53 protein-coding genes and 1 pseudogene (1 of these 54 cut by a window edge) are annotated in these 57348 nt (G+C 57.1%); 41 read left to right on the top strand and 13 right to left on the bottom strand.

What is annotated here, in order from left to right; translation table 11 throughout:
- Window positions 1-275: 275 nt before the first annotated feature.
- Complete coding sequence (locus CPZ01_RS14310) at window positions 276-1070, bottom strand: helix-turn-helix transcriptional regulator (RefSeq protein ID WP_096396407.1); 795 nt, start codon at window positions 1068-1070, stop codon at window positions 276-278.
- A gap of 191 nt (window positions 1071-1261) precedes the next feature.
- Between CPZ01_RS14310 and CPZ01_RS15255 the strand changes: the two genes are divergently transcribed.
- From CPZ01_RS15255 to CPZ01_RS14300, 3 genes are all read left to right on the top strand, one after another.
- Window positions 1262-2227 carry a hypothetical protein gene (locus CPZ01_RS15255; protein ID WP_143076933.1) on the top strand — a complete coding sequence of 322 codons (966 nt, stop codon included), beginning with the start codon at window positions 1262-1264 and terminating at the stop codon, window positions 2225-2227.
- 38 nt (window positions 2228-2265) lie between these two features.
- Complete coding sequence (locus tag CPZ01_RS15250; RefSeq protein WP_137711804.1) at window positions 2266-2568, top strand: hypothetical protein; 303 nt, start codon at window positions 2266-2268, stop codon at window positions 2566-2568.
- A gap of 125 nt (window positions 2569-2693) precedes the next feature.
- On the top strand, window positions 2694-4316 hold the full coding sequence (locus tag CPZ01_RS14300) for a transposase (RefSeq protein ID WP_096396406.1): 1623 nt from the start codon (window positions 2694-2696) through the stop codon (window positions 4314-4316).
- Window positions 4317-4601: 285 nt separating this feature from the next.
- On the opposite strand, the gene CPZ01_RS14295 is transcribed toward CPZ01_RS14300, so the two are convergent.
- Complete coding sequence (locus tag CPZ01_RS14295; protein WP_096396405.1) at window positions 4602-5384, bottom strand: helix-turn-helix transcriptional regulator; 783 nt, start codon at window positions 5382-5384, stop codon at window positions 4602-4604.
- 237 nt (window positions 5385-5621) lie between these two features.
- Here CPZ01_RS14295 and CPZ01_RS15245 point away from each other — a divergent pair, with 237 nt between their 5' ends.
- Window positions 5622-6635: a hypothetical protein gene (locus tag CPZ01_RS15245; protein ID WP_157746044.1), complete on the top strand. Its 1014-nt coding sequence runs from the start codon at window positions 5622-5624 to the stop codon at window positions 6633-6635.
- A 42-nt stretch (window positions 6636-6677) separates the two neighbouring features.
- Window positions 6678-7070, top strand: coding sequence for a hypothetical protein (locus CPZ01_RS15240; RefSeq protein WP_157746042.1), 393 nt, complete (start codon window positions 6678-6680; stop codon window positions 7068-7070).
- An 18-nt stretch (window positions 7071-7088) separates the two neighbouring features.
- Here the strand turns inward: CPZ01_RS15240 and CPZ01_RS15235 are convergent, their stop codons facing one another.
- Window positions 7089-7493, bottom strand: coding sequence for a hypothetical protein (locus tag CPZ01_RS15235; protein WP_157746040.1), 405 nt, complete (start codon window positions 7491-7493; stop codon window positions 7089-7091).
- A 414-nt stretch (window positions 7494-7907) separates the two neighbouring features.
- Between CPZ01_RS15235 and CPZ01_RS14290 the strand changes: the two genes are divergently transcribed.
- From CPZ01_RS14290 to CPZ01_RS14275, 4 genes are all read left to right on the top strand, one after another.
- Window positions 7908-9491: a transposase gene (locus CPZ01_RS14290; RefSeq protein WP_096396404.1), complete on the top strand. Its 1584-nt coding sequence runs from the start codon at window positions 7908-7910 to the stop codon at window positions 9489-9491.
- Window positions 9492-9993: 502 nt separating this feature from the next.
- Complete coding sequence (locus CPZ01_RS14285) at window positions 9994-10575, top strand: DUF7342 family protein (RefSeq protein WP_096396403.1); 582 nt, start codon at window positions 9994-9996, stop codon at window positions 10573-10575.
- A gap of 3 nt (window positions 10576-10578) precedes the next feature.
- Window positions 10579-11037 (top strand): hypothetical protein, encoded by a 459-nt coding sequence (locus CPZ01_RS14280; RefSeq protein WP_058984796.1) that lies wholly within the window; start codon window positions 10579-10581, stop codon window positions 11035-11037.
- Window positions 11034-12260, top strand: coding sequence for a phage integrase SAM-like domain-containing protein (locus CPZ01_RS14275; protein WP_096396402.1), 1227 nt, complete (start codon window positions 11034-11036; stop codon window positions 12258-12260). The genes CPZ01_RS14280 and CPZ01_RS14275 overlap by 4 nt, the downstream gene beginning before the upstream one ends.
- Window positions 12261-12417: 157 nt before the next feature.
- On the opposite strand, the gene CPZ01_RS14270 is transcribed toward CPZ01_RS14275, so the two are convergent.
- Window positions 12418-13293: a hypothetical protein gene (locus CPZ01_RS14270; RefSeq protein WP_079235334.1), complete on the bottom strand. Its 876-nt coding sequence runs from the start codon at window positions 13291-13293 to the stop codon at window positions 12418-12420.
- A 474-nt stretch (window positions 13294-13767) separates the two neighbouring features.
- Between CPZ01_RS14270 and CPZ01_RS14265 the strand changes: the two genes are divergently transcribed.
- The 17 genes from CPZ01_RS14265 to CPZ01_RS14185 all read left to right on the top strand — a co-directional run bounded on the left by CPZ01_RS14265 (window position 13768) and on the right by CPZ01_RS14185 (window position 31953).
- The gene (locus CPZ01_RS14265) at window positions 13768-14046 is read left to right on the top strand and encodes a hypothetical protein (protein ID WP_008364407.1); all 279 of its coding nucleotides are present in this window, start codon (window positions 13768-13770) and stop codon (window positions 14044-14046) included.
- A 6-nt stretch (window positions 14047-14052) separates the two neighbouring features.
- A complete protein-coding gene (locus CPZ01_RS14260; RefSeq protein ID WP_074878673.1) occupies window positions 14053-14472 on the top strand; it encodes a hypothetical protein in 420 nt (139 codons plus the stop codon).
- A 27-nt stretch (window positions 14473-14499) separates the two neighbouring features.
- Window positions 14500-16233 carry a hypothetical protein gene (locus tag CPZ01_RS14255; protein WP_172863989.1) on the top strand — a complete coding sequence of 578 codons (1734 nt, stop codon included), beginning with the start codon at window positions 14500-14502 and terminating at the stop codon, window positions 16231-16233.
- A complete protein-coding gene (locus tag CPZ01_RS14250) occupies window positions 16230-17090 on the top strand; it encodes a hypothetical protein (protein WP_172863988.1) in 861 nt (286 codons plus the stop codon). Before CPZ01_RS14255 ends, CPZ01_RS14250 begins: the two co-directional genes overlap by 4 nt.
- A 2-nt stretch (window positions 17091-17092) precedes the next feature.
- Window positions 17093-18208 (top strand): hypothetical protein, encoded by a 1116-nt coding sequence (locus CPZ01_RS14245; RefSeq protein WP_074878667.1) that lies wholly within the window; start codon window positions 17093-17095, stop codon window positions 18206-18208.
- 2 nt (window positions 18209-18210) lie between these two features.
- The gene (locus CPZ01_RS14240; RefSeq protein WP_074878665.1) at window positions 18211-19332 is read left to right on the top strand and encodes a hypothetical protein; all 1122 of its coding nucleotides are present in this window, start codon (window positions 18211-18213) and stop codon (window positions 19330-19332) included.
- Complete coding sequence (locus CPZ01_RS14235) at window positions 19325-21550, top strand: VirB4 family type IV secretion system protein (protein ID WP_096396401.1); 2226 nt, start codon at window positions 19325-19327, stop codon at window positions 21548-21550. The genes CPZ01_RS14240 and CPZ01_RS14235 overlap by 8 nt, the downstream gene beginning before the upstream one ends.
- On the top strand, window positions 21543-25367 hold the full coding sequence (locus CPZ01_RS14230) for an ATP-binding protein (RefSeq protein ID WP_096396400.1): 3825 nt from the start codon (window positions 21543-21545) through the stop codon (window positions 25365-25367). Before CPZ01_RS14235 ends, CPZ01_RS14230 begins: the two co-directional genes overlap by 8 nt.
- Window positions 25364-26248: a bifunctional DNA primase/polymerase gene (locus CPZ01_RS14225; RefSeq protein ID WP_096396399.1), complete on the top strand. Its 885-nt coding sequence runs from the start codon at window positions 25364-25366 to the stop codon at window positions 26246-26248. Before CPZ01_RS14230 ends, CPZ01_RS14225 begins: the two co-directional genes overlap by 4 nt.
- The gene (locus CPZ01_RS14220; RefSeq protein ID WP_096396398.1) at window positions 26245-27768 is read left to right on the top strand and encodes a primase-associated protein; all 1524 of its coding nucleotides are present in this window, start codon (window positions 26245-26247) and stop codon (window positions 27766-27768) included. The genes CPZ01_RS14225 and CPZ01_RS14220 overlap by 4 nt, the downstream gene beginning before the upstream one ends.
- A 542-nt stretch (window positions 27769-28310) precedes the next feature.
- On the top strand, window positions 28311-28751 hold the full coding sequence (locus CPZ01_RS14215) for a hypothetical protein (protein WP_096396397.1): 441 nt from the start codon (window positions 28311-28313) through the stop codon (window positions 28749-28751).
- A gap of 858 nt (window positions 28752-29609) precedes the next feature.
- Window positions 29610-30155, top strand: a complete 546-nt coding sequence (locus CPZ01_RS14210; RefSeq protein WP_096396396.1) for a hypothetical protein — start codon at window positions 29610-29612, stop codon at window positions 30153-30155.
- A gap of 73 nt (window positions 30156-30228) precedes the next feature.
- Window positions 30229-30519, top strand: coding sequence for a hypothetical protein (locus CPZ01_RS14205; protein WP_089767338.1), 291 nt, complete (start codon window positions 30229-30231; stop codon window positions 30517-30519).
- On the top strand, window positions 30519-30845 hold the full coding sequence (locus CPZ01_RS14200; protein WP_096396395.1) for a DUF7558 family protein: 327 nt from the start codon (window positions 30519-30521) through the stop codon (window positions 30843-30845). The genes CPZ01_RS14205 and CPZ01_RS14200 overlap by 1 nt, the downstream gene beginning before the upstream one ends.
- An 84-nt stretch (window positions 30846-30929) precedes the next feature.
- The gene (locus CPZ01_RS14195) at window positions 30930-31295 is read left to right on the top strand and encodes a MarR family transcriptional regulator (RefSeq protein ID WP_096396394.1); all 366 of its coding nucleotides are present in this window, start codon (window positions 30930-30932) and stop codon (window positions 31293-31295) included.
- The gene (locus tag CPZ01_RS14190; RefSeq protein ID WP_096396393.1) at window positions 31292-31633 is read left to right on the top strand and encodes a type II toxin-antitoxin system PemK/MazF family toxin; all 342 of its coding nucleotides are present in this window, start codon (window positions 31292-31294) and stop codon (window positions 31631-31633) included. Before CPZ01_RS14195 ends, CPZ01_RS14190 begins: the two co-directional genes overlap by 4 nt.
- Window positions 31630-31953: a hypothetical protein gene (locus CPZ01_RS14185; RefSeq protein WP_096396428.1), complete on the top strand. Its 324-nt coding sequence runs from the start codon at window positions 31630-31632 to the stop codon at window positions 31951-31953. Before CPZ01_RS14190 ends, CPZ01_RS14185 begins: the two co-directional genes overlap by 4 nt.
- 338 nt (window positions 31954-32291) lie before the next feature.
- On the opposite strand, the gene CPZ01_RS15230 is transcribed toward CPZ01_RS14185, so the two are convergent.
- Window positions 32292-34139 (bottom strand): DUF2254 domain-containing protein, encoded by a 1848-nt coding sequence (locus tag CPZ01_RS15230; protein ID WP_157746038.1) that lies wholly within the window; start codon window positions 34137-34139, stop codon window positions 32292-32294.
- A gap of 188 nt (window positions 34140-34327) precedes the next feature.
- Here CPZ01_RS15230 and CPZ01_RS15515 point away from each other — a divergent pair, with 188 nt between their 5' ends.
- Both CPZ01_RS15515 and CPZ01_RS14175 read left to right on the top strand, forming a co-directional pair.
- Window positions 34328-34504, top strand: coding sequence for a hypothetical protein (locus tag CPZ01_RS15515; RefSeq protein WP_172863986.1), 177 nt, complete (start codon window positions 34328-34330; stop codon window positions 34502-34504).
- Window positions 34501-35742: an RNA-guided endonuclease InsQ/TnpB family protein gene (locus tag CPZ01_RS14175; RefSeq protein WP_096396392.1), complete on the top strand. Its 1242-nt coding sequence runs from the start codon at window positions 34501-34503 to the stop codon at window positions 35740-35742. The genes CPZ01_RS15515 and CPZ01_RS14175 overlap by 4 nt, the downstream gene beginning before the upstream one ends.
- Window positions 35743-35939: 197 nt before the next feature.
- Here CPZ01_RS14175 and CPZ01_RS14170 read toward each other — a convergent pair whose 3' ends face one another.
- The gene (locus tag CPZ01_RS14170; RefSeq protein ID WP_096396391.1) at window positions 35940-36731 is read right to left on the bottom strand and encodes a helix-turn-helix transcriptional regulator; all 792 of its coding nucleotides are present in this window, start codon (window positions 36729-36731) and stop codon (window positions 35940-35942) included.
- A 191-nt stretch (window positions 36732-36922) separates the two neighbouring features.
- Between CPZ01_RS14170 and CPZ01_RS14165 the strand changes: the two genes are divergently transcribed.
- From CPZ01_RS14165 to CPZ01_RS14150, 3 genes are all read left to right on the top strand, one after another.
- On the top strand, window positions 36923-38047 hold the full coding sequence (locus CPZ01_RS14165; RefSeq protein ID WP_197427780.1) for a halocin C8-like domain-containing protein: 1125 nt from the start codon (window positions 36923-36925) through the stop codon (window positions 38045-38047).
- Window positions 38048-39117: 1070 nt separating this feature from the next.
- Window positions 39118-40017, top strand: a complete 900-nt coding sequence (locus CPZ01_RS14155; protein WP_096396390.1) for a DNA-binding protein — start codon at window positions 39118-39120, stop codon at window positions 40015-40017.
- Window positions 40018-40145: 128 nt separating this feature from the next.
- Entirely contained in the window at window positions 40146-41186 is a 1041-nt protein-coding gene (locus tag CPZ01_RS14150; RefSeq protein ID WP_321167230.1) for a homing endonuclease associated repeat-containing protein, read from the top strand.
- A gap of 349 nt (window positions 41187-41535) precedes the next feature.
- Here the strand turns inward: CPZ01_RS14150 and CPZ01_RS15225 are convergent, their stop codons facing one another.
- The 3 genes from CPZ01_RS15225 to CPZ01_RS15215 form a co-directional block, all read right to left on the bottom strand.
- A complete protein-coding gene (locus tag CPZ01_RS15225) occupies window positions 41536-41715 on the bottom strand; it encodes a hypothetical protein (RefSeq protein WP_157746036.1) in 180 nt (59 codons plus the stop codon).
- Between the two features lie 45 nt (window positions 41716-41760).
- A complete protein-coding gene (locus CPZ01_RS15220; protein WP_157746034.1) occupies window positions 41761-43026 on the bottom strand; it encodes a HEPN domain-containing protein in 1266 nt (421 codons plus the stop codon).
- Between the two features lie 264 nt (window positions 43027-43290).
- Window positions 43291-45288, bottom strand: a complete 1998-nt coding sequence (locus CPZ01_RS15215) for a hypothetical protein (RefSeq protein ID WP_157746032.1) — start codon at window positions 45286-45288, stop codon at window positions 43291-43293.
- A 475-nt stretch (window positions 45289-45763) separates the two neighbouring features.
- On the opposite strand from CPZ01_RS15215, the gene CPZ01_RS14140 reads away from it, so the two are divergent.
- From CPZ01_RS14140 to CPZ01_RS14130, 3 genes are all read left to right on the top strand, one after another.
- Window positions 45764-46690: a transcription initiation factor IIB gene (locus tag CPZ01_RS14140; protein WP_096396426.1), complete on the top strand. Its 927-nt coding sequence runs from the start codon at window positions 45764-45766 to the stop codon at window positions 46688-46690.
- A 77-nt stretch (window positions 46691-46767) separates the two neighbouring features.
- Window positions 46768-47280, top strand: coding sequence for a DUF7342 family protein (locus tag CPZ01_RS14135; RefSeq protein ID WP_096396388.1), 513 nt, complete (start codon window positions 46768-46770; stop codon window positions 47278-47280).
- On the top strand, window positions 47277-47729 hold the full coding sequence (locus tag CPZ01_RS14130; protein WP_096396387.1) for a hypothetical protein: 453 nt from the start codon (window positions 47277-47279) through the stop codon (window positions 47727-47729). The genes CPZ01_RS14135 and CPZ01_RS14130 overlap by 4 nt, the downstream gene beginning before the upstream one ends.
- Before the next feature lie 6 nt (window positions 47730-47735).
- Here the strand turns inward: CPZ01_RS14130 and CPZ01_RS14125 are convergent, their stop codons facing one another.
- Window positions 47736-48287 (bottom strand): DUF7342 family protein, encoded by a 552-nt coding sequence (locus CPZ01_RS14125; RefSeq protein WP_096396425.1) that lies wholly within the window; start codon window positions 48285-48287, stop codon window positions 47736-47738.
- Between the two features lie 237 nt (window positions 48288-48524).
- Here CPZ01_RS14125 and CPZ01_RS14120 point away from each other — a divergent pair, with 237 nt between their 5' ends.
- The 7 genes and pseudogenes from CPZ01_RS14120 to CPZ01_RS14090 all read left to right on the top strand — a co-directional run bounded on the left by CPZ01_RS14120 (window position 48525) and on the right by CPZ01_RS14090 (window position 54054).
- Window positions 48525-48926: a TRAM domain-containing protein gene (locus CPZ01_RS14120; RefSeq protein ID WP_096396386.1), complete on the top strand. Its 402-nt coding sequence runs from the start codon at window positions 48525-48527 to the stop codon at window positions 48924-48926.
- Between the two features lie 123 nt (window positions 48927-49049).
- Window positions 49050-49505, top strand: a complete 456-nt coding sequence (locus tag CPZ01_RS14115) for a hypothetical protein (protein ID WP_096396385.1) — start codon at window positions 49050-49052, stop codon at window positions 49503-49505.
- A gap of 1645 nt (window positions 49506-51150) precedes the next feature.
- Window positions 51151-52032 carry a biosurfactant protein 1 gene (locus CPZ01_RS14110; protein WP_096396384.1) on the top strand — a complete coding sequence of 294 codons (882 nt, stop codon included), beginning with the start codon at window positions 51151-51153 and terminating at the stop codon, window positions 52030-52032.
- 138 nt (window positions 52033-52170) lie between these two features.
- The gene (locus CPZ01_RS14105; protein WP_049908471.1) at window positions 52171-52359 is read left to right on the top strand and encodes a hypothetical protein; all 189 of its coding nucleotides are present in this window, start codon (window positions 52171-52173) and stop codon (window positions 52357-52359) included.
- A 91-nt stretch (window positions 52360-52450) separates the two neighbouring features.
- Window positions 52451-52831 carry a hypothetical protein gene (locus CPZ01_RS14100; protein ID WP_096396383.1) on the top strand — a complete coding sequence of 127 codons (381 nt, stop codon included), beginning with the start codon at window positions 52451-52453 and terminating at the stop codon, window positions 52829-52831.
- A gap of 66 nt (window positions 52832-52897) precedes the next feature.
- Window positions 52898-53560, top strand: a pseudogene (locus CPZ01_RS14095) (DUF6735 family protein).
- 74 nt (window positions 53561-53634) lie between these two features.
- On the top strand, window positions 53635-54054 hold the full coding sequence (locus CPZ01_RS14090; RefSeq protein WP_074879663.1) for a hypothetical protein: 420 nt from the start codon (window positions 53635-53637) through the stop codon (window positions 54052-54054).
- Here CPZ01_RS14090 and CPZ01_RS14085 read toward each other — a convergent pair.
- The 3 genes in view from CPZ01_RS14085 to CPZ01_RS15210 are tightly spaced (at most 6 nt apart) and all read right to left on the bottom strand, a layout consistent with a single transcriptional unit that may run on beyond the window.
- Complete coding sequence (locus CPZ01_RS14085) at window positions 54051-56120, bottom strand: SMC family protein (protein WP_074879666.1); 2070 nt, start codon at window positions 56118-56120, stop codon at window positions 54051-54053. The genes CPZ01_RS14090 and CPZ01_RS14085 overlap by 4 nt on opposite strands.
- The gene (locus CPZ01_RS14080) at window positions 56113-57021 is read right to left on the bottom strand and encodes a hypothetical protein (protein WP_074879669.1); all 909 of its coding nucleotides are present in this window, start codon (window positions 57019-57021) and stop codon (window positions 56113-56115) included. The genes CPZ01_RS14085 and CPZ01_RS14080 overlap by 8 nt, the downstream gene beginning before the upstream one ends.
- Window positions 57022-57027: 6 nt before the next feature.
- Window positions 57028-57348, bottom strand: partial view of a hypothetical protein gene (locus CPZ01_RS15210; RefSeq protein ID WP_074879672.1) — the 3' portion only. The gene runs 234 nt beyond the window's last position; the window shows 321 of its 555 coding nt (coding positions 235-555); its start codon lies off the right edge, out of view; the stop codon is at window positions 57028-57030.

The raw sequence follows: 57348 nt of genomic DNA, 5'->3' as shown, positions 1-57348 counted from the left end.
TTGGAAGTCACGAAAATTCGTCCATACAATTGAAAGTATGACAGGAATGACCGCTTAGGGAGTGATATGAGGTGATTTGCCTTGACTGAATCGGCCAAATTCACGCATCACAGCCTCGCTAAATCCGGTGTAGTCTCAACTTCCCACAATCTCGGAGGATGGAATTGATGCGTGCCTTCTATACAGAGATATAGAAAACGAATAGAAATTGGAAATTGATTTTTTTCTTAGTAATCCGTTTCAGCGAACACTAAGTGTGACTACGGGATTTCCCGTTACCGTATCCCTTTGGGACCTCCACGAAGGAAAATTTCCTCTGCATCTCGCTCAACCGAATCATACTGTTCTGTCGCCCACTCAACCGCAGTCTTAGTATCATTCAGCATACAGCCCTGAATTCCTTGTTCCGTGTAAACGACGACACCGACCTCCGTTTCATCCGCTATCCATAGCCCAAACGTCCACGGAATCGTCCCGCGAAACAACGTAACGCTCGGTTTGTCTAACGCATCTTTCGTCTCCTGTGGATTCAGTTCGTATAATCGGTCGAATACGTCTCCATCGAGCACCAACTCCAGTGTAGCAGAATCATCTGTGACTGCTGCCTCGTAGAACTCAGTCGCTGAGCCTGCGGGCGCCTTCGGGACTAGCCCTCGGACGACAGATGCTCCGCGGACTGAGCAAAGCATTACATCGAGGACTGCATCGGGAACACTGCTCTCGGCAATATGCGCAGTTGATCCCGGAAGAAACGCTTCACCGATGGGGGTCTCGGTGGGGAGCGCAGCGAGGATCGGTGCTGCGTCGGCGAGGTCGGTGAGGAACGAGGCGTACTCGTCGTGTTTGCGATATGCACACACCCCGGCGGCGGTTGCGTGCCATTCACCGTCCTGGTACTCAACGAGGTATGCGTCAGCGAGCGAGCGTAACACTCGATCAATCGTCGAGCGCGAACAGTCGAACAATTCGGTAAGGTCGCGTTTTGAGCGTGGCGCCGCGGTGAGGACACGGAGAAAACCCGACCGGTCTGCGATGAGCGCTTCAAAATCGGCGGGATCGGGTTGTTTCATTAGCGGGTTCTAGTAGCGTGAGCGTATTCAGTTCTGGGGAGGTTAATTGGCTGTACACGAACTATGTCAATGGTATGTGTACAGCTTGAGGGGGACCCTCAGCAAGTGAGGGGGGTGGGAGTAGTCTGGGAGGGGTACTCATCAATTAACATGAATACAAACCGCGAAAGAATGGCAAGTGGTGTGTTACCATGGAAAAACCAGACTCCGACCCAGACCAGTACCAAGCCGAACTGAACGACGCTGTCGATGATGGTGGTGGTTGTACCGAGACGTGGGAAAAATTGTCGGATATACGGAGTAGTCCCGATCCGCGCCCAGGTGTTGACCGCCGGACAGTTCTAAAGATTGGATCTCTGGGAATCGCTACAACGCTCGTGCCGGGAGTTGCCACTGCAGACAATAAAAAGGATCTTGGTGATGGAAGCGATAGCACTAACGGCGAACGAGAGGTTGTCATTCAACGACTGGCCGGGAAACGTCGTAGAGAAGCAGTTGACGACGCGCTGGGTAACAGCGATGTTCAGCAGCTCCTGAATGATGCCGCCTCTGAACATAGTTATAACAAACAACCTGAGGACGCCGTTGCCTTTCGAATACGGGGCGTCGGGGATGTAGATATCGATTATCGGACCGTCGATCTTCCTTTCGATACGGGCGTATCTCTTCAAACCGACGAGGATGTGGAACGAATCCCCGACGCTTTCCTCGGGTGGGACGATCGAGACGACTCCCCACCGACCTATACTACGGTCACCTATATTGACACTGGAGAAGATACTGCACGTGCAGATGTTGTTTCAACTTCAGCAGAAAGTGGTGAATTGAACACTCAAGAGACCTCACTGACGACTGAAGAATACCGTGACTTACTTGATGAAATAGAGGACGAAACTGATGATTCTGGGGCTGTATCCACCTTCTCGGTTAATGACGGCGTCCAAACCGCCGCTCTCCTACCATGCGGCCCATGTGTGCCAGACTTGAATTGTTGGTACCGGTTGGCACGCGCATATGGAGGTATTTTTGCGGCCTGCTCCCTGTGTGGCGTTTTCAAAGAATTCAAGACCTGTACGACTTGTTTGGGAGCGATTATTTCAGCCCCAAAGCTGGGCTTTCTCTGCGACCCATGCCTTGGTCCGAAGCCGCTCTGTTGACCTAACTGATTTATGATCTCCTCGCAAATTCAGATATAATGGCCCCGCTCGAACTTACCCTCCGGACGGTACTCGGAACGATTTTATTACTCGGTGCCGGTGTTGCTTGGGCATACCGTTGGTCCCGGATGAGTCAACCTACACGGATTGGTAGTGTCCTGTTGCTGGTTGGGTTATTATTTCAAACGTACGCTCCACAATTATTTGTCTTGTTAGGAAATCCGAGTGGGACAGCGAGAACGGTTATTGAAATCGGTATGCTCGTATTCCTTGCTGCCGGTTTTTATTTATTACTGGTAGGACACCCGGACACCGGGTCCGATATTGATTTGGATGAATAGCTGTATCCGTGTATGATATGGTAATATACTCAACCTGAGACAACTGGGCCGACTATTTGAGCCAGACTAGACTACATAAATAACATATTCGCATATTTTTGTAACATCTATACAACTGAAAAACGATGTCAGAGATCTTGGACCCGCTGTCGGACCGTGCCCGCCGGCTGACCCACGCCTATAAAACCGGAATCGAGCTCAGCGAAACACTGCGAGATCGAGCGTGTCTCCGAGCTGCGGTGAGCGGCGTCACGCTCTACACAAAACATCTCCAAGACGGCTACCCGGACTGGCACCCGGCATCCGATTCGTTCCAGGGGATGCTCCGGCTGTTTATGTATCGGGAGATTACCGGCGACAGCTATCGGACTCTCGAAACGCATCAGGAGCTCGCCGAACCGTTCGGGCTAGACCACGTTCCTGACGAGTCGGTTCTCTCGCGCACTTGGCGCAAGCGCTTCGACGATGGGGTCCGCGAATACGTGACCGTCGCCGCTCACTTCGTCGTCAAAGAGGTCCACGACTACGGACCTCCTGTCCCCGTGGTGCGTCCGAAAGAGGAGGTCACTGACTCGAACCCAGAGTCGGCCGACGACGATGAGCAAACCCACTCTACAGGCACTGAGTTTTCGGACGAGCAGGTTCACCGGACGACACGCCTCGCACGGGACCACGGATTTGACGGATTCGATTCTGATCGAGCGCAGAACGCCTCCTACGAGGATACGCAGTTCTTCGAGCTACAGACGTTCATGGGGATGGTTGGTTGTGGCACTGCGCAGGGAGCTGCTCGCTTCCAGTACAGGCGTGGCGAAGAATATGGTCCACACGGGGACACGCACTTGCGGGCGGTCAAGCAATTTGAGCCGGAAGCGCTGATCGAGGGGTTCGACCGGGCCAGCGACCGACTACTCTCGGTAATCGGGGAGGAAGCCTCGTTCCGACGACCCGTGACGGCCGCGATCGACGTCACGACAGTTCCTTACTACGGCGAGGTCGAGGCGATGCCGATGGTCAGCGGTACAAAAGGTGAAGAAGAACGGGTTTTCAAGTTCGCGACGCTCTCGATTGTCGGCGAGAACATCCCGCTCGTGCTCGCTGTGGAGCCGATTCGGGAGAGCTCAGCGTGGGATAGGAATCCGCCGAATCAGGTTCACCGTGTAGTTCGGCGGCTCGTTCAACGAGCGAAAGAACACGTCCCCGTAGAGACGGTGCTTTGTGACCGGGAGTTCGATTCTAAGCGAGTCTACCAGACACTCTCGAATCTCGGCGTGAACTACCTCGTTCCCACACGGATCAATAGCACTGAGCGGGAGGTCATCGAAACAATGGATGCCGATGGACAAAACGTAGCGGTCGAATCAGCGTCCGTTCACGTCGAATCGGGAAGTCACTCGATGCAGTTTCTGTACGTGCCGTCGACGAGTGGTGAGGGGACGACTGTCTTCGCCACGAATCTCCGAGTCGGCCCCGATGAGGCCGAGTCGTTCTGTCGCCGCTACAGCCGCCGCTGGCAGATCGAAAACGAGTACAAGTCTATCAAGGGCGATTTCCTCGCGAAGACCTCCTCAAAAGACTACCGCGTCCGGCTGTTCTACTTCGTGTTCGCCGTACTCCTCTACAATATCTGGCGACTCACGGATTTCCTGCTGAAAGCGGGCGTCGATGGCGAAATGGACTATGCGCCGGTCCTGACTGCGGGTGAGTGTGTCGAGATCGTCGTTTCGGCATTGATTCCGCCCGACTGAGTGACCGATTCTCCACCGGGGTCACCGCTTGGGAGTGGCGACGCTCTGTAGGAGCACAAAAATCCGCGCAATTTCCCATGCTCGTCCGATTATCTCGTTCTGAATGAACAGGAATCGAGCGATTCGTTGGGAAATAGACCACGAACCGGCGGAGATTCGACTTGGAACTGGCCTATCCTCCGAAACTGCACTCTGCGCACAACCTCGGAGGATGGATTTCATGCGTGCCTTTTATTCAGAAGATCGTGGTCTGAATCGAGGATTGGCAGCTGATCTCTCGCCTATTTAGACGTGGCCTCGGAGGAAGACCGGGTCAGCGTCCTGTTTCACGCGTTCATACTGCTCTGTCGCCCAGTCGAGCGCTTCTGTGGTGTCGTTCACGAGGATGCCACGCACGCCTTGGTCGGTGAAGATGATAATGCCTGCCTCGGCTGAATCGACGATCCAGAGCCCGAAACTGAATGGGATCGATGCAGTGTGCAGGCTCACGTTCTCGTCATCCAGCAGTTCGTCCGTGAGTGTTGGAAACGCGGCACGGGTGCGCTCGAACACGTCTGGTGGGATGAGCAGTTCGAGCGAGTAGTTCTTACCACGACTCACGCGCTCGTAGAAGTCTTCAGCGAAGCCGGTGACGACGACAGGCGTCACAACGGAAACGACTTGTCCACCTTCGACACTGTCGAGCAGTGTTTGCATGATTGCATCTGGCATCGATGGATCGGTCTCGTGGACATCTGCTCCGATAACGAATGCGCAGTCGACTGGACTCCCGGAAGAGAGTTCGTTGAATAGTGGTGCCACCTCAGCAAGATTCTCCAAGCGTTCGAGATACGCGTTTCGTGTCCGGTAACTGCATCGTCCGAGGGGCGTGGGCTTCCACACTCCGTCTTCGTACGTGGCGAGTTCGGCGTCGGCGAGGTCACGAAGCGCGCGGTCGAGTGTGGAGCGCGACCCGTCTATTTCGTCTTCGAGGTCACACTTCGAGCGAGGTTGTTCGATGAGTGCGCGGAGGAATGGGTGACGCTCGGTGAGGACGGCGTCAAGGCAATCATCGGGTGGGCGGGGCATGTCAAGCTGTTACACACAGGATGGCCTTAATTTCTCGTATCTATTTAACAGGATAACTGTTGGTTCCCCCACGACGGAAAAACTCACGCCGTGGGGGTGGGGGTCAACTCGTGGGGGGAGGGGGTATAAACTGGGGTGGGGTCGCAACCAATGGGGGTACCCCCCGTCGCATGATGGATTCATCAGTCGGTGAGATGAATACAATAGCTGAGTGTGTGCCCAGTGTGGTGTATCCACATGCCAGATGATAACCAACGAGACCTCGAAGTCGATCAGTACCAAGACGAGTTGAGCGAAGAGTCAGACGATGGTGGCGGCTGTGCTGAAACGTGGGAAGCGCTCAACAAGTACCGACAGTCAAACGGTCCCTCAACCACACGGCGTGGTGTGCTCAAGAGTGTCGGTGCTTCTGCGGGGATTAGTGCATTCGGCGTCTCAGCAATCCGTTCTGTCGAAGCTAGGACTCCAGACAACTCGGCTCGCGAAAAGTTATCGGAGGAAAAAACGGCGAAGAAAGTGGAAGCAGCATTAGAAACGGAGGTAATGGAAACCGTCCTTTCGAAGATCCCTGGTGGACGTAATCGATTGGACAAGGATGCCGCGAATGCATTCAGGGTTGTCGCGGAATCAGGGGACAAGCAGAACACGTTCACACAAATCCTGATTCCGGTTCGGGGTGGGGAGACTGCTCTCGGGTTTGCAACGGACACCGACTCCGCAAAGGCATCCGCAGGAGTCATTCTCGAATCGGGTGAGGTAGTCCGTGCTCGCGCTGGTAAGCAGGGTAATGTAGAGTCGGTAAATCGAGAACCTGATGAGAAACATGAGCAGTCTGCTCTCAAGTCGGTTCGGAACAACGAGGATTACCAGCAGTACGTGCAGAACAACTCTGGCAGGTTCGATTTCCGTGAAGACAAAGCCGCGGTGAGCGCTTTCGAAGGGCAGGCGAAGATGTACCTGCATATCCCTGTCGTTGATCGAGAGAGTAACGATTCCGGTCCGGACAGACTAGTCACAGCTGAACTCGACAAGAGCAGCGGCGACGTCATCACCATACAAGCGAGCGCTTGGGATTGCTGGGTGAACTGTGTCGCCCTCCGAAGCACCTCGTTCTGGGGATTCTGCTGGACGGTTGGCTGTAGTCTCTGCCTCCCAGACCCGAGCAAGCTCACGTGCGTTGCGTGCTTGGCCTGTGTCGGTGTAGTAGGTGGTTCCTGTGCGCTCTCGTGCGGTATTGAGCAGATAACGTAATTCCGTCAGTTCGATTTTTAGCATTCATACAACCATTCAAATATGGAATACAATACTAGACGTATTATCAACGAAGAACTGTGGCGGAGCGTCGTCTGGATTGCAGTTGGGTTGTTCGGCTGGTCAATGATTCTTTCATCAACTGATCAGCTAGAGGCAACTGCATACACTGCTCTTGGGCTACCGCTTCTGACATGGGCGACACTTACGATTTTTATGATTACTCTTCGAGTTACTACAGGAATGGAATTAAAAGTTGAAACAGCAAGTGGAAAGTATTTGGTCTGGTTTGTAGGCTTAGTTGTGGGGGGATTCCTCGTCTTTTGGATGATTTTGGTAGAAAACCAATCATGGGGTATAAGTGTGGCATATATAGTTGGGGCTGTACTCGGTACCCTGATCTGGCGGGGTTATATTGTTCGAGCGGGACAATAACCTTGTGTTGAAAAAATCTCAGTTGGTGTTTGATGCGGATTTATTGCGCAGACCTAATCGCCAAATTCCGACACCAACTGCGACAGCACCCCCGAACCAGAGGAATATTACTGGATCTCGCCCATTAACTAGTACGTCATAGAGGATAAAGAACCCCCCAAGGACACTTCCAGTAATGAGCCAAAGCAGCTGGCTGTTTTCAGTCTTCGCCTTCAATTCTAACCCAGTAGTGACTCGGATACCAACCATCACCGCCGTCAATACCGCCCACGTCAGTATTGGAAGTCCGAGTGCGGTTAGCGCACTTGCCTGAATGAGATCAGTAGATGCAATAATCATCGACCAGCCAAACAGGCCAATCGCTATCCAGACGGCGCTCCGCCACAGTTCCTCGGTGACAATTTGCCGGGTTGCTGTTTTCATGTATAACAAGATACGATTTCCAGGCTAATAACGATATCTTCGTCTAACGGAGCTACCATATCAGAGGCACTGTCTAGTTATTTGACTTCGCACGTTAGGCGAACAGCTCTTCAATTTCCTGTATCAGCTGGCCTACGTTCTGGTGTTCACTGTTGAGTGCCCACGAGAGAAGGTTCTGAACGCTTGACCTCGTTCCGAAGCGAACTTACTCGTGAAATCACCGCTCTCATAGCGCTATCTGCGATCCCGAGCTTAGGGAGGGTGTAGTCCAGCATCAGCAGGTGCCTGTACCGACTGGCACCTGCAGAACGTCGGGGCTGGTCTCGATAAGTCCTTCAAAATTTGCTTTACATCCTGTTTTGAAGCGCTCACATGGAGAGTTCTGACGGGACAAACAGAAGAGAGAGTCCTCGAATGCGCTATCTGTGCGAAGCGTATCAACTCGGGATAGCTATCCGAAACGATCTCCATGATACCGACCTTGCCACCGCGTTTGAGAATATCGACCACTCGATTGATGCCATCGAAGACGGGTATCCAGCGTGGCATCCTGCCCCGCTCTCCTTTCGCGCGATGGTTCTCGCGTTCATTTTCATGGAGATTACAGGGGTGTCGTACGCCGCATTCACGCGACGACTAACGCGACAACCGGAAGTCGCCACTCTCCTCGGATTCAGTCGTGTCCCCGATGAATCGGCATTCTCGCGGGCGTGGCGGAACCGATTCGACGACGCTGTCCACGAATACGTGCAGACCGCCGCCCACTTCGTCGTCAAAGAGGTCCACGATTTCGACATCTCTGCACCCGAAGTGCGCCCCAAGGCAGAGATCGTCGACGATACTCAAGAAGACGCGGACTCCGCGGAGGATGAATCGTTCTCGCAGGACGAGATCGTCCAGACGACGCGGCTTGCCCGTGATCACGCTTTTGACCACTTCGAGTCAGACCGGGCCGCGAACGCCTCCTACGAGGACACGCGGTTCTTTGAGTTGCAGACCTACATGGGAATGGTCAGCTGTGGCACCGCCCAGGGGGCCGCTCGCTTCCAGTATCGACGAGGCGCGGAGTACGGACCCCATGGAGATACCCACCTCCGCGCTGTCAAGCAATTCGAACCTCAAGAACTTGTGGATGGATTTAATGAGTTGACGGATCGTTTGCTCTCAGTTATCGCCTCTGAAGCGTCGTTCCGTCGGCCTGTTACTGCCGCCATCGATATCACGACTGTTCCCTACTATGGGGATGTTGAGGAGATGCCGATGGTGAGCGGGACGAAAGATGGGGAGGGTCGAGCGTTCAAATTTGCGACCCTCTCGATCATTGGGCGGAATATCCCCCTTGTTCTGGCAGTCGAGCCAGTGTGTGAGAGTTCAGCGTGGGATGAGAACCCGCCGAACCAGATTCATCGCGTCGTACGCAGACTCGTTCAGCGCGCGAAAGAGCACGTCCCCATCGAGACGGTGCTTTGCGACCGCGAGTTCGATTCTATGCGCGTGTTGCAGACGCTCTCGAACCTAAATGTGAACTACCTCATCCCGAAACGGATCACCAGCTCCGAACGCGATGTGATAGAGCAGATGGACGAGGATGACCAAGAGGTAGCTGTGGAGTCGGCCTCCGTTCACGTCGAGGCTGGCTCACATCCGATGCGGTTTCTGTACGTGCCGTCGACGAGCGGCGAGGGGACAACCGTGTTCGCGACGAATCTCCGAGTCGGCCCCGATGAAGCCGAGACGTTCTGTCGGCGCTACAGCCGTCGCTGGCAGATCGAGAACGAGTACAAGAGCATCAAGAACGACTTCTTGGCGAAGACCTCCTCGAAGGACTACCGCGTTCGCTTGTTCTACTTCGTGTTCGCCGTACTTCTCTACAACATCTGGCGACTCACGGACTCCCTGCTGAAAGCGGGTGTCAACGGCGAGATGAACTACGCACCCGTGCTGACCGCGGGTGAGTGTGTCGAGATAATCGCCTCGGCGTTGATACCACCCGACTGAGCGACCGATTCCCCACCGGGCTCGCCGCTCGGGAGTGGTGACACCGTTCAGCAGCGCCAGAATCCGCGTAAGTTCCCAGCTCGCTTGATGGACATGCCCGCTAAGGTCCAAAGTCGACGCTTGATAAGTGGGAAGTATCACAAACCGACGGCGATTCAACCCAGAACTGACCTATCCTCCGAAACTGTGATCTGCGCGAGGCGTAAAATTTTGTATAGCGATATACGATATACATTCTACTGTATTACGGATTTACGGCGTTAAGAGACTCTAGACCTCCGAATTCTCCCGATGAGCCAAATACTACAAGTGGTCCTGATTACGCCGGTAATCACGACCACTTTGAAGTACCACGCCGCCGTCGGTGAAGCACGAATGCTGCAACCGCCTCACGACGGCGCTTCCCCGGGGTAGAGCCGACAAGACCGGGCTCCGAGTTTGCTATGACTCTCCTCAGCCGGGGTCGAGGCGATGGCGAAGAAACGCACTCAATATAGAACTAATGACCTCAACCTATATTAAGACAAAGCGCGAACGGTGTTGTATGTCCGAAGACGAACCGAACTCCGAGGGCCTAATGGAACGCCAGACCACGGGCGAAGACCGCGTGAGGATGACCGCCCGGCAGCTTTCGGAGCCTCAGACGGCCAACTGGATCGCCTCGGAAGCGGGCTGGTCACACGAGCCGACCAAACGCGTCCTCGATCGGCTCGTCGACGATGGCATCCTCCACCGTGACGAAAGCGGGACTCACACCACGTATTACCCAGATTATCGCCGCCAAGCGATGCAGGAGGCGATGCGGCTTCGAGACAGTGGGCACACTGTCGAGGAGCTTACGGACCGTCTCGCCGATATGAAGACGCAGATTCGCGACTGGGAGGGCGAATTCGGCGTCGAGTCACCGAATCAGCTTCGCGGAACGCTCGCTGACGAGTCCCTTGACGGTGACGAGGAAGACCGTCGCCGTGAGATTGCCCGCGAGTGGGAGCACCTTCAGCGTCGTATCCAGATCGTTGGCTTCGCCATTCGCGAGTGGGACTTCCTGGCTCCGACGACAGAGCCTGCCGAGGCCAGCAGCTAACGGATGTCGGTCCCGCATCCAGGTGGTGACCCGAACGCGAACCTCTACGCCCAATTGAAGCGGGACGTCCTCGACCGTGTCCCCCAGATCACGGCCGTCGAGTACGTTCCTGACGATATCGAGGCCAAGCAGCTGCGGGCGGTTTTTGATCCAGCCCGCCTTAATCCCCCAACGGGCCCTGATTCGCCGGAACTGACCGTCAAGTGGTATCGACAGGACCCTCACGACTGGTTCCGTATCAACTACACCGATCCGAACACGGGCTTTCACGCCGGCTGGCACCAGGACGAGGACCATCCCGATCTCGGACGGGCGCATTTCCAGTACTCTGCCGCCAATACGGAGGACCGCTGGGGGATCACATTTGAATACGAGACTCCTTCCCTGATCCTCTGGGAAATCGTCGAAACGCTCTTCGAGGACGTCCGTCCGACTTACCAGTACGCGAACGAGGAACGATGACACCTCGAGAACGCACTAATCAGTCACTCGCGAGTTCCTTCGAGCGCTACCTCCAGGACAAGGGGAAAGGCCGCGGCGGCGACGGTGGGAACTATCGACGTAACGCTGCACGCGAGCTTGAACGGTTCGCCGAGTGGACCGCCGGCGACCGCGGCGCCGACGACTGGACCGGGATCGTCTCCGACGACGTCGACCGCAAACCGACCTTCGACGATCTCGACGAACGCGTGTTCCGGGAGTACGCCCGACATCTCGGTGGAGATCGGGGACTCAAGCAGAACACGGTACAAACCTATTACCGCTATATCTCTGCCTGGTGTGGGTGGTGTGTCAACGAAGGGTATCTCGAGGCGCATTACGCGCAGCGGGCGAGTGCGATGGCGCCGTTACCGGAGGACGACGGCCGCAAGCCCGGCGACCAGCAGGCCTGGACGTCTGAACAGCGCCACGCTCTCACCCGCCACGTCGACGAACGGGCCCGCGACGCTGTCGAGGCGTACACGACACTCCCAGAGGATACTGACCCCCTCGACAAGCAGCGAGCGCGCTACGTAGCGCTGAAGGCGACTCGTGACCGGGCTCTGGTGTTCGTCCTCGCGTACACCGCTGTCCGCGTTGGCGAACTCCTCCGAGATCCAAACGACCCGCGCCGGCGCGGCGTCCGCTGGGAGGATCTCTCCCTCGACGACGGGAGTATGGACGTCTACCGGAAGAAACAGCAGTGGGACGCCGCGAGTCTCCCCGATCCAGTGATTTCTCCGCTGCGAAGCTATCGCCAGCTGATGGACCCGCCGACGGAGCAGTGGCCGGTGTTTCCGACGTTCGACCAACGGACGCTCGCAGAGCTCGTCCAGGATGACCTCGCCGATCGAGGGGAACGCCCAGAAGCAATCACTGAACGCCGTGCGGAGTACGCTCGCGACCTGCTGCTGGCGCTCGATGAGGACATTCGGCCTCCATCGATCACGACGGACGGCGCACGGTCGATTCTCCAACGGCTCTCAGAGGCTGCAGAGATCGACATCGACCATCCGAAACACGACTATCTCGCGCCCCACGGTGGTCGACGTGGAATGGGCGAGGTGCTAGTCCGCGCGTTCGGGTACACTGTTGCGGCTCGCTATCTCGATAACTCGGAGGAGATGGTTCGTGAACGGTATTCGCATATTGAAGCCGGTGAATTGGGTGATGTCGCAACTGAAGCACTCGAACAGATCGATTGACGCAAGCGTTTATACGGGAGGAGAACCTAGATTAGGTTAACCAATGAGCCTTGACCAAGCGGTTGACGAAGCGCTCGCGACGTACAATATGTCGCGCAGCGAAGAGGCCGAGGAAACGGGCCGAACAGTCGCCACGCTTCAAGACTAGTAGAACCGCTTAGTTGAGGTCTCGGATTTTTTCGGCGAATTCTGCTTTCGAGAGGCCAGACGTCTCTTTTAGCTCCGGATAGCCGGCACGTTCGACAGCCTCCTCAACAAACGTTACCCAGAGATCTTCGTGCTTCTCCGCGTAGGCGATTTTCGCCTCACTTGGGTACATATCCAACTCGTATTCAGTCAGATCGATCTCGACTGCGTGTTTTCGCTCAAGCGTCCGCGCACCGAAGCTATACAGGTGCTTGAAGAGGACGTTCTTCCGTCGAACGGTCAACAGTCGCTTCGATTCGTTGATGTACTCGTTCACCCACTCTCGCCAGTCGTAGGATTCTGGATCGGTCTCTACAGAGGTTTCCGGCATAGCGAAATCCGGATTCAGTCGCCGGAGGTAGAACTGAATCAGCGCAACAGCGGTTCGATGGTTGGCATTTGGAAGCGCGTGCTTGAGGATCAGGTTCGAGGCGAGTCGGCCCGCTACGTCTGTTGCTGATCCTTCCCACGACGTCCGGTCGAGAACGTCCGGCAGTGCATCGACGTCGATATTCTTGTACGCCTCAACGGGAGTTCCCTCTTCTTCTTCGTTCTGAGCGATAAGTGCGCGGTAAATCTCGAGAAGACGAACGATGATGGTACTGTTGTCGGCACTCATCTCTGAGAGCGACTCGTTCAGGTTAAAATCAATCTCTTGAACAGGCCCACCGCCGACGCGGGATGTGTAGATGACGTAGAACGGTTCGTCGATATCGTATTTCTGGACCTTCACAGCGACGTCGTCGCCGTAGTCGACGATCTTCGAGACGATTTTGGCAGGAGCTGGATGGACGAAGTCAAGGGAGAACTGCTTGTCGCCGGGGTGGTGGTAGTAGACGTGGCCCATCTGCGTGCGTATTACTACTCATCTGTGCTTCTTAATCAAGTTCACGAGCGAGATTCTCTTCGAAAAGTCGGTGGACTGCTTTTTTATACTGCTAAGCATGCCGAATACCTATTTCTCCAGTTATGGCCGTCCGTGGTCTGAATTCAGGTGTCTCATTCGTGCGTCTCTCGACGTTGTTCATGTTCATCGTGAGTCAGTTCTCCGCGGGCGTAGGCGAGAAGGGGCTCCTCGACGACGGAAACGGCGAGGTTGTAGAGCTCGAGTAAGCGAGCTGATTCTCATTCTTAACCAACAGATGCCCAACTTTCTCAGTGGATGTTGGTTAAGACTTTTTCTACTAGGTCAACAAGTGATTTGGTTATAATTTATCGGATAAATTTGCACCACTTGGCAGCCAGAAAGCATTTATTCCTCATCCAGCTACCGTGCCAATATGTACCGGGACTCAGCCGGTGCATACCCATACCCGCATGTATGATTACGAGGTCAGTCACCATCGAGGACATCGATGACCTGTACCTGATGTGGAACGACCACATCAACGCCTCCGCCCTCTATCGCCGCGCCCTCCGCGAGGAAATGGAAGTCCGCGGTGTTGACCCCGATGAGCTCCGCGACCTCCTCGAACGGGCCCGCGAGCAGGGCTACACCCTCGAAGAGATCGCAGAGGACACCAACCGATTCGACGACCTCCAGTCGCTCGTCGAAGAGCAGCAGAACCAGCCAACGGCTGGAGACGCCACCGATGATTGACCCGCTATGTCACAGGACCAGACTCCCTCCGACCCTGAGCGTAGCACTGACACCGAGTCACCGCTGACTGGGAAAATCCCTCGGCAGGCAGCGCTCACCATCGTCCTCCTGAGCCTGTTTGCCGTTCAACCGGTTGCAGCCCAGAGTAACGCGGTCTGTAGCGCAGACAACCTCCCGAGTATGATTGAGGGGTTCTTCCAGCTGACCACCGCGCTGGGGATCGTCGGCCTCGCAATCGTTTGGCAGGCTGACTCCCTTATCGAGATGTTCACCCTCAATCCCGAGCAGAAGAAGGGGCTCAAGCGCCACAAGCGTTCGGCGATGAAGTCCGCGGTCGTCCTCGTCGTCCTCGGCCCGCTCTACACCGTCGCCGGGTCAATGATGGGCCTCCCGCTGGCGCAGTGCGTCGACCTCGTCCCCTGGTAAGCACTCCACAGCACCGTTGCGAGCCCTATGAACCACCGAGAGCTCTCCGTGCTCATGGCCGGCTTGCTCGCGACGAGCCTAGTCACGGGTATCGTCGCCGCTGACCCGCCACGACCAGGTACGGAGGGGAATGGGCTCACGGAAAACGAGTCGGCAACGCTGTGGTCACGTGATGCGGACAACTACATCAGCCAAGAAGAGTACCGCCAGCGCTACGGCGAGAACCGCTCCGCCGTCCATCAGGTCGCCAACGGGACGGACGTTACGTTCAAACGACCGCCGGCGACTGCGGCGACGTGGACGCGGAACGACTTTGAGGACCTCGACGCCGGCGGCCCAGATACGTCCGTACATCCGCCGCACGCGGACCTTGAGGACGGCGTCTTCATCGAAGATGCTCACGCAACGATCTTCGCGGTCCAGCCCTCCACTCGTGGACACCTCGAGTCCGGTGAAACCCCACTCTATATCGCACCGAATGGGACGATGCGCGGGTTCGTTGATTACCGCGTTCGCGTCCCCAACGGGAGTTCCTCCGGCAACACAACTATCTCATGGTCGCTCACGGAGCACGAGATCGAAGAAGTCCGGTTGAAGAAGGACGGCGAGACCATCGCCGAGCGTGACGGAGCCCATACGCCTGTCCTCGACTACCAGATCGAGGACGACTGGAGTGCGAATCTCACGCTGGAAGCGGAGATTAGCGTCCGGCTGAAGAAAACCGTCAGGACCGACCTGGGTGACCGGACGGACGTCGACGTCACCTATCGGACGGAATCACACAACGTCTCCGATTCGATCGCCGTCGAGATCTACGACCTCTCGGCGTACCCCTACTACGCCGAGTATCCGAACGGCGAAGCCGGCGTGGCCATCTTCCAGTCGCGGCCGTGGCAGGGGTACACGCTCACGGAGGACGGTGAGGCACGGGTCCGTGGCATCTGGCGGTTCTACACCGCTCGGAACACCAACTGGGACACGCTCGTCCGGTCGAATCGCACGGATAGCGCCACCGTCGAGTCGGACGCGATTCCGGTGTACGTCCACGCCTATCCCTCGCGGATCGGGCCGCGTGCCGAGCCGGTTCGAGACGGGCCGGAACTCATCGAGACCTGGGGGACTGACCGCCCGTCTCCGGTCGGCACCATCGGTGAGAACATCAATATCGACATCGTCAACCAATCGTACACGACGACGTACGGCGTCGCCGTTCGAGCTGAGAACGTCGATCGAGAGGCGCTCCATGTTGCGGGAATCGTCCGGGGCGTGAATGCGTCAATCGTCGAGTCGGATGCCGGCTCCGAGCGACAACTCCACCGCAGCAATCTTACTGTTAAGGTTATCCAGCAGAATCAGTCGCAAGCGACGCTCAGGGTCGAACTGCGGGACAATCAAACTGGTGCGCCGATTGCGCTTGACGATAGCCGTCAGTATCCAATCGGCGGCACCACCCGGAACGGGTACATCACGGTCGCAGATCAGCGCGTCGAGACCAACGCCTCGGGGGTGGCGATCGTGACCATCGACGAACCGGGCATCTACACGGCTCGGTACCACTCTGGCTCGTGGCTCGGTCACGACCCGGCGTACGTGAGTGATACCGCGACGGCCCGCTGGCACCCTCTAGGAACGATCGACGGCTGGTTTGCGCTGGTGTTCGAGGTCGGCTGGCAGCTCCTGCCGTTCTTCGTGATGTTCTACGCTGGCAAGCGCCTCCTGCGGATGCTCGGTCCAGCAGACATCTTCCAACGCAATTCATGACACGAGATACCCCACCCATCAGTAGGCGAACCGCCCTCCGAACAGTCGCCGGCGCCGCACTCACAACCCTTGCTGGGTGTATGAATACAAATGAGAGCTCCGGAACACCCAGTAATGGGTCTCCATCTCAAAATGACCAAGGTCCACTTCAGCGCGTTGCTGTTGATGGGACAACGGTCGTGGTGGAACTCTCGGAAGACACCGATGTCAGCCAAGTCAATCTCATCCAGCCGAATGGAGAATTGTTCGGTCAACGTGACGTAGCGACAGGAGCACAGCAGGTTTCGTTTGAGATTGGAACGTCATACGCTCCAGGCGAGTATCGCGTTCTCGCACTAGAGGGCGAAGAAACTGTGCAAGAGTCCGCTCTGTCCGTTCAGCCGAATCTTAGCATCGTGGAGATGGGGATCGGGAAGAATCAGCCTGAAAAGATGTGGAATAGCTCGAGTGATAAAATCTCAAAAGAGGCCTTCGTATCTGTTGAAAACCAAGGGAATGGCCCGGATGCGATCACGCAGCTCCTCTTTATTGGAGATGTTCCATATCCCTCGGATGAGGAAGGGACGAACTATGATGAAAACGATGATGTCAGTGGCATATACGATCCAGAAGAAGATACAGAGGTTGACGAGGTAGTCATAGAACCGGGAGAGCAGCTCACACTGTACAGTTACCGTTCACCGTTTGCGTTCGTTCGAGGTGAGGGGACTTCGTGTGAGAGCGAAGAACAAACCGGGAGCTTCGAAGTCATTATAGAAACACGAGTGGGGACAAACCGAGTTTCCAATACTTACAGTATCCACTACTCCGCGTCAGAGGAATTCGATAATTGCGAGATTACGATTAGTGAGGACTAACTATGGTGGACCTGATTGATGTCGTCCTAGAGGGGTTCAAAGACGTCGTCGATTGGGTGATCTCCCTCTTCATGGAGGGATTGAACACTGGTTATGAAACCCTCACTGAGGAGATGTTCGGGACTCCAACGCCCGAAACCGACGGTGCATTTGTCTTTGGTGCGCCAACAAACGGACCCTGGCCTGCAATTCGGGATGCGTTGGTCGGAGGTGAGATTATGCTCATCTCATTACTCCTTCTGGTGATGTGTATTCAAGGGCGACACACAGTTCGGATATTCAATATCGGAAGTGTATACGAAGCGAGACGGACAAAGAAGACTGCGTGGGTTGGCGCGTTTCTTATCATCAGCTGGTACTGGGTCAGTGTTCTTGGTCTCTACATCGTCGACGGGTTCACCATCGCATTGATGCCGAGTCTCGAAACCCTGGGTGATGCGATGCTGAATTTTCTCAAAGAATCTCTGACCAATCCCGGGCTTGCATTCGTGTTCGCAATTGTTGGTGGCCTCTCGATGTGGGCACTTGAGGCCCTCTACTATATTCGAGAGGTATTGCTTTACGTGTATGTCTACGGGATGCCGATAGCGTTTGCTCTCGCCTATGGTAATGTCCCAGTCCTTTCGGACATCGCGATGGGATTCTCCAAGCGGTTTGTTCCTTTGGCGGTTCTACCCCTCCCAGCAGCAGTCGTGTTCAAAGGATACGATTTGCTGTATTCGGAAGGGGCCCTCACGCCAAATAGTGCGTTTCTGAAGTACCTGGTTGCCGCGTCACTGCCGCTTATCGCGCTCTATATCACTTGGAAGACGTTCAAATACGCAACCCCGCTGACGGCGAAAGTTATCGGCGGCGCCACCAAGGGCGCAGCCCTCATCGGCGGCGTAGCTGCCGGTGCGTATGTTGGGGGTGCCGGCGTCGCGACAACCGCTGCTCGGTGGGGGCCGAAAGCCGCAGCCGGCCATGCCGTTGCACAGAAAGCTGCGGCCCAAGGCGGTCATGGTGAGGGTGGAGATAGTACGCCCTCATACCGACGGACCGAGAACGACCCTGGTGGTACTACGTCGGATACAGCGGGTGAGGAACGCGGAATGGACTTTGATAGAGGTATCCACTAACAATGTCGATAGATCAAGACGCAGCCGCACGGCGCATCATGGACCAGTTCGGCGAGGAGAGTCGCATCCCCTACCTCAACATTGAGGAGGGTGACGTCGGCGTCCTGATCGCCTTTCCGATCGTCGGCCTATTCATCGCCGGCCTCACGGGGATCGAATCGCTCGCACTTCCGTTCGTCGCCGGCGGCTTCGGCTTTGGCGTTGCCATCGTCTACGTCTCTCCCGATCACCTGAACGCGTGGACGTGGACCAAGGACGTCTATCGGTACGTCAAACGGCCGCAGATTACCTTCAGTGCTCCCGAAGACGCTGATGGGAGTACCAACGAGACAGAGCGGAATGAGGGCGGTCTGGCGAACTACACGCCCTTCAAGCCGGACGAACGTACGCAGGACCTCACGAACATCGAGCGAGCGTGGCCGGGCGCAAGAGCCATTCAGCGGGCCGACGGGACGATGGAGGCGTTCATCGAGATCGACCCGGACAACATGGACTTCGCGATGTCCGACGACTGGGCACAGCTCCAAGACGCCGGCGAGGACTTCGCCAACAAAGAGCTGGATTCGAAGCTCAAACTCCACGCCACAACCCGCTCATTCCCGGTGGAGCAGATCACGGAGAACATCGAGGACCGCCTCAACGACGAGGACGTCACGGAGAATCCGATCTTCAAGGAACTCCTCGAGGAGTACCGGGAGACCCGGCCGAAGGAGATGCGGGAGCGCGGCATCCAGCAGGTGCGATACTACATCGGCGTCCAGGTCAGCCCGTTGGAGGTCTACGACCGCTTCCGCGACGAGGGCACGCCCGCCGAGAAGCTGACGCAGTTTCCCGTCATCGGCTTCCTGTTCAACCCGTTCGTCACCCGTCGCGAGGACCTCACCGACGTCGAACGTCGCGCACAGATGTTCGAGAAGCTCGACAGTCGGGTGAACGACGTGCGATCCGAGTTCATCCAGCAGGCGTCCGGATGGTCCGCACGGCGGCTCAGCACGGTCGAACTGTTCGTCCTGAATATGGACTTCTGGAACGGTCGCGAACACGACTACGACGAGGCAGAGCGTGTCGTTCGCGAACAGCCGATCATCGGCCAGTCGCGCCGGGAGGATGCGTTCGATGCGTAGCGCGATCCTTCAAGCGGGAGGCGGCGTGGGCAGTCAGCTCGTCAGGTGGCTCTCCAGTCCGACCTCTACGGAGGGCGCAGCGCTCTATCTCCTCATCGTTGGCCTGCTCGGTATCGGTGGGAAACTCCTCTGGGACTGGTACACCGAAGACGACACGGAAGAAGTCGAGTTCTCCGACGTACTCGACGAGGAGACACTCGAACAGGGCGAGGCCGAACGCCAGCTCCTCGACGACATCGCCGAATCACACAAGACGGTGACCGCGCCGGCTGCCGCCGAGTGGGAAACGCGAGCCGCACGGGTCGGCGAGCAGTGGACGACGACGCTGTACATCGCTGACTACCCGGACTACCCCAACGACGGCTACCTCTCCGAGCTCTTCGAGATGACGGACGTGCAGTTCGATTTGACGGCCCACATCACGCCGAAGAACCAGGAGCGGGCGCGGAACGAACTGCAGGATATCGCTGACGACCTTCAGGTGGACGCTGACCTTGAACAGAGCGTGCGGAGTGCCTACCTACAGGAACGCGCCAACGAGGCCGCAGCGACGTACAAGGCCGTCGAGAACGGCGCGAATGTCTTCGACCAGGGGATGTTCATCACGGTCCGGGCCGACGAGAAGGAGGACCTCCGCGACGCCGTCCAGAAGGTCAAGAGCGCGCTCCGCGACGACCCGGCGAACCTCACGCCGAAGACGGCAATCTGTCGGCAGGACCTCGCCCTTCAGTCCGCCGCGCCCATCGGCGACAACGAGTTCGGGCGGACGTCGATTGCGCTCGGCGGCGCCGTCGGCGCGCTGCTGTCCTCGCCGCACAACGCGACGATCCTCGAGGAGGGCGGCGTCGAGTTCGGGATTCACAAAGACAACCAGAGCCCGGTCGTCATCGACCCGTTCGCGCGGGACAACGGGTACGCGATGTTCACCGTCGGCGACACCGGCTCCGGGAAGTCGTTCAGTTCGAAACAGAACTTCATCCGGTCGATCGAGCAGAGCAAGGACCGTATCGGCATCATCCTCGAGCCGTTGAACAACTGGGCGGGGGTCGCCGAAGCGCTCGATGCCAAACGCATCACGGTCGGCGGGACGCTCGGCCTGAACCCCTTGGAGATTCGGGAGACGCCCGAGCACGTCCAGCGGGCGATGGGCGAGGACGCGAGCCCGTTCAACGAGAAGCTCGACGACGCGATGAGCTTCCTCACCAACTTCTTCGCGCTGCGGGGCATCTCGCTGGGTGACCGCCGGACGACGCTCGAACTCGGACTCAAGCGAGCGTACAAGCGCAACGGCATCACCGACGACATCTCGACGCACGACAACCCGAGTCCGACGATTCAGGATATGATGGACGTCTTCGAGGAGATGGTCAACGACCCCGAGGAGTTCGTCGTCCGGTCCGACGAGGAGGCGGGGAAGATCAAAGAGGACGCGACGTGGCTCCTCGACCAGCTCCGCCCCTTCGAGGACGACGGTCGGCACGGCAACCTCGGCCAGGAGTCCGACTTCGATATCCGCGACGAGAAGGTCATCTACCTCGACCTCGCCCAGCAGGAGGGCAGCGTCGACAGCAGCACGGCGCTGACGATGCAGCTACTCATCTCGCTGGTGTACGAGCGGGCGAAAGTCTCGGAGAAGGAGGTCGTGTTCTACATCGACGAGGCGCGCTACATCATGCAGGACGCCGCGAGCCTGGCGTTCCTCGAGACGGTGTTCCGCCACCACCGACATCACGACCTCTCGATTCGACTGGTCACGCAGACCGTCGACGAGTTCTTCGAGCACGCCGAGTCCGAGGCGATTCTGGACCAATGTGCGGTTAAGCAGTTCCACCGCCTCGACGGGATGGACGAAGAATGGGCCGACGAGTTCGGCTTGAACTACGCGCAGATGCGGTTCGTTCAGGACGCTGTCCCCGGCAACGAGGACGCCGGCTTCTCCGAGGCGTTGGTAGGCGTCGACGGCGAGTGGCACGGCATCCAGGTCAAAGCGATGCCCAAGGAGAAGCAGGTCATCGACTTTGACCCGACCTCCCAAGTTCGATCCTCGCTGCCCGGCGCCGGCGATGAGGCCGTCGATACCGAGATGGAGGAGTTCCAAGAAGAGCTCGAGCATCGAGCAACGAACGGAACGAACGAAACGAGCGAACTGAACGAGGAATCAGACGCCGTCGAAGCTGAGCCAGACGGCGGGTCAACGGAGGAGACCAACGATGGCTGAGTACTTGCGCGTCACGCCGACATCCGAGCGACTTGACCCGGAGAGTATCTCCCGCGTCCTCGACAGTCTCCACAAGCTGACCACGCCCGGCTCGTCGGGCCTCGGGGCGAAGCTGAACCCGCTCCACAGTGAGACACCACCCCGATTCGAGTTCCTCGCGATCAGTGATGGCCCGGACGACCCGGTAGAGTTCTTCTACGGGGCCGATGCGCACCTCGATACGCTCGAGAAGCGCCTCCGTTCCATCTATCCAGCCACGTTCGACATCGAGCGCGTCGACGTCGACGTCGCTGCCCGGCTCATTCAGCCAGTCGAGTTCACACCGCAGGAATTCGTCGACCACTACGAGGCCGGGCGGCTGCAGTACGAGTTTGGCCCGGCAGAACAGTACGGCATCGTCGACGAGGAATCAGCGGACTCCGAGTCAGCCGAAGCAGACCCCGTTGTCGACGGCGGTACGGCATCCACGAGCGTCCCCGATCATCACGTGACTGTCGGGGACTCAGCCCTGGAACTAGCGCCGCCCGATGCACTTCCAGACGACGAGGAAGAGCGACGGGCCATCGAGAAGCCGACGATGACACCGGCGGGAACGATTCTGGCTCGCCCGGCACAAGACGCTGTCTCGCCGCTCGGGGTTCGGTGGTGTGGCGCCGCGTCGCGGAAGCAGGACTGGATGACCTCGCTGACGCCGTTCACAGCAGAGGAAACTGACGGCGACCTCTCGTCCGTCGACGAACCCGGCGCGGCGCTGGCGTCGCTGATCGACCACCTGATGGAGGCGACAGCGCCGACCGCGTTCCAGGTCGTCTTTCAACGGCGTGCCAGCTGGCAGTCCGACGCGGAGGTGCGGAAAGAGGACCTCGTCGACGGCCGCGACACGTTCTTCCAGGAAGTCGTCGGGTCGTTGCTCGAGGTCGAGGACCAGCGGAGCGACCAGGACGACCGGCAGCTCAGCGAGGCCGTCGAGAAGCGGATCGAGTACATCGACGCGAAGAACGCCAAACGGTCGTTCACGGTCAACATCCGGGCCATCGGCGTCCCCACCGACGACACCCGCGACGACCTCGATGGCCGGATGGACTCGCTCCTCCCCGTGTTCGACCCGCTTGATGGTCCGTTCTACGAGGTCGAGGGGCAACGCCTCCGGGACAGCGGCTTCCGTGAGAAGACGAAGGAGAAGAAGGCACGGGCCGCTCTCCAGCACCTCCTCAATCGCGAGTTGACGACGGGACGAGGGAAGACCCGTCCCGAGCTGGTCCTCAGCGGGACGGAGCTCGCGAACTTCGTCCTCGTCCCCTCCTCCGAACAGTTGACCGTCGAAGGGACGAGGGGAACGAGGGCCGAACAGCAGAGTCGGAATCCGCTCCCGTGGCCTAATCCGGATCTGATCCAGCAGTTCCAAGACGGGATGGCCATCGGCTACGCACTCGACGAGAACGGTGAGCCACGGCCGGACCCCATTCGGATCCCGCCGGACCTGTTGCCGACGCATTACGGGCGATTCGCGTCGACTGGTGGCGGGAAGTCGAAGGCCATCATCAACGACGCGCTCTCGCTCCGCGAGACGACGGGTGGCCCCGTCGTCCTCGTCGACCCGAAGGGCGACGGGATGTGTGAGAACTACCTGCGCTGCCACTACGAACGATTCGGTGGTTTGGACGACGTCTACCATTTCCGCGTCCCGGAGACGATTCCCGCGTTCTCGTTCTTCGACATCCGGCCCGCGCTCGAGGCTGGTCGCAACCGTGAGGACGCGATTCAGGACAAGGTCGACCATTTCCACGACATCCTCCGGATGATTATGGGCCGCGAGCAGTACGGGCAGGCGTTCGTCGCGAACGAGATCCTCAGCTACCTGATCAAGGCGCTGTTCGACGAGGAGTATGGGAGCGACGTGTTCGGGCTGGACGACCTCTTCGCCGCCGCGCTCCGGATGCAGCGCGATCAGACGATTCCCCCGGTCTCAGCGGACAATCAAAACATCGAGGAATCGCTGACGCGCCACTTCACGAAGGACAACCACCAGTTCCAGGTGTCGATGGACGCCGTCGGGAACCGTCTCGACAAGCTCAAAGAGGACGCACATCTCCGCCGGATCTTCAGCCACGTCCCCGAGCAGAACGACGCCGGCGAGTACGTCGACAACCGCTTCGACTTCCGCGAGTTCCTCGATGAAGACGCGACCATCATCTTCGACCTCGGCGACCTTCGGCCGGAGGCACAGCGAGCGATCACACTCCTGCTGTTGAGCAACCTCTGGGACGCCGTTCAGGTGCGCCGTCGCGACGGTCAGACCGACTACGAGAAGCTCACGAACCTCATCATCGAGGAGGCGGCGCCGGTCGCGTCGACAAAGCTCGTCTCCGAGCAGCTCCTGCCGCAGGGCCGATCGTTCGGGCTGAGTATGGGGCTCGTGATGCAGTTCCCCGAACAGGTACGAAATCGGAACGAACGAGCCTACGACGAGGTGCTGAACAATATCAAGACGAAGCTCATCGGCAACATCTCGATCGAGCGTGATCTCGCAGAGTCGCTCGCGCACGAGGACCTCAGCCCGACCGAACTCCGCAACCGAATCAACACGCTTCCGAGCGGCGAGTGGATTGCGCAGCTCCCGAGCCCGTCCTTCGGGGAGACTGGTCCGCCGCCGTTTTCGTTGAAGCCCCTCCCGATTGCGCCGGGGCATCCAGAAAGCGACCAGCCGCTCACAGAGCCCCAAGAAGACCATTTCGAGTCCGTGTCCCGGCCACGGATGGTCGAGCGGACACAGGCCCAGCACGGGCTAACAGAGCCGACTGAGTCGGACACTGATCCGGAGGAGACTGGCTGGGGGAGTTCGGGGGCCGAGACGACGGGTGCGGCTGCCGACGGCGACTCAAAAACGGACCCGACGCAATCCGCGTTCATCAGCAAATCGACGACCGAAGATGCGTCGACGTCGACCACGCCGACCGAGACGGACAGCGACCCAGATGCAGACGAGTCAGAGATGAGCTCCCTGTTCGGGCAGGCCACCGAAACGGACGAGGACCCAGCTGGTGACCAAGCAGGGCAGCCGGAGAACGGGGCAACGCCCGTCCAGGAAAGCAGCGTACCTGTCCCCGATGACGAACTCCGACAACGCGGGCTCAGCCGTGACGACGTCCGGTTCCTGAATCGGGTCCTCGACGTGATGAACCGGGAGGACGACGAGTACACGCTACTGGACAGGATGAGCCAGCTCCGGGACGAATACGACGACCTCCATATAGAGCGGCTCACAGAGCAGGATCTCCTGGAAGCGGACTCCGCTGCCGGGCGCAAGTACTACACCGTCCTCCCCGACGGTCGAGACCTCCTGGGGAGAGAATTGAAGGCGGGACCAGGAGCGGGCGATCTCGGCGAGAAAACGCCACACAAGGTTGGCGTCCGGCTCCTCGAACTGTGGTTCCACCAGCAGGACAACGTCGTTCGCGTGGACCCGTACTACGAAACCGACGACTGCACCGTCCTGGACGTGGCCGGCTTCGACGAGGACGGCGATCTCGTCTGGGCCGGCGAAGCAGAGCTCGCGAGTAACAACCGGCACGCCCCGGTCGAGGATTACGACAAACTCAGCGCGGTGGACGCCGACGCGATCTGGGCCTTCAACAATCGCGAGACGGCGCTCGACGTACTGGATAGCCTTGCCGACGCGGACCGAATCGACGAGCGGGTCAGCGGGCGGGCGGCACGGTCGTTTACGACCATCAGAGACGCCGTCGACGAGTTCGATGCTGCGGGGCTGACCACCGTTCGGGGCTTCAAAAATCTCGATCAAGACTTCAACCAATGACTTGGCGACAGGCGACCCGCGAGGAGATTTACGCCTACTACGCCGAGGAGTTCCCCCGCTATCTGGACGACCTGCCGGAATTCATCACGGCGACCGGCCCGAAACAGTACGCCGTCGCCTTCCGCGAGTCCCACCCGGTACGCAAAGACGAGGTGCCAGCCAAGGACTTCATCCGGCGGGATACGTGGCAAACAGATACGTCGGGGGACCGAACGACGCCCGAGTTCGACGACTTCGAGGACGTCGTTGAGTTCATTCGGCATCCAGCTCGCAACGACCCGCTGGGGCGGAGCGAGTTCGCGCTTGCAGATCCAGAGGTGCTGGAGCAACCGGACCCACGGCCCGACGCCGTCTACTACGCGCTGGATCACTGGGAACGACCCTGGGTCCTCCTGGTCGACATCGACGCGAAAGAGATCGCCCGAGACCGAGCGGACGAGATGGTGTCGGCGGACGTCGACAGTCGGGACGACGATGCGCTCCTCGACGCTGCGGGTATCCTCGACGCCGCTCCCGAGGGGTATCCGTACGCCTTCGAAGACGTCGACCGCGCCATCGAGTACGGGTTCGAGGTGCGCGACATCTTTGAGGACGATTTCGACGCCGAGGAGACGATGGTCGTCTACAGCGGGCAGGGGGTCCACGTCTATCTGCTGGATACCGACCTGGCGCACCGGTACGACGAGCAGAGTCGCGAGGTGTTGAACGACCTCCTCCTCGAGACGTACGACATCCCGATCGACCCCGTCGTGACGGCCGACCGCCGGCGTGTCGCTCGTCTGCCCTACTCGCTGCACGCCGACGTCTGTAGCATCGTCCAACCTATCGAGAGTCCGGCGTTCGACGTTCGGTCGGCGACACCGGAGGTGATCGACGAATGAGCCCCAGTACGCCCACCGACGACGAGGACGCAGCGTATCGAGTTGCGGCACTCCCGCTGGAGTACGGTGAGACCCGCATCAACCAGCTGTTTACGCGTGGCTACAACCGATACGTCCTCGAGGGCGAGGACCAGCCCGAGGACCTCGTGAACGATCTCGAGCGGTTCGGGACGGCGGCGTTCAAAGAGCAGGTTCGTGCTGACGCCGCTGAGGAGCCGTTCGTCGACGAGCCCGGGACGCTCGCCGTGCTTGCAACGCTGAGTGCGGTCTGTGTAAAGGATCACCCGAAGTTCGAGCACGCATTGCCCCGGAACATCCAGGTGCTCTACGACATCCGGCAGCTGTACGTCAACAATCTCGCCTCCCTCATCCGCGCCCACGGTGATGGATCGCTCCAGCAGGACATCGCCGACGTGCTGTACAGCAAGGAGCCCGGCGAGGATGGCCCACACCCTGGTCGAGTCTGTACGGGCATCACAGAGATGCCGGAGTTCGGGGAGGGTCTCTACCTCGAAATCCCGATGGCCGCAGCGTCACGCAAATGTCTCGTTCGGGAGGACCAGGGGTCGACGGGGAGTGACGATGGCGGGGAGATACTGACGCGAGTGAAAGACAACAAGCTGTACGTCCCGGTCGGTGATTTCGACAGCAAGTATCGGGACTATGCTGAGCGGGCGTTCAAGAAGCTCCTGCGGGTGCAAGAAGACGGGCTCTCCGACGACCAGCTGACGTGGCTGACGACGAACGAGTCCGCGATAACGGAGCGGATCGACCGCTTCCTCGAGACCGGCCATCACGAGCGCATCTGGCGGAACTGGGACCGTGGCGAACGGACGATCCGCGTCCTCCGGCGAGCCCTGAGTGACGCCCCCGACGACGTCGCCCAGAAAGGGGAGTTCCTTACAGCGAAAGAGCTCTATCGAGCGGTCGAGGCGTACGAGGCCGAGGACGACTGGGAATCATCCGTGACAGATTGGATCTCGAGTCCGAGCAGTCTCGCCAAGACGTTGGCCGACCACGAGTCACATTCGGCGGTCACCATCGACCGCGACGGGCGCGTCAACACCTATCGAATCGGGCGGGCCGGAACCGGCGCTGAACAGATCGAGGTGCGGGAAATCGAGGACCTCTTCGAACTCCCCTGTCTGGCGAATATGGAGGAGCGACTCCACGAGAAGAAGCCGGTTCGGAAGGATCTCTACAACTTCGCTCGGATGGTGATGTGGCTGCCGCAGTACCAAGACAGCAGCCTCGACGAAATCGTTGCGGACCTCAAGGACGTCTTCTCCAGGTGGCCGTGGTACGACGAGCAGGAAACTGAGTACCAAGTCCGCTACGAGTTCTCGAACACGATCGGCGGAGACACCCCGTTGCCGATGAACTGCGATAACGACGATATGCAGCGCTACTGCATCGGCCAGGACCAATGTCCCTACTCGATCTGGGGCAGTCTTCCGTTCCCGGACGAGATGTACGAACAAGTTGACGAGCAGTCTGCCGGCCCCGCTGAGCAATTCTAAATAATAGACTTCTCCTCAGATTTTCGAGAATCGTGTTGCAGACCAAAGCCAGTCTTTTCAGAATCCCCGTCGAGCAATTTTCAGCGGCTAACACAACCGGAATCGAGGGAATCGGGGTGTTTCACGATTCGAAGTACCGAGCAGGGGAGCCTCGAGAGACACAGAACAGGTGAAGCAGCGGCCCGGTGAAATTTAGATACCTCCGAAATCACCTTCATCACCCCCTCGTCGAGCAAATTTTGGGACTCCAGTATCGCTCCCGAACTCGTCGAGGTGTTTTCTACTGCCTCAAATCGGCCCGACGGAGTTCTTCTTCGATTTGAGGCCGTCATATCGTCTTGCATATCGCGGATTTCGTCCAAAGAAAGAGGCGATATGCAGTGTGCGAAGGCCGCCGGCTCTCTCAGGCCGAGGGGCCGTCATCCAGAGTTTGGATCCAGTAATCTATCAGATTTAGCGCATAGGTTGACAGGGTGTGTGTCAGTGGTGTCTGTCGCCCCCGCGAGGGGGTGGCGGGGCGCATCACGTGCCCCCGATAGACGATGGCTTCGGAACAACGCAGCAAGACACGAGCAGCGCATCAGGCAGGAACTACCCCCGACGGTCAAGCACCGTGGGAAGACATCGAGGTAACGGTTCCGACCGACCGGGATCACGCGTCCGTCGTAGCGCTCGTGGAGTGTTCTCTCGTCGAACTCACGCACGAGGCCGTGGGCGCCGTCTTCATCTCCCGGCAGGTCGGGCGGTCGACGCGGACGCAGTACGTCGCAGCCGACGACGTCGGCGAGCAGTTCCAGAAACGGCACTTCGACGACCGGCTGGGCTGGCACGAGACCACCGTCCCTCGACGAACCGTTCGCGACGAGCTCATTACTCAGCTCACGCGGTCGGCCTCGACGCCGGCGGAGCGGTCAGGTGAGGGAGTAGCCAGCGAACCAGACAACTTCGTCGCGAAGCCAGTTCGAGAGCTCCGAACGCCGTAGCGGTTAGGCTTAACCAACATCTTCGGCCGATATCGACACAGTGTTGGTTAACTCTGGGGCTATCGCGACCCCTTTTTCCAGAACAGGACCACAGCTGGAATCGCCATTTTCGCAAGGAAGACTACGGACTGAGTGCGTATCGCAGAATGTTACCCACTTAATCAAATTGTCTAGGTCGCGTGAAAACCTACTGGACTCTTCCGTATGAAGCACGTACTATCTGTTTATCACAGACCTCACGTCATCGGGGAACGCCCCCCGTTCCGATCCCCCCTCCGCTGATTTAGACGTTGCTAAACTCCGTCTTGAATTGAGCGAAAAGTCCTTGGAAGAATTAGTGGAAGATGGGGTAGTCAAGTGGGATCCCGAGAGAAATATTGTAAAGAAAGGCCCCCACTTCGACAAGGAACGTCCCCTCAAGAGCTAATTCAGGATTCGACATGGTGTATCATGCCACAATCGTATTCCTCTCCGCAGTCTAAAGAGAAGGATGCCTGTACAGGATCCAACTACCAAACGGGAGTTTCAAGAAGCGATGGATGACCTCATTCTTCGTGCACTTGAGAACGGTGTTCCCATAGACAATGGAGGATACGAACTACGCCATGACGCCGAGACTCGAGACTTAGAAGTGATGATTTTCCGGTTGAAGAAGTCGGGATAATGACGATGACTAGCAGCCCTGAGCAGGATTTTCACCCCATCGCTGAATTGAGAAGGGGATATTGCGCCTAACTAAAATCAGTCGAATAACCCCGCCCATCGCCCTACTCCTCGAGTAAGTATACCTTGGCGGCCGGTCGGCTCGATTGACCGTCGCGACGGGTTTTATCGGGTCGCTACTCCTCGTGAGCGAGTATGGTCGTCGTCGAGGAGGTCACCAAACTGAGCGAGCGCCGCAACCAAACCTCGTCCGAGGCGTTTCCGGACGATGCGCTGGCGTCGATTCGGTCGGCCGTCGAGGCCGTCCCAGCAAGCGTCTTCGACGGCTCGACGAAGCACACAGAGGTCGGCGGCTTCGATGCCGCGATCGCCGACCGGCTCCCGCAGTACGAGTACGAAGGAGACGCCGCCGGCGGCTACAACCCGAACTGCAAGCTCTGGTCGCATCAGGGTTTTAACTACAGCGTCGATCTCTACGACGCCGACGCCCGCATCGCCATCGAGGTCGAGAAGAGCGAACGGAAGAACGTCAGCGACGATCTCCTCAAGTTCCAGAAGGGGTACCGCACCAAGAAGGACGGCCGGCCGAAGATCGCGTTCGGCTGTCTGGTGGTGCCGGTGAACTATCTCGGGCGGCATAACCTCTACCAGCACAGCCTGACAAAGCTCGACTTCATGAAGGGCGTCCTGTTCATCGACGACGTCGCCGTCATCGGCTATCGCGACCCGCGACCGGACTGACCCTGTCCGCCCTGACTGTTTGTCGGCGCCGGGAGGCGTGCAGCGCGCAACAGCGTGCGCTGCGTGACTCACCATGCCTGGTCCCGATCCTCACGACGACACGAGTCGCGACTACGAACAGTTCGAGAAAGAACTGCTCGCCCAAGACCGCGACGCCACCAGCGTCGACACGGCGGACATCGACGACACGACGGCCCAGCGCCTGGTCAGCGATCTCGTCGATGCGGACGTCGTCACTTCGGTTCCCGAGGACCAAGTTCTGGTTCACGAGCCGAGCGGTACGGCGTTCGACTCGACAACGCAGTTGGCCGTCTTCCACCGTGGCTGGACGGTCGGCCGCGACGCCGACGCGGAGTGCGAGTGATGCAGCAGACCCTCGTCGGCTGTGCGTTTTGCGACGCCCCGCCTGGTACCGAGACTGGCGAGGCCCACACCTGGGGGCAAGACGAGCGGGTCACCCACCCGATCTGCGTGGACTGCGCGATTCAGACGGAGCCGGATCCCGACGAGTGCGATCACGTCGCCTGTGACGGCTGTGGACTGGTCGTCGACACACTTGCGGCACTCACCCGATTCCGGGCCGAACTGGGGCATCTGGAAGGCCCGTTGCAGCTGTGCGCACGTTGTAGTCCGGGCGGGCTCGCGACGTACTGGACACGTGACCTGGAGGAGCATATGGTTGAGCAGTAGTTGGCTTCTCACCCGATAGCCCCGCGCACCATCACGTTGAAATACGCCGATACACCTAATACACTCACCGACAAAGAAATACATATGCCCATCGACATCGAGACCTTCGAAGCCTCCCCCGAGGATCACCTCCAGCGCTCCGGGGAGACGAACGCGGACCGCGTGATGCGCTTCCTCGCTGCGCACCCTGACCAGGCGTTCACGCAGAGCGAGATTCGCGACGCAACTGACGTCAAAGCAGGGAGCATCAGTGTCGTCCTCTCCCGCCTCGAAGACCGAGGGCTCGTCCGGCACAAGGGCAATTACTGGGCGCTCGGTGAGGTCGATGATGTCGCCGCGTACGCCAGCATGCTCGAGAGTACGCGAGCGGCCAACGACCGTTTCGGTGAAGAGGACATAGACGAATGGTTGGAGCACGCTGTCGACGACGAGGACGAGGCGACTGAATGAGCTATCAGCGTGGGGATGTCGTCTGGGGACCTGACCCGTTCAAGTCGGGAGAGAACCCTCGTCCGTGGCTGATTCTCAACAACGACACGCATCCATTCGGTGACGAGGAGTATATGACGGTCACACTAACGACGACACCCCACGACGAGGGGATTCCCCTCGACGACACCGACTGGGTCGAGGGCGGGATGCCTCGGCAGAGTTACGCCTCGCCGTGGGCCGTCGCGTCGCCGAAGCACGCTGCGATTGTTCGACGCCAGGGCCGCCTCGAGGAGTCGTTCGTCCAGACCGTCGTCGACGCACTCGAAGCGTATCTCGAATCACCGACCGAGGACTGACCGATCACACGACCGTGTACGACGTCCAAGAACGAACTGGCAATCCCGCGCATCCATCTGTCGACAGGGTTTGTGAGCGGCTGCTCGACCGTGCGGCTACTCCGCGAACGGATCACCCGGATGCACATCTCGATGAAACGATGGCCACGGTTGTCGATCGATACGGGGACGCAGTCGTCCAGGCGGTCATCCGTCGGATTCTCGTCGACGGCGTCCCGTTTCGGACGGCTGCTGCAGATCACGATGTGGCGGCACTGGATGGTGTTCGGATCGGAACTGTCGCAACACAGGTTCTCCGTGAACTGAACACGGACTCGTAGGCGTCTTTGAAAGGGCGAGGCCGTCTCGATCGTCCCGCGACCGCCGCTGCGCGCCTCGTGCCTGCGGTGCTTGCGGGGTCGGGGGACGATCGAGACGGCCTCGCCCTTTCTGAGTCCGCCAGGACTGTAGATGGCCCACCGAGCGACCTAGCCGGCTGGACAGGTGCGTACGTGACGGCCCGCCCCGCTCGCCGCTGCCGCCCTTCGCGTCGCTCGCGACCGACCATTCCGGGCGTGCGGGCGCTCTCCGCACCGCCCGCGCCCGTTCCGGGCTAAAGTGAATCTGGTCTCGACGCCAGCGGGTAAGCGCGAGGGGTTGCGCGGCGTGGCTGCTCACCCTATCCCTGCCATTCATCAGTTCGGTACTGAAGATACTGGTCAAGAGAACTTGCAGCAGATTCCCCTGCCTCAAATCGTTCGTCCCAATACTTTCGTCTCAAATCAGCACGGAGGTCATTTACTGCTTCTATGAACTCATCCGAGTAGTCGTACATTCGGAAAGGGAACCACAATAGTCCTCGACCCAATCCTCGGAAAGTAGTATAACCGAACAAATCCTCATGCTCCGGATTCTCTAAAATTCGGTTAAAAGCAATCTCAAACGGAATGATACCCCCAGAATGCAAGACCATCGTCAGGTTCGAATGCCCTTCTAAATAAGAGGAATCGTCACGCTCAACGAGCGTATAGCCTACAATTTCGATATACCGCTGTAAGAGTAATATCGAACTTGCTGCAGGAGGGTGTGTAACAGCATATTCCAATAAATCACGCCACGCACCAGAGATAAACATAGGTACGGTCCCATCATCATCGGGCCAGTCTACTGATTTGTAATGCTTCGCTGTGATTGTCATCATATGTAAGCGTATATTTATTAGAGCAGACACTTTCAAATTCTCGTGCTGTCTCGGGTCCCAGTCTTGACTAATGCTAAGACCGGTTCGATCCTTTTTGCCGAGCATCTCTTCAACAGTTGGGTCTTCCTGAGAAAGTTCTGAGTCAAACTCAGAAACGATCTTTTTGTACCATTCAACCTGGCGTTCAACGAGTTCTTTTATTGTAACATTCTGAACTAAGTTTTCGCTCGGAGTGATGCCATCAACCCACCTCATAATCTCGTAGGCATGTGGGGAGACTTCGTGGAAATGCTCGAAGTCCCGATTATTGATGTGCTGTCCGATAATATCTAATGAGTTCTCAACTGAGAAGTGCAGGGCTCGACTGTGCCCAGAGCCATCCTCAATTGGATCCGACAACCCCAACATAATATCGCTGTAGATGGAAATGAGAGCAAGGTCGGCAAGGGTATGACACTCGTATTCAGCTCCTTTTACACCGAGATCTCCCAAGTGGCCGATTGAACTCTGAGACAACTCAATGTAGTTCTTATCTACAGCACTCAGAGCGATACGAGGGAGATATTCACTAAATACAGGAGTGTACAAAATTCCAATTTTTTCGGCATCCCCAGTCGTTGCATACTGATCATCGTAACTCTCAGGCACGTTGATAGTGTTGACCTCGTTCGTTTTGACCAGGTCTTCAACAGTCTTGTCGGTGATTTCGTGAATGGCCTCTTCACCTTCGGATGCAACAGCAAGTTCGTCTCTCTGGATAGAGGTGCGAGTTAAGTCATATACTGGCTGTAACGGATGGTCTGCAAGAGAGTTTTCTGCGCCAGCATCGATAGACTGATTTCGATAATCTGTAGACGACAGCTGGGTCTGGTATTGCCGCAATAGATTTGTTGGGGTTGTTTGTTCAAAGAAGATACCAGCATAAATCGCGACTCCTAGTAAAACTGCGCCTGTTACCTCAACACTCCAGACGAACAAGGATTGCTGAGCATCCAACCCCAGAACTGGAAGTAATACCAATATACCGAGCGAAAGGAAAATCGACCCAATAGCAAGATACAGAGCTTCACGGAGTAAAGGTGACTTGACAAATAGCTTGATGAATGCTGGAGAATATCGAGCACTGACAATTTGGGTGGCAACGAACGCAACCGAAAAGACGATTGCCAGTACGGATGCTTGGGCTGTGATAAGCGTTTGAAGCGTACTGCTAATCATTCCAGAAGTTGCTGAATAACCTGGGAGACAATATCCAACAAAAAGACCGATAACCAAGAGAAGTAGAGCAACCGACCCCGCAAAAAGTCGCCTGCGAATTGGTGTCATATCTTCTGTTGATATGGGTGTCCGTTAAATAGTTCTCCTTTATGAGAATGATGGAGCACCGTATTAGTTTTTTTTAGCGCCTGCAGAGGGTGCAGGCGCGCTCGGTTGCGCCTGCACGACACAGGTGATTCGAGATGCGACACCACTACCAGCAACAGGTGTACCGTCAGCCCGAGGGGCGATGACCGATGTCGGTCAATCTTAACGAGATTGAGGAGGCTGAGGTCGAACTGGAGGAGTGGTTGGTCAAACAGGCCGAGAACGGCGTCCCGGAAATCGTTCTGATAGGACTCCTTCGGGACTATGCAGACGACATCGAACACCTCGGCTACGTGCCGCGGATGTGGGGTGAGTCAGAGCGATGAGACGAACCAACACCTTCGAGGTCGTCCCACAGTCGGAACAAGACGAGGCCGTCCTTCGCCGACTCCTCGATGCGTCAGCCAGCCTCTGGAACCAGCTGACGTATGCGCGCCGGCAGCAGTTCTTCGCCGGCGAGAGCGTCTGGGACTGTGCGGGCTACTACGACGAGTACGTCGACGTGTTGGGGTCGGCGACGACCCAGCAGGTCACCCGCGTCAACGACGCCGCCTGGCGGTCGTTCTTCGAGACGGTCGAGGAGGCCGACCAGGAGGTCAGTCCGCCCGGCTACTGGGGGAACCACGCCGACGGGCGCGACCTGCGGACCTACATTCGCAACGACGCCTACACGATCGACTGGAGCGAGCGCTCCCGGCTCGAAGTGCCCATCGGCAGCCAGCTCAAAGACGAGTACGGCTTCGGTCGGTTCGAGCGGCTCCGGGTTGCGATCCGCGGTGAACCGCACTGGCAGGGCGACCAGGGCCGTCTCCACCTCACCTACGACGACGTCGACGAGACGTATCGGGCCCATCAGCCGGTAACGGTCTCCGAGGCCGAACAGGCGACGCCGACGGGGACGGACGTCGCCGCACTCGATATCGGCGCGAACGTCCTCGTGGCGTGTACGACGACGGCCGGCGACCAGTACTGGTACAGCGGTCACGAGCCGTTCCGGCAGTTCCGCGAAACGACCGAGCGCATCGCCGACGCCAAAGCGAAGCTGCCGGATGGACAGGAGACTAGCAAACGAATCCAGCGGCTCTATCGGAAGCGGTCCCGCCGGCGCGACCACGCCGTGAACGCACTGCTCCGTGACCTGGTCGAGCGGCTCCACGACGATGGCGTCGAAACCATCTACCATGGCGATCTCACCGGCGTCCTCGGCGAGTACTGGTCGGTCGAGGCGAACCTCAAAGCGCGTGCCTTCTGGGCGCATCGACAGTGTCTCGACCAACTTGCGAATGTCTGTGAGGAGTACGGCATCGAGGTGGCGTCGACCTCTGAGGCGTGGACTTCTCAGACGTGTCCGGAGTGTGGTGAGCGCGAGCAGACCCGCCGGCATCGCGAGACGCTGCGGTGTCCGTGTGGCTTCGAGGGGCACGCCGACCTCGTCGCGTCGCGGACGCTGCTCGAACAGGCGACGAACACTGCGGTCAGGCCGACGGCACGGCCCGTGCGGTTCCAGTGGGACGACCACCAGTGGTCCCCCGCCGAGGGGGCCGCGGTGGGGCCCAACGAATAGCGCACAGACCCGCAAGGTGCCGCCGTGGTGTCGCCGTGACACCAGCGAGCGGACGCTCCGTGAACGCGGAGTGGATGTCGATCCGCTGGTCGCTCGCAGTTATCAGACGTTTCAGTAAGTGTTGTAAAAAACGCAACTTCCTGCTCACAATAGCCGGTTGGACATTCTCATTTAATAGGTTCTTGTCGTTATTGGGGTTAGACGGTGTTTCGACCGCCTCGAAATAGAATCGGTTCAGCAGTGTCTTTCACCGACTCGAACTGTTCGACCGCCCAGTCGACAGCGGTCTCAGTATCGTTCAGTATACAGCCCTGAATTCCTTTTTCTGTGTAGACGACGATACCCACATCCGTGTCATCGACGATCCACAGCCCATACGCGTAAGGGATTGGCCCACGGAGCAACGTGACGTCTGGGTCCTCTACAGCTTCTCTCGTCTCTTGGGGTTGCAACTCGTATAACTGGTCAAACACGTCTCCATCGACCACTAACTCCAATTCGTATGCATCACCTGTAACGGCAGCGTCGTAGAAGTCCATCGCTGAGCCCACAAGAGCCTTTGGCGCGAATCCACGAACGAGAGAGGCCTCGCGGATTGACTGAAGCATTGGGTCAAGAACCGCGTCCGGGACGTTCTCCTCCGCAATATGCGCAGTTGACCCCGCGAGAAACGCTTCATGGATAGAAGTTTCGGTGGGGAGCGCAGCGAGAATCGGTGCTGCGTCGGCGAGGTCGGTGAGAAACGATGCGTACTCGTCGTGTTTACGATATGCACACACCCCGGCCGCAGTTGCGTGCCATTCACCGTCCCGATACTCAACGAGGTGTGCGTCAGCGAGCGAGCGCAGCACTCGATCAATCGTCGACCGCGAAGAGTCGAATAGTTCGGTAAGCTCACGTTTTGAACGTGGGGCCGCGGTGAGGACACGAAGAAATCCCGACCGGTCTGCGATGAGCGATTCAAAATCGGCGGGATCAGGTTGTTCCATTAACGAGTTCTAGTAGCGTGGGCGTATTCAGTTCTGTGGAGGTCAATTGGTTGTACACGAACCATGTTAGCAGAATGTGTACAGCTTGAGGGGGGCCCTCAAAGCTTGCGGGGGGTACTCTTGTCCTACCAGTCGTATTCATCAATTAACGTGAATACAAGCCGCGAAAGAGTGCTAAGTGGTGTGTTACCATGGAGGAATCAGACTCCGACCCCGACTTTGACGAGGAACAGTATCAGAACGAACTGAACGACGCTGTTGACGATGGCGGTGGCTGTATGGAGACTCTCCAAGCAGCTAATCAGGTTTCCAACTCGAATGAGGCTAATTTTGGCAACTTTAACACTGATGAGAACCGGCGGTCTGTACTACAAAAAACAGTTGCCTCATTGGCTGGTGTTGCTGGGTTCGGTGGACTGTCCGGAATGGCTGCCGGCAGTAAAGGATCGACCGAGCCGAAATCCCGGGCATCTGACGACCCCGACTTCGAAGCAACTGATGTCGAAGTCCGTGCGGGTGACGAGGTTCCCCGAGCGACCGCTATGGCGCTGAATAATTCGGAAATCAACAAGCTCAAAGCTGTGATGCGATCCGAAGGGAAGATGCAGCCCTCTGGCATAGTTTCTGTCGATGTTGAGACAACCGATCCTGATCTGAACGATGTAGATCCTCGGGTGGTGATCGTTCCTTTTGAACCCGTTGGCAACCGTCCGGTCGATCCTCGGGACACAACTGGACAGACCGATCCAGCGAACGTCGGTGCATTGTTTGCCGTCACCGTCGTACAAGAAGGCGAGCGTCAAGCGGCAACCGCATTCGGGGTTGCTTCTCACCCAACACAGTCAGGAGCAAAAACCATCGAAAGAGTTGACAACGGTGCTTCAGACGCTGGGCAGTTCCAGGCCAAGCTGATGACGTTCGGCCAAGATCAGGCCGGCGAAGAGCCAGCAATGGTCGGATCCCAGACGACCAAACTTCCCATCCGAAATGCTCGTCGCCCGAACCAGGACCAGAACAGTTCCAGTTCGTTGAACTCGGTAGGGACAGGCTCCGGGGCCCTCTCCACGGCGCAGGTGTCCGAAGGCTCGATACTCTCCTGTTTCCAATGTACTACGCTGGTCGGTATCCTGTGTAAACTTGGAGGGGGTCGCCTTAGCCAAAGTACCTGTCTAGTGCGGTGTCTGCCTCTAATTACTACTATCGGGGGTTATCTGATCTGTTCCGGGGGCTGTCTGTTGGTCGTCGAGGCGATTTCACGTGTCGGCTGTGGACTTGGTTCAGGGTACGTCTGTATTGTCGCAGGGTACTGTAACTGAACTCTTATCCTTCTCCTTGCGTACTATAAATTATGACTCAAACAAACACGGATTCCGCTCGACTTCGTACTCGAATCGCCCTTTCTGTCGTCGGTGTGGTGGGTGCTGCCGCCCTCGGTTACCTCCTCCGAGGGCCAGAAGTCGCGTTAGCTATCGGCGCCGGCGTTGCTGTCGTGGAACTCTTTGTTGCGCTGTATCAACGCGTTAGGACAACGTGACTCCAGTGCCCCGGGCTCCGGAGTGGATGTCGATCCGCTGGTCGCCCCTTTTTCGTATCACTACGCAGTTGATCGACCCCGAAGACCTCACCTCAAAACATTTGGTCATCCCGTGATTCAGACACACTATGAGCAGTAAAACCGTCGAGACAGCTCGCTGGCTTGCCTATTTCGATAGGGTTGCTCGAGGAGTACTGCTACTTGGTGGTGCGTTTATTACTCTACGCACGATTGTCGCAAGCTTCCAGGTCTGTACTGCTGGTGAAGCATGCCCCCAACCATCACTTCTGAAGCCGTCGTTACAGCACTGTTCGGTGTGATAGTAATTTACGCGGGATATCGATTTCAACCTGAGTAACGGAAGTCGGGATCGGGGTTTGCTGAACAGACTTTGATCAGGCGCTAACGTCTCAATCTTCTCCAGTATCAAGCGTTTACGGCTCGCACCGCTCGCCGCATTCCGCCCTCCGCGTCGCTCGCGACCGACCATTCCGGGCATGCGGGCGCTCTCCGCACCGCCCGCGCCCGTTCCGGGCTAAAGTGTATGTGCCCTCGGCGCCAGCGCTTCACCCGTTCGGGTCCTCCGGACCTCGGCAAAGCCGACCGCGACGGACGTAGTTGCGTCGCGGCGAATGGGGAATGCGCTGGCCGCTCGCTCCGGGCGGGTCGGCGCGCGGTGCTGGTTGGGGTCACCTCATGCAGGCGCGCTCTCGCTCGCGCCCGGGAGGGCGCTCGCGAAGGCGCGAGCGAGAGCGCGCAGATGGTTCTGTCGGTCGTTGTCGTCGGAAAACCACGATGTGGTAGCATCGCGGTGTCGGCGCGTGAGCGCCTTCGGAACTTGGTGAAGTTCCAATGTCAAGTAACAGCTCTAGTAGCAAGGTCGTTACGGTGGATGAACAGGCATTCGAGAAAGCGGGCGGTCAGGCGGTCGATGAAGATGGCTTCCCGGTCGTCGACGAGACGCCGGAGTTCGAGGCCGCAGTCGAGCAGGAGACGCAGGCGAAGGTGGATGCGAACCACCCGGACGGGATCGCGGACACGAGCAAGGATCGGATTCACGGTGTCACCCTCGAACAGGAAGAGCGCATTCGGGCGCGGGAAGCCGAACTGGAGCGCATCAGTGCCCAGGCCGAGCTGGGAACACAGGACGGCCGGGAGCAGCGCACGCGGGAGGTCGCCGCACAAGGGAGCACGAAGCGCCGGCGGAAGTTCCAGCAGCGAGCCGCGAGCGTGGACCCGATGGCCGACCCCGAACGGGATGATCCCCGAATGGAGCTGACCCAAGATGAACTGGCGACGGTGAACACGGAAGCAGATCGACTCACGACGCGGCTGGATGGCTGGTCGCGTGCGGCGATCAGTCGACGCCTGGCCGACGCAGTCGTCGACGGCCGGGACATGGCGAGTGCGGTCGTGCGGGTGTTCGAGGAGTTACAGACGGCGCCGGGGGGCACCGTGCCCATCGACGCCCTCGAGGACGTCGATCGCAAAGAAGTGAGTGTCGAAGGACAAATCGAGGTGCTTTGGGATAGTGACTCTCCAGCCATCGCTCAAGTTGGCCTGATCGCAGACGAAAGCGGGCAAACGAAGGTGACGATCTGGGAGAAATCAAATGCCCCTTGGGTCGAAGAAGGTGAACGGGTGCGTATCCACGGAGCAGCGAGAAATTGGTACGAAGGACGCGTCTCACTAGCCGTCACTGGCTGGTCGACCCTTCATTTCCCGGAGCGCGGCCGCTGGTGGGACGAATAGCCGAACGGAGCAGCCTCTTTTTTGTTGTGTGCCGGACCGGCCCTGACCCCGCCGCCCCACCCTCCGCTCCGTGCTCGCTTCGCTGCGCGCGCAGCCACAACCTCTCGGACAGTTTTTCTGGCGCCGCTATGGGTGCCGGCGCAAGTAGGCCGGCGAGTGACACAGAAATGTACGAATGCGACTACTGTAGTGCTACGTTCGATGGAGCTAGCGCTCTCGGTGGTCATGTTGCCTCCGTACACCGGTACGGGGAGTACGAATGCGAGACGTGCGGTAAGAGCTTCGCCTCGCTTACAGCCTATCGTGGCCACCTCGGTGGCCAAACCTCGATCGGGCGTGACGAACTGAAGACTGAGCTTCGACGACTCACTAAGCAACTGGGCCGGTCACCCACGCGAGACGAGATGGAGACAGACGGGTCGTATTCAGCATCAGCGTACTGTACCGAGTTCGGTTCGTGGAGTAACGCTATCCGCTCGATCGGGCAGAAACCAGCCCAGGAAAGCCGCATACCAGACGAGGCTTTGATAGAGGCGATCCGCAACTTAGCTAGTGAACTCGGGCGTGTGCCGACTGCTCCAGAGATGGATGAACGGGGTGCGTACTCACAACGGACCTGTGCGAATCGATTTGGATCGTGGGTCAACGCGGTACTTGAAGCGGGCCTTGAACCCGCTGGCAAGCAGAATATTCCCAAGCCGGAGCTCCTTGCTGAGATCAATCGGCTTGCTTCAGAACTCGGCCATGCCCCGACGGTGGAGGAGATGAATTCGGAGGGGCAGTATCACGTTGCAACCTACTACGACCGTTTCGAATCGTGGCGCCAGGCGAAACGCCGTGCGGGGTACGGTGACTCACAAGACGAGCGAGTGGCGTGGAAGCGACAGAAGTGGAGCCAGACGCGGTGGCGCCGACAGCGTCAACGAGTCCTTGAGCGTGACAACTACTGCTGCCAGACGCCCGGGTGTGAGATCAATCAATCCGAACACCACGCGCGTTATGGAAAGGACCTCCATATCCACCACATCAGACCTCGGCGTGAATTCGTTGATGCGGACGGTCAATATGACGCTGAGGCGGCGAACGCGCTAGATAATCTTATCACTCTCTGTGCTGTACATCATCGCTTCTGGGAACAGCTAGCCCCGCTCCAGCCCGATATTCGCTAACCGCACCCGGTGGTGTTGCTCGCCCCCGCGATGGGTGGCGGGGCCACCAGCGATCCCGTCCCACTATGACCGACGACACGACACTCACGGCCCGTGAACGGCTTCGCATTCACCTCCGCGAAGCCCGCCGCACGACCGACTCGCCGATCGTGGAAGTACAGCTCGACGCCGCGCTGGACGCATGGACCGACCTGCCTCCGACACCCCTGCGGGAGTGTCCAATCTGTGGGAAGGTTGGGGTCCCAGAACGAATCCAGCATCACAGATGTAAAATCCAAGATCAAAATGATGAGAATATCGAATTCTAATACGGTGTGGTGGCTCAACACCCGCCATACAATTCCAAAAGTTAGCCGAATAACTCAGACGAGCCCACACCAAGGGCCGCATCATCCATCAGCTCGCCAATCTCGTCGATACTCAGTCCTGTCTGCTCAGTCACGTCCATATAAGCGACGACAGAAGCACCCATAAAACGGCGCGCTTCAGCCACTACGTCCTTCGGATGGTCGAACTTCTCGTCTAACACCTTCAAACGGCTATTTTGATCTAGAATATCGGCAAGATACTGATTCTAGTGTACAATATCTCCCCTAAGTGAGTAGATATCCTGTAGGAACTTCTGGATGTACTCCCGTCTGTAGGGTAACCTATCGTACAATATCTGGCCACCACGTAGTTTGAGTCGGAAAGTAATCGAGCCTCCGGATCCAACTCCTTGAAGAAGAAGTCCCTCAAGCCCGATCAGACAGTCAAGGAGCTGATCTTCGTAAAATCGCTTCGACCAGATCTCGTTAAAACGCTGAATTGAACGCGTGAACTGACCGTCCCTATCAAGACGGATTCGTCGACAGTGGCGCCCCCAAAAATCAGTGAATTCATCAGAGGAGTCTGGATACAGTAGATATGCTTCTTGAGGTTGCGTTCGGTCTTTGTGTGCGTCTCCGATTACTGTGAAGTCGGGGATTCCCTCTCTGAATTCAAGCCAATTAGGTTCTTGCCGGAAGGATGTGCCAACGATCAAGTCTCCTGTTTCTGGGTCGGGGTCAAAAAGCCGCAGTGCGGTCGCTAACCGCTCTCCGATTTCTTCCCCCGGATCATAGAGAGTGGCTTCAGGTTCTCGGGCCGCTATCTCCGCATGGATTTTATAATCACAGGCGTCAACAGGATTGAGATTGAACCGTTCTCCTCCACCTGCGGAGGATGTATGGACACCCCGTCTTTCTGAATCAGTGATAGGGCAGATCCGAAGTGATTCAACTCGATAGTAATTGTGACGTCTTCGACGGAGTTCAAATTCTGGCGATAAATCGATAACTGACTCGTCGTCTTGTGGAATATTAAACAGGTGAAGTGGAATAATAATTTCGAAGGTTTCCAGCCCAGTCTCGTACTTCGGAAGCCAGTGTTCCTCGTATGCTCGATCGAACCCTCTATCCGTGACCACGTAGCCTCCCGAATAATCCATCACTGTGCCAGCGAAGTTGAAAAGCGCGTTAACGTAGGAGAATAGATTAGCATCTTCAGGGGGGTTGTAGTCTTCCGGTGCGTCGAGAAATAGAACGTCTTCGTCATCAGGGTCAACAGGCTCGTTAAGACCAAATCCGTTTCCGGTCTCATACATCCACTCTGCAGTCTCTTCGAAGAACTCCTGCTGGCGTGAAGAATAGAACGTAATAATCCGGGAAGGCTCATCAATGAACTTCTCTTTCCTGTCCATCCGATCTCCTGCGGCAATTCGAAGTTTAGGGACGAAATCTTGCTCCTCACGAACGGTTTCAACGAAATCATCCACACACCCTCTGACCCGCTCCTTCAATCCACTTCCCGAATTGCCCATAGTAGGGGAAGTAACCTATTTGTCTTCAAGACTGTGCTACCACCGATACGGCGGTAGCTACGAAGGGTTGTTTCTATCGAAGTCTACTAATCGACGACAGAATCAGGCAATTCGCGAGGAATATAGTCCCAACACCAGTGACGTGGGGTCCAATTTCGTAGACTGCCCATTCTGCGGCATCATGAACCAAATGAGACACAGAGAGTACGACAAAAAACCTGCTGAGGAGGCCAACTAGACAGTACCTGTATAAGTGACGGATTTTTAATTAGTGTCCTCCGCGAAGTCTTGTAATTCGTTGTGGAACTCTTCGTACTGGCTTCCGTCGCCGTTCAGAGTATTACATATCCGATCTTGGAAGCCATTAGTCCAGATCGTATCTGGTCGGAGCCACCAACCATCGCGATAATGGAAAGTGTTTGTGGGATAATCGTATCTTTGTAATGAGGACGTGTAGATACGTCTACCGCTGGTATCTACATCTTGGAAATTTTCTGTGAGTGCTTCTTTTAATTCTGGGCTGATATCGTTGAGATCGTGGAATTGGCTAATCCATACGCCGAAGATTTTGAGTTCTTGGTAAAGCTGGTGTAGGGTCCGCTCGTTGATTGTTCCAGGTGAGGGGTGGTCGTCAACCAGATCCATGTAGAGGGTGACGAGTGGGTCAAGAAATGTTGCTAATGCGTCTGGGTCTTCTCGATAGAAGTAGATTAGGAGTGCGTAGAAGTCGGTTATTCGATGGTTTATGCCGTGATCAAGATTTTCTGTGGCTTCGAGGCTGCGTCGATAGTCTTTTTCGATTAGTCTGGTGAAATTGTCGTTAAGATCAATTAGGAGATTTCGTCTGGCATCGCTATCGACGGGTGCTGTTTCTTGTAGGACGAAAAGGAATTGAGTGTAGCCTTTGTAGATATCTGTGTGGTTGTCTTCTGGGTTTTGTAGACTGACTTTTCTGAGGAAGCTGACTAGTTCTGAGAGATATTCAGATATATATTTTTGTTCGGCAGGGTCTATGTCTTGATGTTGCTGGAGATGTGCGCCTACTCTTCCTGCGAACGGGTTAAGTCCGAATAGACCTGCGAATAGTACTTGTTTTGAATATCGTCCATAGTTCGATTTTGCTTGGTTGAAGCTGTCTGCGAAGTCTTCCAATAGTGTGGACACATCGATGTCTGGCGCGTATCCGTCTGTACATAGTGCGTCGATGAACGCGACATACATTTTCTGATATTGGAGGTTAGCGTTTTGGAGAAGTCCGGCGAGATAGCTGTGGTTTGCTGAAGCACAGAGTACAGCAAGTTTGTCGACTTCTCCTTGGTAGACTCGGTATGAATCCATGTCTCCGTTCGAGATTGCGGTGACACTCATATCTCCGAGTTTTCTTAATGCGATATGAGCTGCTGCGGTGCGGTCAAATTCGAGCGAGTCTTGGAATAGGGATTTGAGGAGGTTTGCCCATCTCGATCCGGGTGAACCTAGTTCTCGGTGGTTGGTGATGGCCAGGCCAATGTCTCCGACGGTTTCAACAACGGTTTCTGAGTATTTTTGCCGGGTATAGTCGTCGAAGGCAGCTGATCCGATGAATTGGAACTGGTCGTTCAGTTCGTTTAGGAAGTCGTCGTTGACTTCTGATGGTGTTGTTTCTTCAAGATATTTTTCGACGATTTCCGAGAGAGCGTTCAAACAAGTGTCTACCACGTTTTCTTGGTTCTCCTCTATGGCTTGGATACAGGTGCTGACAATGAGTTGTGTGTCTGTGTTGAGTTTGGATACGTAGTCCTCGTCTTGAAGAGCAATACCCAAGAAGGCTGGGCGGTAAATTCTGTCTTGAGAGATTTGTTGTTTCAAGTCCTTTACGATGTAGTCGATGATGTTGGAGACGTCTACGAAATATGCAGCGAATGCGATTAGGGATCCGACGAGCAGGGTTGTCGATATCGAAAACGCGTATCCAATTACTGTAAGTGGTGGACCCCAGCTGAAGTAGCTCCCTGAAATGTTGAAAATGGAAGCGGCTAGAATGAACCCGATAGTCCGTAGGAAGTATTTGTCGTGTAGTATAACGCCTGAGAGCCTGGAAGAGTACTCCTGGTTAGCATTCTGTACTAAGAAGATGACGACAACGAAGACCAGGCTGATGATGCTCAGTATCAGATTTAGTGATGACCCAAAGAACCCGCTTGACGGGTTTTGAACAAGGATGGCAAGAGCGTCAATGGAGAACCCGATTTTACCTAGTGTGACTCCGATTGAACTGACCACGATTACTGCGACAGCTGCCCAGAATCCAATTTTCCCGTACTGGTAAAACGAGAGTGGTGCTATACGACTGCGAACATTGATATCTAAACGTCTTGAGACACTAGAACGCAGATTAGAGAGGAAGGGAATGATTTCCATGATGTAGTTGGATATTCACTCCTCCGTATGCTACATTTAAAATGACTAGGTATTTTTCAGAGAGGGTGGCATGAATTTCGGTAGTCTTGCTGGCATTAAATTCTCAATTTGGACTTAAAAGGCGTGAGAACTATCTAGATTCCTTGCCTGGTTCTAACGTAAGAGAAGCGTCCTCGGCACTCATAGTGCCCTACATTATGATTTCGAGGGCTACAGCACCGTAATTCAATTCCGCCAAATTCCTCAGTAGATGCGGCAGCCCTACACAGAGTCTTTCGTCCCTCCAATGGGTGAGGGGCGCGCCGAACTGGCGGGTTCCCGAAACACGGTGAGAACGATGGCAACGAGAGACATCTACGAGAGCGGATTCGACGAAGACGTCCGACCGGAATCGAGTGCGAACCAGTGTCCTGAGTGCGACGGCCGGGTCACCACGAACGCGGTCGAAACGGTCTGCGAGGACTGTGGCCTGGTCATCGACGAACAGCGTATCGATCACGGGCCTGAGTGGCGGGCGTACGACGACGAGGAGTGTGAACGAACAGGCGCCCCACTCACTGCGGCTCGCCACGACCGCGGCCTGTCGACGGAAATCGGTCGCGGTACCGACGCAAAGGGGAACGAGATCTCCGGGCAGAAGCGACGGCGACTAGCGCGCATGCGCCGTGAGCAGACCCGGGGCCGCTGGCGGTCGAAAGCGGAACGGAATCTCGCCCACGGCCTGGGCGAAGTGCGTCGGCTGGCGAGCGCGCTCGAGCTCTCCGATTCGATTCGCGACCAGGCGTGTCAGCTCTTCCGGAGCGCCCAGAACGATGATCTGCTTCGTGGCAGATCCATCGAGGGCATCGCCGCGGCCAGCGTGTACGGGGCCTGCCGGTGCAACGGCCTCTCGCGGTTAGTGGACGACGTCAGCGAGATGGCCCGCGTGGCGGAGTCACGGGTCACGAACGCGTACAAAACGCTGAACGAAGAGCTTGGCCTCCCCGCTGAGCCCGTCTCCCCCAGCATGTTCGTGCCGCGACTCGCCTCGGACCTCGAGTGTCCGGACGAGATCCGACAGCGGGCCCGAGCCCTCGCGGAACAGGCCGAGGAGCGCGGCGTCACGACGGGCGTCCATCCGGCCGGGTTCGCGGCGGCCTGTCTCTACAAAGCCGGGCAAGAACTGGAGCAGTGGGTGACGCAAAGCGACGTCGCGGAGACAGGGAACGTCACGCCAACGACTGTCCGGACGCACCACGAGACGTTAGAGGAGCAGATAGCCTGACAACGCTGCTGCACAAGCATCGACGGTGTATAGTTTTCTCAGGAAACTATTTGTTCATAGCGCGCATAGCACCCAGTATGACCGAAACGTGGGAGGACGTCAACGAGCAAGTCAAAGCGGACTGGAAAGAGGAGACCACGCCGTTCGAGCGGGTGTACGAAATCGTCGAACAAACCCACGACGGGCAGTCGGCCGCCAAGATTGCCGGCCGTGCCCTCGTGAGCGAGCCGACGGCACGTCGACACTGCAAGACGCTCGTGAACACCGGGTTTGCCGAGACGGAACAGGATGGCCAAACAACGCTGTACAAGCGAAACAGCGACCGAATTTTGATGTCCCGAATCCGCGAGCTGCGCGAGGAAGTCACTCGGTCGGAGTTGCTTGACAGTATCAAGGAGATGAAGGCCGAAATCCGGCGCTACGAGGACCGCTATGACGTGGTGTCACCGGAAGAACTTGCTCAGCAGCTCGACGCCGACGAGACGGAGGGCTGGGACGATCTCAGCGCGTGGCGTACGACGCGGCAGAATCTCGCCGTTGCCCAAGCTGCACTCGCCTACGACGAGGCCAGCCACCAGCTCGCCGTATGACCGACGACGACCGCGCCGGCGAGTTCGGGCCGATCTACCTTCCGGCGCTCCAGCGGATTCGTGACCTTTGGCTCGAACTCGAGCCGCTCGTCGACACAACGTCGTACGATGATGTTGTCGCCCCCACGGAACTGCAGATCACTCTTAGCGATGGGCTCGGCGGCGCCGACAGCGCCCGGCTCGATATCCAGTGGAGCGAACTAGGGATGTATTCGTTCCACTACGTCGATAGTGACGGCGTCAACTGGCGCTTCGATCGCCACCCAAATGCACACTCTCCCGAGATTCATTTCCACCCTCCGCCCGAGGCCGCGACGACGGCCGCCGAACCGTCCTGTCTCGAGGTGACCGAGGTCTCACTCGTCACTCGTGCCGTCCACACGATGTGGCGTGCAGTGTACGAGGACGACGACATAGAGCAGCTGAATAGCGCCTCAAACCCGCCGTAAGCGACATTAGCGCATTGTTCGGTCAGCCACGTCCATCATCTGCTCACCAACGGTTTCGACATCCGAGTAGAGCGCCAACGCGTGCTTGATGAGGCGACGGTCTTCCAGATTCACCTCCCACCGCGTGATCACGTCGCGGCGCTCGCGGAGCTCGGCACTTGCCAGGTCGCTGTCGGCGAGCGACTGTTCGAGATCTTCCCACGTCTCGACATCGTAGGTCGCCTGCCACTCCTCGATCTCTTCGGTAATCGCGGCCAGTTCGTACCGCAGTTCCTCGCGCGTGTTCTCCTCGATGATCGTGCGGATTTCCTCGAAGAGCTGGCGCGTGTAGTCCGGCTGATAGCGCGTGGTTTCGCCGGCCTCGACGCGACGCAGCTGGCCCTGGTCGACGAGATCCTGGAGTTCCTCGTTGGTCGTACTCCAGGCAGCGTCGGCCTGTTCGCTAATCCAGTTGACCGATCGCGGTTCGCGAATCGTCTCGACGACCGCTCGAATACGGTCGCGGGCACTCATCGACACAGTCCACGACTGGGCCCCATCTCGCGGGGATTCGGACATGCTTGGCACCTCTTACGACAGTGTTCGCACCGTACTCCCATATGTTTGTACTCTCTCGTATAATCGAGAGGGCTCTGTTGAAATTCTCTATCCCTGACTGGGTAGTTGGTCAGATCGATAAATACAGATGAATAGCTTTGCGGTAGGTATAGATGGTAGCGAGGTCGTCGAAGTAGTTTTATCGTAAGCCGTCAAGTTCTACGAAGATGCCGACCGGCTAAACCTTACAGAACAGCTATGGAAATTCCTGACCAGCTATTTACTGTCTACACAGCGGAAATCGAAGAACAGGACGGAAGCTACGTAGTCGAAGTACCGAAACGTGAAGTCGAAGTCGGGGAAATTCACAAGGGGAGAACATACCGGATCGGACTCGTCGGCCACTCCAAGACAGGTGATGGCCGTCAGACTGAATCCAGTGATTCACCCCCTGTTGAGGAAGGCGAAGAACGAGTGGTCGAAATCGAGTCCATCGGTGATCAGGGTGATGGAATCGCCAAGCTCGATAACGGGTATGTCGTGATCGTAGAAGATGTGGAAGTCGGTGATAGAGTCCAGGTGAAAATCGAGAACGCTCAGGAGAACGTGGCCTTTGCAGAGGCGGTTGAACTCTTGGAGTCTCAGGAAACGTATCTGTAGAGTCGATTTATGACGAGGTGGCTCTGTGGAAATCCTCAGCCCGTGACAGAAATGGAGATGATCGGTAAGTACAGAGGTACGATATACCGTTTATTTTTGTCGATGTAACTCCTTTCTGATACTATGGGGGTCACTGACCCTTCAAGGCCGGAAGAATCTGCCAAATCTCGCCATGCTCAGAGGTTGCTCACCATTGGGGAAGGACTGCTGGTCGGGGCAATCATCTATGGAGCATTCGTATTCATCTTCGAAACCACCGGAGGTCAATGGAGTACGGGCGAACGCTTGATTCTGGTACTCCTTGGGGCCCTACTGTTTGGCATTGGGCGTGTAGGCTTCTTGGCCGCTCCGTTGAGAGATGTGTCTTCTGAGCAGAAACGAGCGAAGATTCGCCGGTGGCAACGCTCCGTTGTCGGTGCCATACTCATTGCTGGAGGACTCATAGTCATCCACCTGCTTGTCGTGCGGCCCTTGGTTGTTGTGTTATTTTTTGGGTCGTTGGCACTCGGCGTCATCCTCTCTGTGCTTGGGTTATGGGTCAGTCCGACCATCGGCACAACCACCGAGGCGTTGGAGTAATTGATTAATTCGCAGCTCTACCTAGCGGCCGTTTTCAAGATCGAGTTGACTGAGAAGGTGGGAGAGTCGGACAGCGGTAAATACAGATGACGTATCGGTCTATAATTGTGTCCTGTTCTTTTTGTACATAGACTTCGGTTCCGAATTGATTCGGAATCACACAAGAAGTTTAATTATGCACTTAAATGATTAAATGTGAAGAAGATAGTCATCCAATTCCTTTCGGTAGTTATCTTTCTATTCGGACTTGTAAACCTCGCATTCGGAAACTCTGGAGGTTCAATTCTACGTCTAGTGTTCTGTAATCCTCCTCCCGGAATCATTTCAAACTGTTACTTAGAGGATTTAGTTTCCATGCCTCTAAGCATCCTCTGTATCGTGATCGGGAGCGCCTCGTTTCTCAAGGTGACAAATATCGGGAGAACATAGGTGACTGTCACATGAATATCCAATCATCGCCCCCTTAGGATGGGTGAATTATACGGCTCGGAGGACCTCTCTATGGTCTACTACCGGATATCGAGAGACCTGTAATAGAATTGGTTGGTAGTGTTCGCAACGCTCTGAGTGATGCGCACACCTACCGGGCGGCCGATTCGAGATCGGAGACCGAGAAGAGCAAAGAGTCGGTCAGCGGTAAGTGCAGGGTGTTCAGTGACCAGTTGTTGCTGGCTGAAGTGTATCTGAAAAATAGGGTTTACAGAGCCAGTCATGAGAAATACCGCTGATCCGAGCAAACTTTATTACTTTCTTCAGACTAAATGGTGTCATCCCAACATCAAGACGATTGACGTTAAGCAGGCGATGGATTATTTTGACAGTGGCACTGTTCAGTGTCGTTCTCTTAGCAGGTTGTCTCTCAGGGGCGCCCTTTGGCGACCAAGGGCAGGAAGGACCGGTCTCGGTCAACCTCACGAATGCGGCGGGTCAATCGTATGACTTTCGCGTTGTAGTCGCGGAAAGAACACTAAACAATAACGAAGTAATTGTCCGGGAGGAAACCGGTGAGGTCAGTTCAATCTCACCGAGTCAAGGGTCATCGACATATGGATTTTCCCGTCCGGGCGAAAACAGTTCGACCGTGTCCGCAGTAGAGGTGCCATCGAATATTTCGTTTATCCATTCCGAGGAGACACTTCAGCCCGGGGAATCAGTCCGCAGTAACATAGGCGAGTTCGAGACTGGCTGGACGGTTCTAGTCATCGTTTCCCGGCAAAACCGAGTCCTGTGGATGTATACCATCTCTTGTGGGAACGGAGACCTCGTCGGACTCCAAGTGACGATGACGCCGAACGGCACCTCATCGGAGCGGTACTGTCGGTGAGTCCCCATCTTTCTCTCTCGAAGTATATTAACTAAATGTCAATATGGCAGGCAATATCTGCGAGTAGAATGTCGACGAAAGCGGTCGTTGCTAATCGGCGGTTTTCGGTAATTGCGCAACCCCACTTACCGGCTGTTTCACCTCGGATAGTGTCGAACTAATAAGGTTTCAACAGAGCCAACGAAGTACGAACTACTGAACAACTGTTTCACCACGATTCATATCTAACTGAAAGAGTTTCAACGGAGCCTCGAGAGGCTATTGCGAGCGAGGGCGTCCGGACGTTGAAATGCTATACCGACAGAACCTGCGAGCCAACTGATGCACAACCGATATTCTGATTTCGAGGAACTACGGGCGACTGGCGAGGCGTCCCACATTCCGGACACGAGGCTGGACGACGGCTGTGAGGGTGCCCCCCGGCGGCAACGCGCCGCGACGAGCTCTGGTGGCTACCCCGATGCGCCGACGGTAACCGACGGCGAGTGCCAGTCGTGTGGGGCGTCAGTCCCAGACGGCCAGACGAAATGCCGGTTCTGTCTCACCAACCATCTCGGAAGTGACGCGACCAGCACGAACGAGACAGCGTCGACGACGTGCCTCGGCATCGTCCACCTGGTCGTCGAGTCGACCACGTTCTACGGCGCCGTGGCGAAGGGCGGCGCCGCGGCGAACCTCCTCTCCGCCAACGAGGCGGAGCCGGCCGTCGACGACTACACGCTCATCTACGATCTCGACGAGGCACCGGCGCGCCAGCTGGCCGAGCAATGGCCCTCACTCCCCGACGCGGTACAGGTGTCGTCAGAGGAGGGAGAGCGGCTTCTCAGTGCCGCCCGTGACCGGACTGGGTGGCACGGGCAGGAAGCGTCGGAGCGTCAGGAACAGGCCCCGACGCGGCTATACGACCAGCGTGGGGACGGCATCCGCGGCGCGTCGCGACTCGACGCGGTCCTCGACGACGCCGTCGACGCGGTGTGGCTGGTTCCAGCGATGGCGCTGACCGAATCTACTGGCGAAGCTGCAGCTGATCGGCAAGAGTCGTCGGTACCGACGACGCAGGAACTCGACTGTCAAACCTGTGGACGGGCGACCGACCATCGGTTCAAGACCCACGAGTCGGTCCCGGATGAGGCGTGGACGGGACAACCGATCTGGGAGTGTCGGGTGTGTGGCTCGGCTCGCTACGGACCCAGTCTCGAGTAGCGCCAGTGCTGGGCGTCGATTAACCAACACCCTGCGAGTAGCGTCGAGGGTCGTTGGTTAAGGCAGCGAGCTCCTGCAAGCCCGACGCCAGTCGCGATGGGGTGTCTTTCCGCGCCGGCGAGCGGTGAGGCGCTTCCGATGGAGCAAGAGTTCAAACAGGGCTACCGGATGCATCGTATACTCAGCAATCTCAACCGACTCGACGTCGACCGATTGGACGACGCGGATCGAGAGCGAGTCGAGACCGCGAGAGACCTCCTGGAAGAGGTGAGCCTTCTCACGCGGCCGGGCGACGGAGCCGGGGCGGACGCCCACGCAGATTCCTAACTGGAGTCCCCGGCCACGACCAGGGAGGCAACTCTCGCGTCGGTTTATCGCCCCCGACAGGGGTGCGGGGGCGACCCCGTGAAGTCCAGACATGGCGACACTACAAGCTGCGACGACGTCGACTGGCGCGATCGTATCGGATCCGCAGGCAGTCCGCGAGCTCTGTGAGAGCTACTGCTTCGGGACGCTCGACTGGGAGGTGACCGAAGACGGAGAGCTCACCATCTGGGGGTACGACGACTTCGAGGTGTACGAGGCGCGGGAGAACGGCCTGCCCGACTACGAAGGCGGGATCGTGACCCACGAATTCCTGCGAGAACTCGCCGACCACCTCGAAGCCAACGAAAAGTTCGATATCCAGACGGCGGGGTTCACCAAATGCCGCTTCCCAGTCCTGGCCAAGCGGTACGTCGTTCACGACGGCGAAGTCCTCCACGCGGACCTCAGTTCCCCCGACCCGATCGACGAGTAGCGTTGTTCGTCCCCGGGAGGGGTGCGGGGCGGTCCAGTCGCGGTCGCCCCGTGAGGTGATTGCTCGATGGGACACCGCGCACTCGTTGCGTATGAACGCACAGACGGACAGTACACGCTCCACTACAGCCATTGGGGCGCAGCGAACCTGAAGCTCAAGCACCGAATCTCGGCTGAGTCGCCGTTCGGTGGCGACGACACTGACTCCAAGTGGGCGAAACAGCTCCTCGCAGAGCTTGCCGATGGCCTCGAGGCAGATGCGGTCGACGGCTACCTCGCTGGCGAGGATCGACCGTCGACGGTCGTCGAGCCGAAGCCCCGCGCCACCGGGCTCACCCTCGACGAGATCGTCGCTGACTATCTCGACTACCTCCACCACGAGGCGTTCTTCGTGGTGTCGACGACGTTCGAGGTAACCGCCTATCGGACGCTGTGGTTCGGACTCCAGTACGACTCGGAGACGGTCGAACAGGGAGAGACGGTCGGGAACGGCGCGCTCGCGACGGTGCGCTGGTACGACGGCGAGCCGGTCGGCGACGGCCACCTGTAGGGCCAGTTCGCGGCCCTCAAAGACGTCGTCGGCGATATGCTCGACAAGGGCGTCTTCACACCGTCGACGGCGAGACAGTACCTGAAACGGAAGCTGTCCGAGCGAGTTGGAGACCGACAGGAGCTGCTCATTCCGACCGGAGAGTCACCCTTCGAGAAGGCGAGCCTGAACCACACCTAGTTCGATCTGCTTCGTGGCAGCTGCTGTTTTTCAGGGGTCGGAATGGGTGAGCCCCGCCATAGGCTCGTGATTCGATGACATCAGACGACGACCCGTTTCACGACTGTGAGTTGGATCCCGAGGCGATCCTCGGGACACACACCTTCGAAGACGTCCTGTTCACCGACGAGACGGAAACCCCGGTGAACGTGCTCACCGGCGAGACACCGGCACATTCGCAAGCAACCGTCGAGGAAGCGAAGGAGTTCGCTGCGAGTATCGACACGGAGACGCCCCAAATCGCGCTCCCCGCATCCGTCGAGTCGCAGGTCGAAACCCAAAGCAAGCCCTACACGGCGGCCGCGTTCTTCCACTTCAAGGCGACTGGCTCGCTCGAACGGCACCGCGCCTACCACGCTGCCTACGAGTCAAACGCGTTCACCGTCGACTTCGAGGCCGACTACGCGTCGGGCGATCTAACCATCACCGTTAAAGAAGCCGATGAAGCAAATTAGTCGAACCGCTCAAACCGGTAATTCTCCTCGAAAGGACTCGTGTCAATACCGATCTCCGCCATTGAAATGATGACCTGGTAATCCGACAAGATATTCGAAAGCTCGCTTAGGAAGTTCGCTATCGCCCTCGTATTGTACTTGTCCTGCTCCTTCCCGAAGGCAGAGTCAATAACGAACAGCCGAAGAGGCAGATTCCGATCTGACTGGCTCAGCTCTTTCAAAATTGCTGTGTGGAACAAGAGAGCGTGAAGCACAACCTCCGACGTACTTCCCTGAGGATCAGTTGAATCAAGAACAGTGCCGTCCTCCAGGTGGACCTCGTAAGTGTACCTCCCCTTGTCCTGAAACACAACGTCGTCGACATCACTGAACGTTCCATCAGTGAAGTAGTCCGTCAACTCAAGCATTACATCGGACAACTTGTTCTTCAGCCTCCGCTGCTCTTGGTCCCGTTTTCTCTGGACGATCGTATTGAAACTGGAAAGCATCTGCCGCTTCCGATTATTCTGCTCGTACTCCTCGTACAGCATTTCCAGCTCCTCGACCTCTTCCTCCAACTCCTCTATCCGATCTTCCTTCGTATCGATCTCGGCCTGGATCGTCGTCAGTTTCTCCTTCCGTTCTCTGACCTCTCGGTCAAGCTCCTCACGCTCATCAATAAGATCAGCAACCTCACCCTCCTCAAGCGTCTCCTCCAACTGTTCAATTTGCTCGTTCGTGGCCTCAATCCGTTCTTCCAGTGACTGGATCTCGAACTGGATATCCTCTTTTTGATCTTCCAGATCCTCTAATCGCTCCTGCTGCTTCTCCTGGATCGCCGTAATAGATTCTTCAGCTTGGTGCTCCTTCTCGACCCGCAACCGCTTATCGGGCACTTCCTTGCGACACAGAGGACAGTGATGGTCTTCCAGAAGACGGGCACGGTCCTCGCTCTCTACCTTGTTAGTACAGATAGGGCACTTCTCAGGGACGCTCATCAGATTCCGGACCTCGTCCCCGACAACGTCCATATCCTCCTTCAGATCTGTATCTTCGTACCGGTTGATGAGGCGGCGAACTTTCGCTAACTCATTGACCTTGTCCGTGAGCTGCCGCTGGAGATTAGCCTCTTTAGACTCCAAGGAACTCTTCTGGGATTGAAGCTCGTCGGTGTCAACACCTTCCTCAGTCTCTTCCCGGAGAGCATGGCGAACTGACTCTAACTGATCCTGCTTATCGGTCAGTTTCGCACTAATCCGATCTCGTTCATTCTCCAGGTCATCGAGTTCTCTCCTTTCCTGCTTGAGTTCTTTCCTACGGTCCTCAACGTACATCGAGGCCTGCCTGGCTTCCTCGGAGACACTGTACTGTTCCTCCATCCGGTTCTCGCTGGCGTTGATGACGTTCGTAAGATTCACCCGGAAGAGGATGTCCAGCATGTCGGAGGCCTTGTTCCAGTCCATGAACAGCCGCCAGTCCTTGGAGGTGATGAAGAAGAGTCCCATGATACGATAGAGATCCCATCTGCGTTCACTGAGACGCTCTTCTAACGGCAGAATCCCGAGAAGATCGGAAACCTTGGCCTGACTATCTCGCCGGTCTTCCTCCTCACCGCCCTCTTCAGGAGACTTCGTAACACGAGGGTAGCCGGTAAGCGAATTGCCCTCCCACTTCAGTGTGCGGTAGATCTTGTACTTGTCTCCGTTGACGTTCCAGTACGTGTTGGTGTGAGCGGTGGACTTCCCGTTGCTAATCAAGTTCGTTAGCTCGAACTCTGAACTCTTCGGATCGCTATCAGGGAGCCCGATCAGATTGTATTCTAAGGCCTCTATGAAACTGGTTTTCCCCGTCAGATTCTCCCCATACAACACCGTTCCCTGCTCCCCGAAGGGAATCTCCTTGTTCTCTACTGCCTCGAAATCCTGTACCGATGCCTTATCAAGATGGAGCAGTTCCTCGTCGAGAGAAACGTCCTTATAGTGGTTTTCAAGGAGCTGGCGGCATTCCTCTTTGTCCTCTTCGGTGAACTTGGGCTTGTTCTCTACCTCGTTCAAGATGTCCTTGATGATCTGGTCTTCACTAGACATTCAGCATCAACTCCTGAATCGGATCCACGGGCTCATCGAAGTCCCGTTGACGTGCCTTCAACAATTCCTCGTTCTTCGGGGTGGCCTGGAACTGGGGCATGGACCTGACCAGTTCCTTGAGCTCCTCCATCGATTTCGTACCGTACTCCCTAATCACGTCTCTCTGCTGGAGATCCCATTCTTTCAGTAAGACACTGTCAAGGTTATCCAGCTTCTTTCCGTACTTGGCTATCAACCGTTCACCGTTCTCTCCTAACGAGATCTCATAGGGTTCATCACCCTCCGAAACCCGCTCCTCCATCACCTCTTCATGAAGCAGAGACTGGGCGAAAAGCCGGTTCTTGTCCCGGTACAGTTTCTGGGAATACGGGCCGCTTCCCTTCGAAAAGTTGTATCGGTAACCGGTGTGCTCCAGGTTGCCGAGAGTCGTCCGATTCGACCTGTTTGGAAGAGTATCCTCCTTTGACAGCTCGAGGTTCACCAAGTACAGCAGATACTGAAGCCGGTTCCGAGGCGCAACACTGTCCTCCCCGGTCAGCTTCATATAATCCCGGACGAACTTCAGCATCATCACGAAGTCCGCAACCTGATCCAAGCCGTAGTCAAGTTTGTACTGTTCCGAGTACATCTCCAGAATCGGCACTTGGCCGTCCCGGAATCTCTGCAGTTTCTCTTCGGAAAGACCTGCTAGCTCAAGCTCGTCGATAACACGCTCATCAGGTAGAACCTGTTCGTTCAGGAAATCGAAATACTGCTCTCCAGAAAGCCGCTCCGAACCTTCCTGTTCGTCTAATTTCTCGCTTTGCACATCCGCAGCGATATCCAGGTAGAGATGGAACTCTTCGCCGGACAAGTCCGCCCATTCTCCGATTCGTTTCAGGGCGAGTGTTTCGTTCACCATCCGGGGTCAGCTCCTTGCATCGATTAGATCACAGACGTTGTTGTTCCATTCAATGACCTCCTCTTTTCCTCTCTTCGGATTCGCGCTCATATCGAGGTACTGCCTGATACTGTTCCTGAGGACAGGCTTCGATTTGACCGTGAAGACATTCTGACTGTCCGTCACCTCATCGAGGTCTTCCTCGATCTCTTCATGCTCTGATTCCGGGGCATCGATCAGGATGCAGACATGGGTTCGAGGAGGTGTGGCGTTTATCGCACGTCTGAAGTCGTCCTTGAGACCGTCTTCTATGATGCATTCGTGGTGGACAAGCCAGAGACTGCTCTT

The organism is Halorubrum trapanicum (genome assembly GCF_002355655.1).
GTDB lineage: Archaea > Halobacteriota > Halobacteria > Halobacteriales > Haloferacaceae > Halorubrum > Halorubrum trapanicum_A.
Note: the sequence above shows the minus strand (reverse complement) of the source record. Positions and strands in the feature narration are given on the sequence as shown.

Coding starts and splice junctions, on each gene's coding strand:
- CPZ01_RS15250 (WP_137711804.1), top strand. CDS start 2,266: ATGGCCCCGCTCGAACTTACCCTCCGGACGGTACTCGGAACGATTTTA.
- CPZ01_RS15245 (WP_157746044.1), top strand. CDS start 5,622: ATGCCAGATGATAACCAACGAGACCTCGAAGTCGATCAGTACCAAGAC.
- CPZ01_RS14265 (WP_008364407.1), top strand. CDS start 13,768: ATGATTACGAGGTCAGTCACCATCGAGGACATCGATGACCTGTACCTG.
- CPZ01_RS14125 (WP_096396425.1), bottom strand. CDS start 48,287: ATGTCCGAATCCCCGCGAGATGGGGCCCAGTCGTGGACTGTGTCGATG.
- CPZ01_RS14225 (WP_096396399.1), top strand. CDS start 25,364: ATGACTTGGCGACAGGCGACCCGCGAGGAGATTTACGCCTACTACGCC.
- CPZ01_RS14150 (WP_321167230.1), top strand. CDS start 40,146: ATGGGTGCCGGCGCAAGTAGGCCGGCGAGTGACACAGAAATGTACGAA.
- CPZ01_RS14275 (WP_096396402.1), top strand. CDS start 11,034: ATGACACCTCGAGAACGCACTAATCAGTCACTCGCGAGTTCCTTCGAG.
- CPZ01_RS14175 (WP_096396392.1), top strand. CDS start 34,501: ATGAGACGAACCAACACCTTCGAGGTCGTCCCACAGTCGGAACAAGAC.
- CPZ01_RS15220 (WP_157746034.1), bottom strand. CDS start 43,026: ATGGGCAATTCGGGAAGTGGATTGAAGGAGCGGGTCAGAGGGTGTGTG.
- CPZ01_RS14280 (WP_058984796.1), top strand. CDS start 10,579: ATGTCGGTCCCGCATCCAGGTGGTGACCCGAACGCGAACCTCTACGCC.
- CPZ01_RS14100 (WP_096396383.1), top strand. CDS start 52,451: ATGGCGACACTACAAGCTGCGACGACGTCGACTGGCGCGATCGTATCG.
- CPZ01_RS14255 (WP_172863989.1), top strand. CDS start 14,500: ATGAACCACCGAGAGCTCTCCGTGCTCATGGCCGGCTTGCTCGCGACG.
- CPZ01_RS14260 (WP_074878673.1), top strand. CDS start 14,053: ATGTCACAGGACCAGACTCCCTCCGACCCTGAGCGTAGCACTGACACC.
- CPZ01_RS14165 (WP_197427780.1), top strand. CDS start 36,923: ATGGAGGAATCAGACTCCGACCCCGACTTTGACGAGGAACAGTATCAG.
- CPZ01_RS14295 (WP_096396405.1), bottom strand. CDS start 5,384: ATGCCCCGCCCACCCGATGATTGCCTTGACGCCGTCCTCACCGAGCGT.
- CPZ01_RS15230 (WP_157746038.1), bottom strand. CDS start 34,139: ATGACACCAATTCGCAGGCGACTTTTTGCGGGGTCGGTTGCTCTACTT.
- CPZ01_RS14115 (WP_096396385.1), top strand. CDS start 49,050: ATGGGGGTCACTGACCCTTCAAGGCCGGAAGAATCTGCCAAATCTCGC.
- CPZ01_RS14240 (WP_074878665.1), top strand. CDS start 18,211: ATGTCGATAGATCAAGACGCAGCCGCACGGCGCATCATGGACCAGTTC.
- CPZ01_RS14235 (WP_096396401.1), top strand. CDS start 19,325: ATGCGTAGCGCGATCCTTCAAGCGGGAGGCGGCGTGGGCAGTCAGCTC.
- CPZ01_RS14105 (WP_049908471.1), top strand. CDS start 52,171: ATGGAGCAAGAGTTCAAACAGGGCTACCGGATGCATCGTATACTCAGC.
- CPZ01_RS14080 (WP_074879669.1), bottom strand. CDS start 57,021: ATGGTGAACGAAACACTCGCCCTGAAACGAATCGGAGAATGGGCGGAC.
- CPZ01_RS15515 (WP_172863986.1), top strand. CDS start 34,328: ATGTCGGTCAATCTTAACGAGATTGAGGAGGCTGAGGTCGAACTGGAG.
- CPZ01_RS14215 (WP_096396397.1), top strand. CDS start 28,311: ATGGCTTCGGAACAACGCAGCAAGACACGAGCAGCGCATCAGGCAGGA.
- CPZ01_RS14195 (WP_096396394.1), top strand. CDS start 30,930: ATGCCCATCGACATCGAGACCTTCGAAGCCTCCCCCGAGGATCACCTC.
- CPZ01_RS14140 (WP_096396426.1), top strand. CDS start 45,764: ATGGCAACGAGAGACATCTACGAGAGCGGATTCGACGAAGACGTCCGA.
- CPZ01_RS14290 (WP_096396404.1), top strand. CDS start 7,908: ATGCGCTATCTGTGCGAAGCGTATCAACTCGGGATAGCTATCCGAAAC.
- CPZ01_RS14245 (WP_074878667.1), top strand. CDS start 17,093: ATGGTGGACCTGATTGATGTCGTCCTAGAGGGGTTCAAAGACGTCGTC.
- CPZ01_RS14210 (WP_096396396.1), top strand. CDS start 29,610: ATGGTCGTCGTCGAGGAGGTCACCAAACTGAGCGAGCGCCGCAACCAA.
- CPZ01_RS15235 (WP_157746040.1), bottom strand. CDS start 7,493: ATGAAAACAGCAACCCGGCAAATTGTCACCGAGGAACTGTGGCGGAGC.
- CPZ01_RS14085 (WP_074879666.1), bottom strand. CDS start 56,120: ATGTCTAGTGAAGACCAGATCATCAAGGACATCTTGAACGAGGTAGAG.
- CPZ01_RS14285 (WP_096396403.1), top strand. CDS start 9,994: ATGACCTCAACCTATATTAAGACAAAGCGCGAACGGTGTTGTATGTCC.
- CPZ01_RS14170 (WP_096396391.1), bottom strand. CDS start 36,731: ATGGAACAACCTGATCCCGCCGATTTTGAATCGCTCATCGCAGACCGG.
- CPZ01_RS14230 (WP_096396400.1), top strand. CDS start 21,543: ATGGCTGAGTACTTGCGCGTCACGCCGACATCCGAGCGACTTGACCCG.
- CPZ01_RS14250 (WP_172863988.1), top strand. CDS start 16,230: ATGACACGAGATACCCCACCCATCAGTAGGCGAACCGCCCTCCGAACA.
- CPZ01_RS14200 (WP_096396395.1), top strand. CDS start 30,519: ATGCAGCAGACCCTCGTCGGCTGTGCGTTTTGCGACGCCCCGCCTGGT.
- CPZ01_RS14155 (WP_096396390.1), top strand. CDS start 39,118: ATGTCAAGTAACAGCTCTAGTAGCAAGGTCGTTACGGTGGATGAACAG.
- CPZ01_RS14310 (WP_096396407.1), bottom strand. CDS start 1,070: ATGAAACAACCCGATCCCGCCGATTTTGAAGCGCTCATCGCAGACCGG.
- CPZ01_RS14190 (WP_096396393.1), top strand. CDS start 31,292: ATGAGCTATCAGCGTGGGGATGTCGTCTGGGGACCTGACCCGTTCAAG.
- CPZ01_RS14270 (WP_079235334.1), bottom strand. CDS start 13,293: ATGGGCCACGTCTACTACCACCACCCCGGCGACAAGCAGTTCTCCCTT.
- CPZ01_RS14220 (WP_096396398.1), top strand. CDS start 26,245: ATGAGCCCCAGTACGCCCACCGACGACGAGGACGCAGCGTATCGAGTT.
- CPZ01_RS14120 (WP_096396386.1), top strand. CDS start 48,525: ATGGAAATTCCTGACCAGCTATTTACTGTCTACACAGCGGAAATCGAA.
- CPZ01_RS14110 (WP_096396384.1), top strand. CDS start 51,151: ATGCACAACCGATATTCTGATTTCGAGGAACTACGGGCGACTGGCGAG.
- CPZ01_RS14090 (WP_074879663.1), top strand. CDS start 53,635: ATGACATCAGACGACGACCCGTTTCACGACTGTGAGTTGGATCCCGAG.
- CPZ01_RS14300 (WP_096396406.1), top strand. CDS start 2,694: ATGTCAGAGATCTTGGACCCGCTGTCGGACCGTGCCCGCCGGCTGACC.
- CPZ01_RS15255 (WP_143076933.1), top strand. CDS start 1,262: ATGGAAAAACCAGACTCCGACCCAGACCAGTACCAAGCCGAACTGAAC.
- CPZ01_RS14135 (WP_096396388.1), top strand. CDS start 46,768: ATGACCGAAACGTGGGAGGACGTCAACGAGCAAGTCAAAGCGGACTGG.
- CPZ01_RS14130 (WP_096396387.1), top strand. CDS start 47,277: ATGACCGACGACGACCGCGCCGGCGAGTTCGGGCCGATCTACCTTCCG.
- CPZ01_RS14205 (WP_089767338.1), top strand. CDS start 30,229: ATGCCTGGTCCCGATCCTCACGACGACACGAGTCGCGACTACGAACAG.
- CPZ01_RS15240 (WP_157746042.1), top strand. CDS start 6,678: ATGGAATACAATACTAGACGTATTATCAACGAAGAACTGTGGCGGAGC.